Origin of the sequence: Pseudomonas sp. GM_Psu_1, assembly GCF_026544185.1 — a bacterium.
Lineage (GTDB): Bacteria > Pseudomonadota > Gammaproteobacteria > Pseudomonadales > Pseudomonadaceae > Chryseomonas > Chryseomonas oryzihabitans.
Map to the genome: position 1 here is coordinate 55,308 of NZ_JALNUX010000014.1, position 57,545 is coordinate 112,852.

General features: G+C 67.8%; 46 protein-coding genes (2 of these 46 cut by a window edge). 23 read left to right on the forward strand and 23 right to left on the reverse strand.

What is annotated here, in order from left to right; translation table 11 throughout:
• The 6 genes from OXS31_RS19920 to OXS31_RS19945 form a co-directional block, all read right to left on the reverse strand.
• Positions 1-402 carry the 5' portion of a cell division protein FtsQ gene (locus OXS31_RS19920; RefSeq protein ID WP_027597207.1) on the reverse strand. Its footprint begins 264 nt before the window's first position, so only the first 402 of its 666 coding nucleotides appear in the window; its start codon is at positions 400-402; the stop codon falls past the left edge of the window.
• 14 nt (positions 403-416) lie between these two features.
• Positions 417-4,199, reverse strand: coding sequence for a cellulose synthase subunit BcsC-related outer membrane protein (locus OXS31_RS19925; protein ID WP_267401488.1), 3,783 nt, complete (start codon positions 4,197-4,199; stop codon positions 417-419).
• Positions 4,200-4,202: 3 nt separating this feature from the next.
• Positions 4,203-6,431 (reverse strand): cellulose biosynthesis cyclic di-GMP-binding regulatory protein BcsB, encoded by a 2,229-nt coding sequence (gene bcsB, locus OXS31_RS19930; protein WP_267401489.1) that lies wholly within the window; start codon positions 6,429-6,431, stop codon positions 4,203-4,205.
• On the reverse strand, positions 6,428-8,626 hold the full coding sequence (bcsA, locus tag OXS31_RS19935; RefSeq protein ID WP_267401490.1) for a UDP-forming cellulose synthase catalytic subunit: 2,199 nt from the start codon (positions 8,624-8,626) through the stop codon (positions 6,428-6,430). Before bcsA ends, bcsB begins: the two co-directional genes overlap by 4 nt.
• A gap of 2 nt (positions 8,627-8,628) precedes the next feature.
• Positions 8,629-9,684 (reverse strand): cellulose synthase operon protein YhjQ/BcsQ, encoded by a 1,056-nt coding sequence (locus OXS31_RS19940; RefSeq protein ID WP_158541741.1) that lies wholly within the window; start codon positions 9,682-9,684, stop codon positions 8,629-8,631.
• A 364-nt stretch (positions 9,685-10,048) separates the two neighbouring features.
• Positions 10,049-13,066: a cellulose biosynthesis protein BcsC gene (locus tag OXS31_RS19945; protein ID WP_044342769.1), complete on the reverse strand. Its 3,018-nt coding sequence runs from the start codon at positions 13,064-13,066 to the stop codon at positions 10,049-10,051.
• A gap of 252 nt (positions 13,067-13,318) precedes the next feature.
• Here OXS31_RS19945 and OXS31_RS19950 point away from each other — a divergent pair, with 252 nt between their 5' ends.
• From OXS31_RS19950 to lipA, 12 genes are all read left to right on the forward strand, one after another.
• A complete protein-coding gene (locus OXS31_RS19950) occupies positions 13,319-14,578 on the forward strand; it encodes a glutamate-5-semialdehyde dehydrogenase (RefSeq protein ID WP_027597203.1) in 1,260 nt (419 codons plus the stop codon).
• Positions 14,578-15,240: a nicotinate-nucleotide adenylyltransferase gene (gene nadD / locus OXS31_RS19955; RefSeq protein ID WP_027597202.1), complete on the forward strand. Its 663-nt coding sequence runs from the start codon at positions 14,578-14,580 to the stop codon at positions 15,238-15,240. The genes OXS31_RS19950 and nadD overlap by 1 nt, the downstream gene beginning before the upstream one ends.
• Positions 15,241-15,250: 10 nt before the next feature.
• Complete coding sequence (rsfS, locus tag OXS31_RS19960) at positions 15,251-15,601, forward strand: ribosome silencing factor (RefSeq protein WP_007159669.1); 351 nt, start codon at positions 15,251-15,253, stop codon at positions 15,599-15,601.
• A 5-nt stretch (positions 15,602-15,606) separates the two neighbouring features.
• On the forward strand, positions 15,607-16,074 hold the full coding sequence (rlmH, locus tag OXS31_RS19965; RefSeq protein ID WP_007159668.1) for a 23S rRNA (pseudouridine(1915)-N(3))-methyltransferase RlmH: 468 nt from the start codon (positions 15,607-15,609) through the stop codon (positions 16,072-16,074).
• Between the two features lie 12 nt (positions 16,075-16,086).
• The gene (gene mrdA, locus OXS31_RS19970; protein WP_027602475.1) at positions 16,087-17,994 is read left to right on the forward strand and encodes a penicillin-binding protein 2; all 1,908 of its coding nucleotides are present in this window, start codon (positions 16,087-16,089) and stop codon (positions 17,992-17,994) included.
• A 44-nt stretch (positions 17,995-18,038) separates the two neighbouring features.
• Complete coding sequence (gene rodA / locus OXS31_RS19975; protein WP_085982634.1) at positions 18,039-19,142, forward strand: rod shape-determining protein RodA; 1,104 nt, start codon at positions 18,039-18,041, stop codon at positions 19,140-19,142.
• Between the two features lie 21 nt (positions 19,143-19,163).
• Positions 19,164-20,186 (forward strand): lytic murein transglycosylase B, encoded by a 1,023-nt coding sequence (gene mltB / locus OXS31_RS19980; RefSeq protein ID WP_027602476.1) that lies wholly within the window; start codon positions 19,164-19,166, stop codon positions 20,184-20,186.
• Positions 20,186-21,175 (forward strand): septal ring lytic transglycosylase RlpA family protein, encoded by a 990-nt coding sequence (locus OXS31_RS19985; RefSeq protein ID WP_037007194.1) that lies wholly within the window; start codon positions 20,186-20,188, stop codon positions 21,173-21,175. Before mltB ends, OXS31_RS19985 begins: the two co-directional genes overlap by 1 nt.
• Before the next feature lie 126 nt (positions 21,176-21,301).
• Positions 21,302-22,462 carry a D-alanyl-D-alanine carboxypeptidase family protein gene (locus OXS31_RS19990; protein ID WP_007159663.1) on the forward strand — a complete coding sequence of 387 codons (1,161 nt, stop codon included), beginning with the start codon at positions 21,302-21,304 and terminating at the stop codon, positions 22,460-22,462.
• A 73-nt stretch (positions 22,463-22,535) separates the two neighbouring features.
• Positions 22,536-22,811 (forward strand): DUF493 domain-containing protein, encoded by a 276-nt coding sequence (locus tag OXS31_RS19995; protein WP_007159662.1) that lies wholly within the window; start codon positions 22,536-22,538, stop codon positions 22,809-22,811.
• Positions 22,811-23,467: a lipoyl(octanoyl) transferase LipB gene (lipB, locus tag OXS31_RS20000; RefSeq protein WP_007159661.1), complete on the forward strand. Its 657-nt coding sequence runs from the start codon at positions 22,811-22,813 to the stop codon at positions 23,465-23,467. The genes OXS31_RS19995 and lipB overlap by 1 nt, the downstream gene beginning before the upstream one ends.
• 1 nt (position 23,468) lies before the next feature.
• The gene (lipA, locus tag OXS31_RS20005; RefSeq protein WP_267401495.1) at positions 23,469-24,467 is read left to right on the forward strand and encodes a lipoyl synthase; all 999 of its coding nucleotides are present in this window, start codon (positions 23,469-23,471) and stop codon (positions 24,465-24,467) included.
• A gap of 134 nt (positions 24,468-24,601) precedes the next feature.
• Here the strand turns inward: lipA and pgm are convergent, their stop codons facing one another.
• The 6 genes from pgm to leuS form a co-directional block, all read right to left on the reverse strand.
• On the reverse strand, positions 24,602-26,266 hold the full coding sequence (gene pgm / locus OXS31_RS20010) for a phosphoglucomutase (alpha-D-glucose-1,6-bisphosphate-dependent) (protein WP_267401496.1): 1,665 nt from the start codon (positions 26,264-26,266) through the stop codon (positions 24,602-24,604).
• Between the two features lie 159 nt (positions 26,267-26,425).
• Positions 26,426-27,748: a lytic murein transglycosylase gene (locus OXS31_RS20015; RefSeq protein ID WP_042136280.1), complete on the reverse strand. Its 1,323-nt coding sequence runs from the start codon at positions 27,746-27,748 to the stop codon at positions 26,426-26,428.
• 73 nt (positions 27,749-27,821) lie between these two features.
• Positions 27,822-27,983 carry an alternative ribosome rescue factor ArfA gene (gene arfA, locus OXS31_RS20020; RefSeq protein WP_007159657.1) on the reverse strand — a complete coding sequence of 54 codons (162 nt, stop codon included), beginning with the start codon at positions 27,981-27,983 and terminating at the stop codon, positions 27,822-27,824.
• An 88-nt stretch (positions 27,984-28,071) separates the two neighbouring features.
• Positions 28,072-29,109 carry a DNA polymerase III subunit delta gene (gene holA, locus OXS31_RS20025; RefSeq protein WP_267401497.1) on the reverse strand — a complete coding sequence of 346 codons (1,038 nt, stop codon included), beginning with the start codon at positions 29,107-29,109 and terminating at the stop codon, positions 28,072-28,074.
• Positions 29,110-29,157: 48 nt separating this feature from the next.
• Positions 29,158-29,772, reverse strand: coding sequence for an LPS assembly lipoprotein LptE (lptE, locus tag OXS31_RS20030; RefSeq protein WP_027597194.1), 615 nt, complete (start codon positions 29,770-29,772; stop codon positions 29,158-29,160).
• 25 nt (positions 29,773-29,797) lie between these two features.
• On the reverse strand, positions 29,798-32,461 hold the full coding sequence (gene leuS / locus OXS31_RS20035) for a leucine--tRNA ligase (RefSeq protein WP_027602483.1): 2,664 nt from the start codon (positions 32,459-32,461) through the stop codon (positions 29,798-29,800).
• Between the two features lie 177 nt (positions 32,462-32,638).
• On the opposite strand from leuS, the gene OXS31_RS20040 reads away from it, so the two are divergent.
• Positions 32,639-32,962, forward strand: coding sequence for a hypothetical protein (locus tag OXS31_RS20040; RefSeq protein ID WP_244898774.1), 324 nt, complete (start codon positions 32,639-32,641; stop codon positions 32,960-32,962).
• A 41-nt stretch (positions 32,963-33,003) separates the two neighbouring features.
• Positions 33,004-33,765 carry a YdcF family protein gene (locus OXS31_RS20045; protein WP_027602485.1) on the forward strand — a complete coding sequence of 254 codons (762 nt, stop codon included), beginning with the start codon at positions 33,004-33,006 and terminating at the stop codon, positions 33,763-33,765.
• A gap of 7 nt (positions 33,766-33,772) precedes the next feature.
• On the opposite strand, the gene lnt is transcribed toward OXS31_RS20045, so the two are convergent.
• From lnt to OXS31_RS20075, 6 genes are all read right to left on the reverse strand, one after another.
• A complete protein-coding gene (gene lnt, locus OXS31_RS20050; RefSeq protein WP_074583854.1) occupies positions 33,773-35,320 on the reverse strand; it encodes an apolipoprotein N-acyltransferase in 1,548 nt (515 codons plus the stop codon).
• Positions 35,321-35,566: 246 nt separating this feature from the next.
• Positions 35,567-36,403, reverse strand: a complete 837-nt coding sequence (locus OXS31_RS20055) for a transporter associated domain-containing protein (protein ID WP_007159650.1) — start codon at positions 36,401-36,403, stop codon at positions 35,567-35,569.
• A 7-nt stretch (positions 36,404-36,410) separates the two neighbouring features.
• On the reverse strand, positions 36,411-36,866 hold the full coding sequence (ybeY, locus tag OXS31_RS20060) for an rRNA maturation RNase YbeY (protein ID WP_027602488.1): 456 nt from the start codon (positions 36,864-36,866) through the stop codon (positions 36,411-36,413).
• On the reverse strand, positions 36,856-37,872 hold the full coding sequence (locus OXS31_RS20065; RefSeq protein WP_027597188.1) for a PhoH family protein: 1,017 nt from the start codon (positions 37,870-37,872) through the stop codon (positions 36,856-36,858). Before OXS31_RS20065 ends, ybeY begins: the two co-directional genes overlap by 11 nt.
• 100 nt (positions 37,873-37,972) lie before the next feature.
• A complete protein-coding gene (miaB, locus tag OXS31_RS20070) occupies positions 37,973-39,346 on the reverse strand; it encodes a tRNA (N6-isopentenyl adenosine(37)-C2)-methylthiotransferase MiaB (protein WP_144955955.1) in 1,374 nt (457 codons plus the stop codon).
• 86 nt (positions 39,347-39,432) lie between these two features.
• Complete coding sequence (locus OXS31_RS20075; RefSeq protein WP_267401498.1) at positions 39,433-39,837, reverse strand: RidA family protein; 405 nt, start codon at positions 39,835-39,837, stop codon at positions 39,433-39,435.
• Positions 39,838-39,956: 119 nt separating this feature from the next.
• On the opposite strand from OXS31_RS20075, the gene OXS31_RS20080 reads away from it, so the two are divergent.
• Entirely contained in the window at positions 39,957-40,880 is a 924-nt protein-coding gene (locus tag OXS31_RS20080) for a LysR family transcriptional regulator (protein WP_267401499.1), read from the forward strand.
• 65 nt (positions 40,881-40,945) lie between these two features.
• A complete protein-coding gene (locus tag OXS31_RS20085; protein ID WP_007159644.1) occupies positions 40,946-41,281 on the forward strand; it encodes a DUF1820 family protein in 336 nt (111 codons plus the stop codon).
• A 12-nt stretch (positions 41,282-41,293) separates the two neighbouring features.
• Here the strand turns inward: OXS31_RS20085 and OXS31_RS20090 are convergent, their stop codons facing one another.
• The 4 genes from OXS31_RS20090 to OXS31_RS20105 form a co-directional block, all read right to left on the reverse strand.
• Entirely contained in the window at positions 41,294-41,839 is a 546-nt protein-coding gene (locus OXS31_RS20090; protein WP_267401500.1) for a tetratricopeptide repeat protein, read from the reverse strand.
• 197 nt (positions 41,840-42,036) lie between these two features.
• A complete protein-coding gene (gene hemL / locus OXS31_RS20095) occupies positions 42,037-43,323 on the reverse strand; it encodes a glutamate-1-semialdehyde 2,1-aminomutase (protein WP_027597184.1) in 1,287 nt (428 codons plus the stop codon).
• A gap of 20 nt (positions 43,324-43,343) precedes the next feature.
• Positions 43,344-43,973: a thiamine phosphate synthase gene (gene thiE / locus OXS31_RS20100; RefSeq protein ID WP_115945859.1), complete on the reverse strand. Its 630-nt coding sequence runs from the start codon at positions 43,971-43,973 to the stop codon at positions 43,344-43,346.
• On the reverse strand, positions 43,970-44,767 hold the full coding sequence (locus tag OXS31_RS20105; protein ID WP_042136259.1) for a hydroxymethylpyrimidine/phosphomethylpyrimidine kinase: 798 nt from the start codon (positions 44,765-44,767) through the stop codon (positions 43,970-43,972). The genes thiE and OXS31_RS20105 overlap by 4 nt, the downstream gene beginning before the upstream one ends.
• Before the next feature lie 179 nt (positions 44,768-44,946).
• Here OXS31_RS20105 and OXS31_RS20110 point away from each other — a divergent pair, with 179 nt between their 5' ends.
• The 7 genes from OXS31_RS20110 to OXS31_RS20140 all read left to right on the forward strand — a co-directional run bounded on the left by OXS31_RS20110 (position 44,947) and on the right by OXS31_RS20140 (position 57,439).
• Positions 44,947-46,680 (forward strand): ABC transporter transmembrane domain-containing protein, encoded by a 1,734-nt coding sequence (locus OXS31_RS20110; RefSeq protein WP_027597182.1) that lies wholly within the window; start codon positions 44,947-44,949, stop codon positions 46,678-46,680.
• A complete protein-coding gene (locus OXS31_RS20115; RefSeq protein ID WP_074583848.1) occupies positions 46,677-48,422 on the forward strand; it encodes an ABC transporter transmembrane domain-containing protein in 1,746 nt (581 codons plus the stop codon). The genes OXS31_RS20110 and OXS31_RS20115 overlap by 4 nt, the downstream gene beginning before the upstream one ends.
• A gap of 70 nt (positions 48,423-48,492) precedes the next feature.
• Positions 48,493-49,965, forward strand: a complete 1,473-nt coding sequence (amn, locus tag OXS31_RS20120; RefSeq protein ID WP_042136257.1) for an AMP nucleosidase — start codon at positions 48,493-48,495, stop codon at positions 49,963-49,965.
• 680 nt (positions 49,966-50,645) lie between these two features.
• Complete coding sequence (locus OXS31_RS20125; protein ID WP_027597179.1) at positions 50,646-51,809, forward strand: type III PLP-dependent enzyme; 1,164 nt, start codon at positions 50,646-50,648, stop codon at positions 51,807-51,809.
• Between the two features lie 181 nt (positions 51,810-51,990).
• Positions 51,991-54,207 (forward strand): TonB-dependent siderophore receptor, encoded by a 2,217-nt coding sequence (locus tag OXS31_RS20130; RefSeq protein WP_027597178.1) that lies wholly within the window; start codon positions 51,991-51,993, stop codon positions 54,205-54,207.
• 62 nt (positions 54,208-54,269) lie between these two features.
• A complete protein-coding gene (locus OXS31_RS20135; RefSeq protein WP_027597177.1) occupies positions 54,270-54,953 on the forward strand; it encodes a Fe2+-dependent dioxygenase in 684 nt (227 codons plus the stop codon).
• Entirely contained in the window at positions 54,953-57,439 is a 2,487-nt protein-coding gene (locus OXS31_RS20140; RefSeq protein WP_267401506.1) for a sulfite reductase flavoprotein subunit alpha, read from the forward strand. The genes OXS31_RS20135 and OXS31_RS20140 overlap by 1 nt, the downstream gene beginning before the upstream one ends.
• A 2-nt stretch (positions 57,440-57,441) precedes the next feature.
• Here OXS31_RS20140 and OXS31_RS20145 read toward each other — a convergent pair whose 3' ends face one another.
• On the reverse strand, positions 57,442-57,545 hold the final stretch of the coding sequence (locus OXS31_RS20145) for a DMT family transporter (RefSeq protein WP_255211831.1). 346 nt of this gene lie beyond the right edge of the window; the window shows 104 of its 450 coding nt (coding positions 347-450); its start codon lies off the right edge, out of view; its stop codon occupies positions 57,442-57,444.

A 57,545-nucleotide genomic window follows, 5' to 3' on the forward strand; every position in this document is an offset into this window, starting at 1 on the left:
GTGGGTCTTGGTGGCGGCGATGGCCTTGGTCAGGCTGGTGGTCTGCTGCCAGACCCAGGTCTTGGGAAAGCTGGGGTTGGTGTAGCTGGCCATGGTGTCGCCCATGACGATCAGCACCAGATCGGGCTTGTCGGCGGCGATGAGCTCGTTGATCGGCTGGGTCGCCGCCTTGCCGCCGAGCACCACGGCCTTGTCGCCGTTGCGCCGCTCGGCGCCACCGCAGGTGCCGGGGGTGACCTTGAGCCAGTCGCCGGCGTTGGTCCCGCAGATACCCAGGGTGTGCACCTTGGCGCCCTGTTGCACCAGGCTGTCCTGCAGGGTGCCGATCAGGTAGTCGGGGGTGGCCAGATGGCTGTCGCCGATCATGAGAATGGTGAGGCCGGTGAGGAGGCTGGCTGCCATGGGAGCTCCGTGAATCAGTTGTCGTAGGGGGAACGATAGGGACTGACCGGCAGGGCGAGTGCACGGTCCTGGGGTTCCAGCGCATAGCGCAGATAGACGCCGCCATTGAGCTGTTGGAAATCGCGACCGTTGTCGACGCCGAGGTTGCCGCCGACGAACAGCTGGCGACCGAGCTGGTATTCGGTGGCGCCGTAGAGGCTGTAGCCGAGACTGGTCTTGCTCTGGCCGCCATAGACCGCCGGGGCGCCGAGCGCCTGGCTCGCCGCAGCCTGCAGGCGGGCGTCGGTCGGGTAGAAGTCGGCGCCGTCCTGCTCGATGCGTTGCAGGCCCACCGCGCCGCGCAGCTGCCAGGTCCAGCGATCGGTGCGCTGCGACCAGGTCAGGGGGACGCCCAGGGCATAGAAGCGCTGCGGACTGAAGTAGCCGCCATGGCCATAGGTGAAGAAGGCCTGGTTGTTGTCGTAGGCGATGCCGGTGAACGACAGGCCCAGGGTCAGGCGACTGTCTTCGCTGTTGATCAGGTAGCGGTACAGCCCGGTGCCCAGCTCGGTACGGCTGTTGTCGGCGACATGGTTGCCCAGCAGTCGGTACCAGGAGGCATAGGCATAGGCACCGAACTGGCTGTCGTCGTAGCCGAGCTGGCCGCGCACGCCATTGGCGGTCACGCCACCCCATTGCTGGCCGGTGCGGGCGTCTTCGCTGCCGGCAAAGGAGGTCAGGCTGTCGATCACCGCCCGGCGCGAGGCCGAGAGGCTGTAGCGGCTGTGGTCGGTCAGCGGTCGCTCCAGGCTCACCCCGCCCACCGGGGTGGCATAGAGAAAGCCCAGGGGCGTGGTGCCGGCGTCGGCCTTGAGGCCGAGCTGGGGATCGCTGTAGGCCACCGCCAGGCCCACGCCGCTGTCGCTCTGGCTGCCCGGCGAAGCGTCCGGCGCGGCCTGGGTAGCGGCCGGGCCGCCACCGAAGCGACTGCGGGCGTCGCTGCCGACACTGCCGGCAGTCAGGCTGACCGGGGTGACCCGCACGGCCAGGCGCACATCGCCCAGCGGGAAGTCGATCTCCAGCGGCGCTTCCACGTCGGTGAGCTTGCCGAGGCCGCGTTCGTTGTCGTTGCTGCGCACCGTCAGGCCCTGGGTGATCCGCGCGCTGCGGGTCTGCAGCAGGTCGTCGAGGGCGCGCTCGGCGGCGCTGTCCTGCGGAGCGACTGGCGCATCCGCCAGCGGGGCGGCCTTGGCCGCCGCCAGCAACTGGTCGGCGGTCGGCGGAATGGCCTGGCTGGCCAGGGTGGCGCTGCCGCGGCGCGGGCCGAAGGGATTGGCCGGGGCGCTGGCCAGGGGCCGCGCGGTCTCTGCGTCGCGGCGCTCCACCGCCACCACCTGGCGCAGCAGCTCGGTAGCCCGACCGTCGCGACCCAGGGCGCGATAGAGGCGCGCGGCCTCGGTCAACACCCCGACGTCGTCGGCGCCCAGGGTTACGGCGCGTTCGAGGGCGCGCTCGGCATAGGCGTTGTCCCGGGCACGCACGGCGGCATCGGCCGCACCCAGTTGCAGCCGGGGGTTGTCGGGGGCGCGGCGCAGCAGGGGTTCATAGAGGCGCAGCGCCTTGTCGGCCTCGCCATTGGCCAGGTACAGCCGCGCCAGGGCGGCGTTGGCCAGGTCATCGTCCGGACGCTGGGCCAGGGCCGGCGACAGGGTGTCGTAGGCGGTGACCAGATCGCCGCGCTCGCGCAACTGGTCGGCCTGACGCACCCGGTAGCGATAGAGCAGGTCGTCATAACCCTGGCGCTGCGCGGCGGTCAGGCGCTGTCCCTGCAGATCGTGCAGCAGGGCATTGACCTCGTCGTCGGCGCCACTGCGCAGCAGCACCTCGCCGTATTGCAGGCGCAGGGCGGGATCGGGCGTGCGTTCGCGGGCCAGGACATCGCGCAGCAGGCGCAGCCCGCGTTCCGGGTCACCGGCCTCGGCATAGGCCGCCGCCAGGCCACCCAGGGCGGCGGGGCGCTCGCCGGCTTGCGGCTCCAGGGCCGCCAGCTGGCGCCGCGCGGCCTGCTGCTGGCCGCGGCGGGCCAGGTCACGGGCGGCGCTTACCCGGGCATCGAAGTCGAGATCAGCAGCCAGCCCTGTCATGGCCGGGATGCGCTGGGCCGGCGGGATGCGCCCGAGCAGCGCGCGCGCCGCGGCGGGATCCCGCTGCTCCAGGGCGAACAGGGCGCGGACATAGAGCGCTTCCGGGCGCTGGGGGTCCTTGGCCAGACCGCTGTCCAGGGTCTGGCGGGCGGCCGCCTCCTGACCCTGGCGCAGCTGCAGGCGGGCCAGGGCCAGCAGTGTCCAGACATCGTCCGGATCGGCGCGTCGGGCGTCTTCCAGGGCGCGACGGGCCCCCTGGAGATCGCCACGGCCCTCGGCCAGCTTGGCTTCCTGCAAGGCCTGGGTGGCCTTGAGCCGATCCAGGTTGCCGAGCCTGGCACGTTCGGCCGGGGTCAGGGTGTCGAGCAGGCGCAGGGCCTCGGCCGGACGCTCGCTCTCGGCGAGCAGATCGATCAGGCCCCGACGGGCTTCGAGATTGCGCGGATCCTGCTGCAGGATCCGTCGATAAGCAGCCTCGGCGGCGTCCAGCTGACCGGTCTGGGCCTGCAGTCCGGCCAGGGCCAGCGGTGCTTCCGGGCGCTTGGCGTCCAGCCGCAACGCCTGTTCCACGCGGGCACGGGCGGTGCTGAAGTCGTTGGCCTGCTGGGCCTTGCGGGCCTGGGCGAGCAGCGCCCAGTAGCGTACCTCGGCCAGCGGCGCCTGCCAGCGCGCCCCGCCCGGCTGACGGGTGGCGCGGTTCAGCAGCGCTTCGGCTTCGTCGAAGCGTTCCTGGCGCTGACGGACGATGCCCAGGCCGCCCAGGGCGTTGGCATCCTCCGGCGCCACCTTGAGGCGCGCCTGGAAGGCGCTTTCGGCAGCGCCCAGCTCATTGCGGCGCAAGGCTTCGATACCGCGGGCCAGTTGCGGATCCAGACCGCCGCTGCGACTCAGGGTACGGCCCTTTTCCAGCTGGGCGCGCAACTCGGCGTCATCCGGGTGCTGGCGCAGATAGGCCTCGAACAGCGGTGCCTCGGCCGGACCGGGCGGACCGCTCCAGACCAGGGCCTGGCGCCAGTATTCGGCGGCTTCGCCACCGATGTCCTTGCGCGTGCTCAGCTCCGCCAGGGCCTGGATACCGCGGCTGCGACTGGCCGGAAAGCGCGCCAGGTGCTTGGCCTGGATCAGCATCAGCGCCGGGTCGCTGGGCTGCAGCTTGCGCAGACGCTCGATGCCCGGACCGGCTTCCTGCCAGCCATTGGGGGTGTAGGCGAGGATGTCGTAGTACTCCCGCGCCAGATCACCCTGGGGCAGGCGGCCACCAAACAGCTGACGATAGAGCGCCAGTGCCTGCACCGGCTTTTCTTCGCTGACCAGCTGGCGGGCATCCACCAGGCGCTGCGGATTGTCGCCACTGGCCAGGGCGATGTCCTGCTCCAGCTGCAGGGCCTGCTGGGGCACGGGCTTGAGCGCCTGCAGGCGGCGCAGATAGGCCTGGGCGGCCGGCAGCCGGTTGGCCTGCACCTCGATCAGTCCCAGGCCGTACAGCGCCTCGGGCTGCTGCGCATCCAGTTCGAGCAACTTGTTCCAGGTCTCCTGGGCGCGGGGCGCATTCTTGCGCGCCTGCCAGAAGTGACCCTGCTCGAGGAGCAGCGCTTCGGGGGTACCGGCCGCCTGGGCCAGCGGCGGCAGCAGCAGACCGGTCAGCAGGGTAGCCAGCAGCGGTGCACGGGTCATGGTCTAGCGCTCCAGCCGCTGACGGGCGCGGGCGCGCAGCGCCGCATGGAGCAGGCCGGCCAGCAGGGCCACGCCCAGGGCGCTCAGGCCCAGCATCAGCAGCGGATGGCGAGCCAGTTGCCAGCGAACATAGAGCAGCGGCCCGAGGCTGCCGACGTGATAGGTCTCGTCGGCCACCAGGCTTTCCACCTGCTGGCCACGCACCGTCGCCAGGCTGCCCTGCAATGCCTGGGCATAGTCTTCCCGGGTGGTCAGGGCGCGGCTGATGTCGGCCAGGCCCTCCGGGCGGGCGGCGACCAGGGCCACCACGCTGCGACCGCTCCTGAGCGGCGATTCGAAGCCGGTGACGAAGGCCGTACCGGCACCGCCACTGGCACTCAGGGCCGCGCGACTGCGCTCCAGGCTGGCCGCGTTGTCGCTGCCGAACCACTGGCGCACCTTGAACGCCAGGTCGGATACCTCGAAGCGCTGGCCGTTGCCGGTGAAGCCGGCGGGCAACTGGGCGGCCCAGCGTTGCAACAGCGGCTGGTCGGCGCCGCTGGCGATCAGCAGTAGATCCTTGTCGGCCAGGCCGTCGACCTCGCCGGCACGGGCCACGGTGACCGCGGTGGCGGGATAGCCGGTGGAGCTGCCGAAGCGGCCGAGCACGTTGAGGTAGGTTTCGATCTCCGCCGCGCTGGGCGCATCGGGCAGGATCACCGCGGTTTCGCTCAGGTCCGCCAGGCGAGTGAAGGGAAAGCCGCTGTCCTTGAACACGCCCAGGTTGGGCAGGGCGATGAAGTGCCGATAGCCGGAGAGATCCAGGGTCGAATCCGGTTCCAGGGTGCCGCGCATGTTGTCGATGATGACGTCGCGGCATTCGCCCTGCTTGAGGTAGTCGTACATGAAGCGGAATTGCAGGCGGGCCTGCAGCGCCTCGCCCTCCAGCGGCAGCCGCACCTCGGCTTCGCGCGGCAGTTCCTCGTCCTTGATCAGCCCCAGCAGGCCCTGGTCCAGGTGTTCCTGGGACGGCAGGGCGATGGACTGCACGAAGCGGTCGTTGAAACTCACCAGCAGCGAGGAATTGGTCGCCACCGGCTGTGGGGTGTAGCGGTACCTGAGGTGCAGCGGCAGCCCCTGGTTGCGCCAGAGGAACAGATCCGGCGGCAGCCGTAGCGGCACGCTCATGGTACCCGAGTCATAGCCGGAGACCGCCAGTTGCCTGGGCGTGGCCAGTTCGCCCAGGCGTACCGGTCGGTCGCTGGGCAGCCAGTTGGGCGCATCGTAGGGCTTGCGCGGTTGCAGCGCCTGCAGGGTGTCGAAGGTCATGCTCTGGCCGGAGAGGGTCTGGTGACCCAGGGCCACGGCGCTCGCGGCGCGCTTGAGTTCGTTGGCATCGCGGCCGGAGATCACCAGCAGCTGACCCTGGGGATCGAAGGGGTTGGCCAGGATGTCGACCCGCGCCGTCGCCGGTGCCGGCAGACTCAGGCCAAGGGTCTTGGCGCGCTCTTCGCTGGTGACCAGCACCACCGCATTGCCCTTGGCCGGCAGGGCGTTCTGGCTGCTGGGAAAGCGGGCGCCGCGATAGCTGGCCAGGGCGCTGAACCAGGACGACAGGGTGCCGGCGGCCTCCAGGGTGCCGTTGTCGGCCGCACCGGCGATGACGAAGGGCAGCTCCAGCTGCCGGGCATCGCGGCGATCGAAGAACGGCTGCGGCAGGCGCGCCAGGTCCGGGGCCAGGTCCAGGCGACTGACCTGGACGTCCAGGCGGCTGCCATTGCTCACCTTGGCCCAGAGGCTGGAGTGCAGCGGGTCTTCGCACTGCATGGTGTAGTGGCCGATCAGCTGGATGCTCAGCCGGTTGAATTCGGTGATCAGCCGCGGCGGGATGTCCACCACCCGGGTCTGGGGCGTGCCGGCGCCTTCCTTGGGCAGCGGAATGCTGGCGGCGACCTCGTCGTTGACCAGCACATTGAGCTGGGACAACTCCGGCAGCAGCGCCGGGGAATAGGTGTAGTTCAGCGTCACCTTGGCGGCGCTGACGATCTCGTCGGCGCGAATGTCGAAGCCGACTCCGTCCCGGCTGTCGATGCCGCGCAGATTGAAGGGATAGACCGCGCCGAGCTGCTTGAAGCTGTTGTCGTAGCCGCTGCCGGCCACCGCCACCGGCGGCGCATTCTGGGCCAGGGCGAAGGCGGGCGCGGCACCCAGGGTGGCGAGCAGCAGGGGGGCGAGACGTAGCGACACGGTCATGGGCGGTCCAGGGAGGCGGAGGAGGAGGGCGCCGTGCGCCGGGAAGGTCGGCTCAGGCGCCAGACGTTGCGATTGAGATCGGCGATGCCGCGCAGGCCGATCTGACTGACCTCGCGCAGCGAGCCCAGCAGGGAATCCGGACGGTGATTGCCCCAGGCCTCGGCCCAGAGATCGGCGCGGGAAAAGGTCATGCGCACCAGCTCGCGCTGTTCGGTCACGCTGAGTTCGGCGAAGCGGGTGCCCACGGCGCCGGCGCGGCTGAAGGCCACGGTGGCCGGGAAGCGACGGCTGCGACCGTTGCGGCTGAGTTCGACCTCTACCGCGCTGCCCTCGGGCAGATGCAGGCCCGCGGGCAACTTCAGGCCGATGCCGCTCTGGGAAAAGTCCAGGGTGCTGCATTCCAGGCGGCTGCCATCGGCGAGCACGAGTCCGGCCGGCAGCGTGGCGGCCACCCGGGGTTCGGCGCGCACCTGGCGCGTCTCGCTGGCCACGGCCACCGCGGCACTGGCGATCACCAGGTTGTAGAGGGTCCAGACCAGGTTGATGGCGACCGTGGTCACCGCCTCGGGATCGCCTAGGAACAGCCGACCGATACCCACGCCCAGGCCGAGCAGATTGAGCGCCAGCAGCACGATGTAGGGACGCGCCAGCTCCCAGTCGAAGTAGTCGCTGGCGATGATGCCGCCCTTGTCGGTGACGTTGAACTTGCCCAGCCGCGGGTTGATCAGCGCCAGCAGCGTGGGCCTGAGGATGTACCAGGCCAGTACCGTCTCGTAGACCTCGTTCCAGAAGGAGTGGCGGAATTCGCCCTGGATGCGCGAGTTGGTGAGGTTCGAGTGCAGCACATGGGGCAGCACATAGCAGGTGATCAGCAGTGCCGAGGCATGGAAGATCTGCGCGCTGAACAGCAGATAGGCCAGCGGCGCGGTGAGGAACACCAGCCGCGGCAGGCCATAGAAGAAGTGCAGCATGGCGTTGAGGTAGCAGAGCCGCTGACCGAGGGCGAGGCCCTTGCCCAGCAGCGGATTGTCCATGCGGAAGATCTGCGCCATGCCTCGGGCCCAGCGGATGCGCTGGGCGATATGACGCGACAGGCTCTCGGTGGCCAGGCCGGCGGCCTGGGGAATGCCCAGGTAGGCGGTGTTGTAGCCGAGCCGGTTGAGCTTGAGCGCGGTGTGGGCGTCCTCGGTCACCGTCTCGGTGGCCACGCCGCCGACCTCTTCCAGCATGGTGCGCCGGATCACCGCGCAGGAGCCGCAGAAGAAGGTGGCGTTCCACAGGTCGTTGCCATCCTGCACCAGGCCGTAGAACAGCTCGCCCTCGTTGGGCACGGTGCGAAAGGTCTTGAGGTTCTTCTCGAAGGGATCCGGGGAAAAGAAGAAGTGAGGGGTCTGCAGCATGGCCAGCTGCGGGTCCTTGAGGAACCAGCCCAGGCAGACCTGCAGGAAGGAGCGGGTCGGCACGTGGTCGGCATCGAAGATGGCGATGTACTCGCCGTCGGTCACCTTGAGCGCCGCATTGAGATTGCCGGCCTTGGCGTGCTCGTTGTTCTCGCGCACCAGGTAGGAGACGCCGGCGGTCGCGCAGAAGTGGCGGAAGTCCTCGCGACGACCGTCATCGAGTACGTGCACACGCAGCTTGTCGCGTGGCCAGTCGATGGCCTGGGCCGCCAGGATCGACAGCTTCACGATGCTCAGGGCTTCGTTGTAGGTGGGGATGAAGACGTCCACGGTGGGCCAGGCGGCCGGGTCGGCGGGCAGCGGGACCGGCGTGCGGCGTAGCGGCCAGATGGTCTGCAGGTAGCCGAACACCAGCACCGCCAGGGCATAGAGTTCGGCGGCCACCAGCCCGTAGCCGAGCACCATTTCCAGCGGCGTCTCGAAGCCCAGGGTGCTGGTCAGGCGCCAGTAGAGATAGCGCAGCGACGCCAGCAGCGACAGCAGGACCAGTGCGATCACCGGCAGCCGTCCGGGCAGCCGACGCAGCATCAGGGCCGCGCCGAAGCAGCCGACGGCGAACGCCGCCTGTTCTTCCAGCGCCAGGGGCACGCTCACCAGCAGGGCGCCCAGCAACGCGGCGGCCGTCCAGGCGAACAGCTGCAGCCACAGCGGCGCCGCGGGCGGCACCGGCGGGGCGTCGGCAGCGCGCGCCGCGCGGCGCTGGCGAACCTGTTCCAGGCGGTCGAGAAAGCTCATGGCTAGGCGCGCGCGGCGTGCTGCACGGGCGAGCGAAGATCGCCGAGCAAGGCCTCGCCCAGCTCGGCCAGGCCACGCGCCCAGGCGTCCTGGACGCTGGCCAGACCCTGGCCCAGGGCTAGGGCCTGCTCCAGATCGGGGCTTTCCGGCAGTACGCCCAGCAGGCGTTCGCCCCAGGATTGCGCCACGATGGCGGCGATGTCCTGGCTCAGGGGGCGGGCGGGATCGACCCGGTTGAGCAGGTGCAGCGGAGTGACCTGGCCGCTGCAGCGCTGCCACTGGCGTTCGAGGCGCGGCAGACTGGCGTAACCGGTCGCATCCGCGGTTGTCACCCCCAGAATCCGGGTGGCCAGGGCCAGGGCCTGACGACTCAGGGGCGTCGAGCCCGTGGGGCAGTCGAGGATCACCAGGGTATCGGCCGGGACGTCCAGCGCCTGCAGGCGGCGGGTCAGCCACTGGGTGTCGGTGGCCAGGGCCTGCTCCAGAGCCTGCAGATCCAGCTCGTCGGGGGCGCCAAAGGGCACCAGGCGCAGGCGCTCGTCTACCGCCAGGCAGACGGAAAGCGGCGCCCTGACCGAGCCGGTGGTGGACGACGCTTCCTGCAGTAACAGCGAAGACAGCACGTTCTGACTGTCCAGCTCCACCAGCAGCACCGGCTGGCCGCTGCGGCTCAACGCCTGGGCCAGGCCCGCGGCGATGACCGTCTTGCCGGTGCCGCCCCGGGCCGACATCAGTGCCAGCACCGGACCGGCCAACCGCGGCAGCGTGCGACTCAGCGCCTGGTCCAGGGCGGCGACCGCCTGGTTGGCCTGGCGGCTGCTGTGCAGCTGCGCCAGCTGCCGCGACAGCGGGGGCAGGGCGTCCGGTTCAGCCTGAGCGGCCGCCTCGGCCACCGCGACGACCGCTTCGACCTGGGCGCTCGGCGCAGGCTGCGGCTGAGCTGCGGCTGGCAAGAGGGCTTCGTGGGGCACCGGCTCGGGGGCTTCGAACTCATGGTAGCGCTGGGGATCACCGCCGAAGGAGCGGAACAGATTGGCAATATCCAGCGAACGGACCATGGCGACTTCCGAAAAGGTGAAGGGTCTGCGTGAATGCTTGACGTCAAAATTATGGCTAAAGGCCATCAGGTGTCATTTTTTGTGGATACTGTCACGCGGAGTTCGTGACGCACCAATTGAAAATGCGTATGCGGGCATCGAAGCGGAGCGAACGGATCGTCTCGCTTTTCAGCGCCGGCTCGCTTCAATGTTTAGATCACCTCGGGCACCCGTCAACGTCACGCCTGGCGCCGTGCGGACGAAAGGCATGACGCGGGGACGGGGCGGTCGCGGTGGCGACGAACGCGGGGACGAGCGGTCGTTTCGGCGGCGCTGGGCAGGGTGCGCCGGCAAGAAAAAAGGCCCGCAGGTGCGGGCCTTTTGCTTATTCCTCGTTGCGCGAGCGGTAGGGCTGCGGCCGCGAGAGTTGCGGTCGGCCTTCCTGCTCTTCGAAGAAGTAGCGCAGATAGAGGTTGCCGTTGACGTCGCGCTCGTCCTGGGCGTTGTCCAGGCCCAGGCGACCGCCCAGGGCGAATTGCCCGCTGAGGCGGTATTCGCCATTGGCGGAAAGGCTATATGCCACGCCGGTCTTGCTCTTGCTGCCGTACTGGCCTTCGCCGGCGGCTTCCGCGGCGGCCTGCAGGGCGGCGTCGTCCGGATAGCGATCCGCGGCGTCCTGGCGAATGGTCTGCACGCCCAGCATGCCCTGCACCTGGTAGGCCCAGAGATCGCCGCGCTGCGCCCACACCAGGGGCACGCCGATGGCGAAGTAGCGCTGCGGGCTGAAGTAGCCGCCATGGCCGTAGGTCAGGTGGTTCTGGTTGTTGTCGTAGCCGATCGCGGTGGCGGAGAGGCCCACGGTGAACAGGCTGTCCGGGCCATTGCGCAGGTAGTAGTAGACACCGGTGCCGATCTCGAAGCGGTCGTTGTCCTTGACGTCGTGGCCGGTCAGGCGATGGGCCGCGCCATAGATGTAGGAGCCGTAACGGCCGTCGTCGTATCTCAGTCTCGCCAGGCCGCCGTTGGCGGTGACGCCGCCCCACTCCTGGCCGGTGCGCGGATCGCGGATGCCGCCATAGGACGCCAGGGAATCGGTCACCGAACGGCGCGATACGCTCAGGGCATAGAGCAGGTTCTCGCTGAGGCTGCTCAGCGGGCGCTCCAGGGTCGCGCCGCCAACCACGGTGCTGTATCTCAGGCCCACCGGCGAGACGCCGATGTCGCCCTTGAGCCCGCGGCCCGCGTCTTCCACGGCGATGGACGCCGCCACGCCGTTTTCCTTCTGGCTGCCGTCGCTGCTGCTGTCGTTGATGCGCGTCGGGGTGACGCGCACGGCCAGGCGCTGGTCGCCGGCGGGGAAGGAGATCTCCAGCGGCGCGCTGACGGTGGTCTGGCGCGAACTGCCACTGGGGTCGTAGCTGCGTACGCTGAGGCCCTGGGTGATGCGGATGCTGCGCTCGCGCTGCAGCTGGCCGAGGATCTGCTCGGTGGCCAGGCTGCTCGACAGGCTGCTGGTGGGCACCACGGACAGGTCGCTGAAGGGGTTGTTGGCAGCCTTCTGCGCCTGCAGCGGATCGCTCCAGGCGTAGTCGGCGCTGCCGGCGTTGCCACCCGCGGCGGCCGGAACGGCGGCCAGGGCGTCATCGCTGCGGGTCTGGCCGGGCAGGGCGGCGAAGGGGTTGTCGCTGGCGCCGGCGGCGCGGGCCGCGGATTCGCGATCCTTGCGCTCCACCTGGACCACCTGCTCCAGCAGGCCGGTGGCGGTACCGGCCATGCCGATGTCGCGGTAGAGCAGGGCGGCGCGGCGCAGCACCAGGGGATCGCTCTGGCCCAGCTTGACCGCCTGGTCCAGGTACTGGCGGGCGGTGACGCTGTCCTGGGACTTGGCGGCGATCTCGGCGGCGCCCAAATAGAGCTCGGCGTCCTTCGGCTGGTCGCTGAGCACGTCGCGATAGAGCTGGCGCGCCTTCTGGGTGTCGCCGCTGGCCAGGTACATGCGCGCCAGGGCGGCCTGGGCGGCCTTGTCGTCGGGACGGGCCTTGAGCGCCGGGGCCAGGGTGTCGTAGGCGGCGGCCAGCTTGCCCTGGTCGGTGAGGCGGTCGGCCTGACGGATGCGATAGCGGGCGAGGAGGTCGTCGTACTGCTGCTTCTCGCCGCTGTCGAGCACCACGCCCTGCAGGTCGCGCAGGACGTTGCCCACGGTCTGGTCCTGGTTCAGCTGCAGCTGGATGCTGGCGTAGTGCAGCTGCATGGCGGGCGCCGGGCGGGTATCGCCGGTGATCATCGGCTTGAGCAGGGCCAGGCCGTGCTCGGGATCGCCGGCGATGGCGAAGGCCTCGGCCAGGTCGCCGATCAGATCCGGATTGCGACCGGCGCGGGCTTCCAGGCGCTGCATCAGGCTGCGCGCTTCCTCGCGGCGACCCTGCTTGGCCAGGGCCACGGTCTCGGCCAGTTGTTCGTTGAAGGTGATGCGCGCGGCCAGGGCGTTCATGTCCGGCGAACGCTGCGCCTGGGGAATACGCATCAGGGTCTGCATGGCGCGCGGGTATTCGCCCAGCTCGTTGGACAGCAGGGCGCTGGCATAGAGCACCTCGGGACGCTGGGCGCCATCCTTGACCAGACTGTCCACCAGGTCGCGGGCGGCGCGCGGCCGGCCCTGGCGGACCTCCAGGCGAGCCTGGGCCAGGCGCAGCCAGGGATCCTCCGGGGACTCCTGGCGCGCCTGTTCCAGCAGGCGCGAGGCACCCTGCAGATCGCCCCGCGCCTCGGCGGCTTCGGCTTCCTGCATGGCCTGGCCGGCGCGCAGGCGATCCAGGCCCTTGACCTGATTCTTGGCGCTCGGCTGCAGATTCTTGGTGAGTTGCAGGGCTTCCTCGGTGCGGCCCAGCTCGTTGAGCGCGGCGATGCGTCCGTAGTAGGCGTCGACGTTGGCCGGCTCGCGCATCAGCACCTGGCGGTAGGTGGCCTCGGCCAGTTCCCATTGGCGCTTCTGGCTCTGGATACCGGCCAGGAACAGCTGCGCCTCGACCGCTTCGGGCTTCAGGCGGATGGCTTCCACGCTGAGATCCCGCGCCTGGTCCAGCTCGCGCTTGTTCTCGGCGGCATGGGCGCGTTCCAGCAGGTGGTGGTAGCGCGCCTCGTCCAGCGCCGGCTGCCAGGTCTTGCCGCCTTTCTGCACGGCCTGGGTCAGCAACTGCTCGGCATCGGTCCAGCGCTGCTGCGCCAGGCGGGCACTGCCCAGCTTGCCCAGGGCGTCCGGATCCTGGGGCGTCTTCTTCAGCTGGGCTTCCAGGGCCTGGACGGCGGCCGCGCTCGGCGCGGCGTCGGCAGCGGCGGCCCAGGTCGCGTCGGCATGAATCAGCAGGGCGAGCAGACCAAGGGACAAGGTGAGGTGCTTGGGCATGGTTCTTTCCGTGAAGACTGGTAGGCGTCGCTGCAGCACCTGGCGCAGAGCTGGGGACGATTTCGGCTATAAGTGAATAGCTGAACGCAAGCTGAACGGCAAATACAGCCGCGGATGATTCCCGACAGGTCGTGGCGAGTCAACCAAATCGAGCAGGCGAATGCCATCGCCAGGCCCCTCGGCGCTGGCCGCGCAGGGCCCGGCGACGCTATACTCTGCGGCTTTCCCACCGTCTTTCGCAGGCCGCCGACCATGACCGAGTCCGTCTCCGCCTACATGACCCGTCTTGGCCAGGCTGCCCGTGCCGCGTCGCGGGTCCTCGCGCGTACGTCCACTGGCCAGAAGAACCTGGCGCTGACCGCCATTGCCGACGCCTTGGGCGCCGATCGTGAAGGGTTGATCGCGGCCAACGCCGAGGATGTCGCGGCCGCCACGGCTGCGGGGCTCGAATCGGCGTTGCTGGATCGACTGACGCTGACGCCGGCGCGTATCGACGCGATGATCAACGGCCTCAAGCAGGTCGCCGCCTTGCCCGATCCGGTGGGTGCCGTTCGAGACCTGAGTGCCCGGCCGTCCGGGATCCAGATCGGCAAGATGCGCGTGCCGCTCGGGGTCATCGGCATCATCTATGAATCCCGGCCCAACGTGACGATCGACGCGGCCAGTCTCTGCCTGAAGTCGGGCAATGCCACCATTCTGCGCGGTGGTTCAGAAGCCATTCGCTCCAATCGCGCCATCGCCGCCTGCATTCAGCAAGGCTTGGCCAAGGTCGGCTTGCCCGCCGCTGCGGTCCAGGTGGTGGAAACCACCGACCGGGCTGCCGTCGGCGCCCTGATTACCATGCCCGAGTTCGTCGACGTCATCGTGCCGCGCGGTGGCAAGAATCTGATCGAACGTATCAGCAGCGATGCCCGCGTCCCGGTGATCAAGCACCTCGACGGTATCTGCCATGTCTATGTCGACGCGGCTGCGGATCTCGCCAAGGCTGAGTCCATCGCCTTCAACGCCAAGTGCTACCGCTATGGCATCTGTGGTGCCATGGAAACGCTGCTGGTCGATGCCCAGGTGGCCGAGGCCTTCCTGCCGGCTATGGCGCGCCGCTTCGAGGAAAAGGGCGTGGAACTTAGGGGCTGCGAGCGTACGCGCGATCTGATCCAGGCCGTGCCCGCCACCGAGGCCGACTGGTCTACCGAGTATCTCGCGCCCATTCTGTCGATTCGCATCGTCGAGGGTCTGGACCAGGCCATCGAGCACATCAACCACTACGGTTCCCATCACACCGATGCGATCGTGACGGAGAGCCTCGGTCGCTCGCGCCGCTTCCTGGCCGAAGTGGATTCCAGTTCGGTCATGGTCAACGCCCCGACCTGCTTCGCCGACGGCTTCGAATACGGTCTGGGCGCCGAAATCGGCATCTCCACCGACAAGCTGCACGCCCGCGGGCCGGTGGGCCTGGAAGGACTGACCAGCGAGAAATACGTGGTCTTCGGCGACGGTCACGTCCGCAGCTGATGAGCAGCCTGCCCACCCGCATCGGCTTGTTCGGCGGTACCTTCGATCCCGTGCACATCGGTCACCTGCGCGCGGCGCTCGAGGTGGCCGAGGCCCTGGCGCTGGACGAACTGCGGCTGATCCCCAGCGCCCGGCCGCCCCATCGCGAGGCGCCCAGCGTCTCCGCCGAGGATCGCCTGGCGATGGTGCGCCTGGCGGTGGCCGACGTCGCGACCCTGGTGGTCGATGACCGGGAACTGCGCCGGACGCGCCACTCCTATACCATAGAGACCCTGGAAAGCCTGCGCGCCGAACTCGGCGATGAGGTGCAGCTGTTGCTCATGCTGGGCTGGGACGCCTTCTGCGGCCTGCCGAGTTGGCACCGCTGGCGCGAGTTGCTGGAGCTGTGCCACATCCTGGTCCTGCAACGACCCGACGCCGACAGCGAGCCCTGCCAGGAATTGCGCGATTTCCTGGCGGCGCGCAGTCAGCCCGATCCCCAGGCCCTCAAGGGGCCGGGCGGGCAGATCACCTTTATCTGGCAGAACCCGCTCGCGGTGTCCGCCACCCAGATCCGCGGCCTCTTGGCCACCGGGAAGTCCATCCGCTTCCTGGTGCCCGATGCCGTGCTTGACTACATCCGGACGCACGGCCTCTATCCGGCGTCCTCCGAACCGAGGTAAGAGCTACACCATGCAAAGCGAACAACTCGTCCAGGTGGCCATCGCCGCCCTGGAAGACATGAAGGCCCAGGACATCATCTCCCTGGACGTGCGGGAAAAGACCAGCGTGACCGACATCATGGTCATCGCCAGCGGCACCTCCAGCCGCCACGTCAAGTCGCTGGCCGACAACGTGCTGGAAAAGGTCAAGCAGCAGGGCGTGCGCCCGCTGGGCAGCGAAGGCCTGGAAGGCGGCGAATGGGCGCTGCTCGACCTGGGCGACGTGGTCGTCCACGTGATGCTGCCGACCACCCGCGAGTTCTATGACCTCGAGCGCCTCTGGCGCGGTGCCGAGCAGAGCCGCGCCGCCCACGGCGAATAAGCCCGGTGCGCCTGCGTCTCATCGCCGTCGGCTCGCGCATGCCGCGCTGGGTCGAAGAGGGCTGGCACGAGTACGTCAAGCGTCTGCCGCCGGAACTGCCGCTGGAACTCGTCGAGATCCCGCTGCAGACCCGTGGCAAGAACGCCGACGTCGCCCGGCTGATCCGCCAGGAGGGTGAGGCCATGCTGGCCAAGGTGCAGCCGGGCGAGCGCGTGGTGACCCTGGAGGTCACCGGCAAGCCCTGGAGCACCGAGCAACTGGCTGAAACACTCCAGCAGTGGCGCCTGGAAGCCCGGACCGTCAACCTCATGGTCGGCGGTCCCGAGGGTCTCGCTCCCGAGGTGCAGGCGCGCAGCGAACAGCGCTGGTCGCTCTCGCCGCTGACCCTGCCGCATCCGCTGGTGCGCATCCTCGTCGGTGAGCAGCTCTATCGCGCCTGGACCGTACTGGCCGGCCATCCGTATCACAAGTAGTCCGTACCTGCGATGTCGCAACCCATACGCCTCAAGGACCACGAGAAAGACGCCCAGCTCGTCCGCGCCCGCGTGACCGTCGGGGCGGTGCTCTTTCTCGTGCTCGCCTGCGTACTGGTGGCGCGCATGTACTACCTGCAGGTCATCCAGCACGACTACCACTCGACCCTGTCGGAAAACAACCGGGTCCATGTCCAGCCGATCCCGCCCACCCGCGGCCTGATCTACGACCGCAACGGCATCATCGTCGCCGACAACCGCCCCAGCTTCAGCCTGACCATCACCCGGGAGCGGGCCGACAACTGGCGGCAGACCCTTGATACCCTGGTGCAGGTGCTGGGGCTGACCGAGGAAGACCGCGAACTCTTCGAGAAGCGCATGAAGCAGGGGCGGCGGCCGTTCGAGCCGGTGCCGGTGCTGTTCGAGCTGACCGAGGAGCAGATCGCCAAGATCGCCGTCAACCAGTTCCGCCTGCCCGGGGTCGAGGTGACGGCGCAGCTGGTGCGGCACTATCCCATGGGCGAGCACTTCGCCCATTCGGTGGGCTATGTCGGGCGGATCAACGAACAGGAGCTCAAGCGCCTGGATCCGGTCAACTACAGCGGCACCCACCACATCGGCAAGACCGGCGTGGAGCGCTTCTACGAGCCCGAACTGCACGGCGAGGTGGGCTACGAAGAGGTGGAGACCAACGCCCGTGGCCGGGTCCTGCGGGTGCTCAATCGCACCGACCCCAAGCCGGGCAAGGACATCGTCCTGACCATCGACTCGCGGCTGCAGGCCGCCGCCGAAGCCGCCCTGGGCGGACGTCGCGGGGCCATCGTCGCCATCCAGCCCAAGACCGGCGAGGTGCTGGCCATGGTCAGCCAGCCGAGCTACGACCCCAATCCCTTCGTCACCGGGATCAGCTTCAAGGAATATTCCGAGCTGCGCGACTCCATCGATCGCCCGCTCTACAACCGGGTGCTGCGCGGCCTCTATCCGCCCGGTTCGACCATCAAGCCGGCGGTGGCCATCGCCGGTCTCGACACCGGCGCCACCACGCCCCAGGCCAGGGTCTTCGACCCGGGCTACTACGAGCTGCCCAACTACGATCACAAGTACCGCAACTGGAACCACGGCGGCGACGGCTACGTGGACATGGATACGGCGCTGATGAGGTCCAACGACACCTACTTCTACGACCTCGCCCACAAGATCGGCATCGATCGCCTCTCCGAGTACATGGGCAAGTTCGGCCTCGGCCAGAAGGTCGCCCTGGACATGTTCGAGGAAGCGCCGGGGCTGATGCCGTCGCGCCAGTGGAAGCGCGCGACCCGCCGCCAGGCCTGGTTCCCCGGCGAGACGCTGATCCTCGGGATCGGCCAGGGCTACATGCAGGTGACTCCGCTGCAACTGGCTCAGGTCACCTCGCTGATCGCCAGCCATGGCCAGTGGATCCGGCCGCACCTGGCCAAGACCCTCGACGGCCAGCCGCCGGCGGACCCCAACCCCATGCCCGACATCGACCTCAAGGATCCGAGCTACTGGGACAGGGCCATCCACGGCATGGAAATGGTGGTACAGAATCCGCGCGGCACCGCCCACAAGCTCAACGTCGGTGCCCAGTACCGCATCGCCGGCAAGAGCGGTACCGCCCAGGTGGTCGCCATTCGCCAGAACGAGAAGTACAACTCGGCGGCGCTCAAGGAACGCCACCGCGACCACGCCCTGTTCGTCGCCTTCGCCCCGGTGGACAATCCGCAGATCGCCGTGGCGGTGATGGTCGAGAACGGTGAGTCGGGTGGCGCCGTGGCCGGCCCGGTCGCGCGTCAGGTGCTCGACGCCTGGCTGCTCGATGACCAGGGCCATCTCAAGGCCGAGTACGCCAAGCCGACTACCGCCGGGGCGACCGCCGCCGCGACCAAGGTGCAGCCATGAGTCTTGCTCCCAACTTCGATCGCACCATCCCCGAAGGGGACGTGATGAAGCGGCGCGCCACCCTGCTGCAGCGCCTGCACATCGACGGCCCCTTGCTGATCCTGCTGCTGATGCTGGGGGCGACCGGCCTGTTCGTTCTCTATTCCGCGGGCGGCCGCAATCTCGACCTGCTGTTCAAGCAGGCCAGTTCCTTCGGCCTCGGCCTGGTGGCCATGGCCGTCGTCGCCCAGCTCGAACCGCGCTTCATGGCGCGCTGGGTGCCCCTGGGCTACGTGATCGGCGTGGCCCTGCTGGTGGTGGTGGACGTCATGGGCCACAACGCCATGGGCGCCACCCGCTGGATCAACATTCCCGGGGTCATCCGCTTCCAGCCGTCGGAATTCATGAAGCTCCTGATGCCCATGATGATGGCCTGGTACCTGTCCAAGCGCAGCCTGCCGCCCAACTTCAAGCACAGCGTCATCAGCCTGTCGCTGGTGGTGGTGCCCTTCGTGCTGATCCTCGACCAGCCCGATCTCGGCACCGCCATGCTGGTACTGGCCTCGGGCGGCTTCGTGCTGTTCGTCGGCGGCCTGCAGTGGCGCTGGCTGATCGGCGCGGTGAGCGCCGCGGTGCCCCTGGCGGTGGCCATGTGGTTCTTTGTCCTGCACGACTACCAGAAGCGCCGGATCCTGACCTTCCTCGACCCGGAGATGGACCCCCTGGGCGCCGGCTGGAACATCATCCAGTCCAAGGCCGCCATCGGCTCGGGCGGGGTGTTCGGCAAGGGCTGGCTGCTGGGTACCCAGTCTCATCTGGATTTTTTGCCGGAAAGTCACACGGACTTTATCATTGCCGTCCTCGGCGAAGAGTTCGGCATGGTCGGCGTCTGCCTGCTGCTGGTGCTCTATCTGCTGCTCATCGGTCGCGGCCTGACCATCACGGTGCAGGCCCAGACGTTGTTCGGCAAGTTGCTCGCCGGCGGCGTGACCATGACCTTCTTCGTCTATGTCTTCGTCAACATCGGCATGGTCAGCGGCCTGCTCCCCGTGGTGGGCGTACCGCTGCCATTCATCAGCTATGGCGGCACCTCGGTGGTCACCTTGTTCACCGGGTTCGGAGTTTTGATGTCGATCCACACGCACCGCAAGTGGATCGCCCAGGTTTAACACGCAACAAAGAAGGGTTAGATGCCGACAATGGGATGGATGCGTCGCTGCCTGCTGAGCCTCGGGCTCGCGGGTGCGATGGGCGTGACGACCGGCGTCGTCGCGGGTGACTACGACGCGGCACCGCTGACGCGCGACTTCATCGCCGAGATGAGTCAGAGCTATGGCTTCGCCCCGGAACAGCTGCAGGCGCTGTTCGGCGAGGTCGAGCGCAAGCAGGCCATCCTCGACGCCATCTCGCGACCGGCCGAGCGGGTCAAGCCCTGGAGCGAATATCGCCCCATCTTCATCACCGATCGGCGCATTGCCCAGGGCGTCGATTTCTGGAAGGCCCACGAAGAGGCCCTGGCCCGCGCCGAGCGCGAATACGACGTGCCGGCCCAGTTCATCGTCGCCATCATCGGCGTGGAAACCTTCTACGGCCGCAACACCGGCAACTACCGGGTGCTGGATGCGCTCTCGACCCTGGCCTTCGACTATCCGCCGCGCGCGCCCTTCTTCCGTAGCCAGCTGCGCGAATTCCTGCTGCTGGCCCGCGAGCAGCAGGTCGATCCGCTCAGCCTGACCGGTTCCTATGCCGGCGCCATGGGCCTGCCGCAATTCATGCCGGGCAGCTTCCGCGCCTATGCGGTGGACTTCGACGGCGACGGCCACATCAACATCTGGTCCGATCCCACCGACGCCATCGGCAGCGTGGCCAACTACTTCAAGCGCCACGGCTGGTCCGGACGCGGTCCCACCGCCATTCGCGCCCAGGTCAGCGGCGAGCGGGTGGAGGAGGGCGTGGTGGCCGGCATCGAGCCGGTCAAGAGCGTCGCCGAGTTGCGCGCCCTGGGCTGGAACGCCCAAGACCCTGCCCTGCGTGACGATTTGCGTGTAACCTCGTTCCGCCTCGACGGAGACAAGGGACCGGAGTACTGGATGGGCCTGCCCAATTTCTACGCCATTACCCGATACAATCGCAGCGTCATGTACGCCATGGCGGTGACCGATCTGGCCAATGCCATCGCCGAGCGCCATGCCGCCGAGGGTGCCAAGCCGTGATGCGCCTGACTGCCCTGGCGCGCCTGGCCGGTTGCCTGGGCCTCGGCCTGCTGCTGGTGAGCTGTTCCAGCCAGGCGCCCAAGCCGACCAGCAAGGGCGTGGCCGGACCGGGTGGCTACCTGCGTCCGCACCGTGACGGCGCCCCCTGGTGGGACGTGGACGTCAGCCGCATTCCCGACGCCGTGCCCATGCCCTACAACGGGCCGCTGAAGAACAATCCCTACACCGTGCTGGGCAAGACCTATTTCCCGCTGACCGATTCGCGCAACTACCGCGTGACCGGCACCGCGTCCTGGTACGGCACCAAGTTCCATGGTCAGGCCACCGCCAACGGCGAGACCTACGACCTCTATGGCATGACCGCGGCGCACAAGACCCTGCCGCTACCCAGCTACGTGCGGGTCACCAACCTGGACAACGGCCGCAGTGTGATCCTGCGCGTCAACGACCGCGGCCCCTTCTATTCCGACCGGGTCATCGACCTGTCCTTTGCCGCGGCCAAGAAGCTCGGCTACGCCGAGATCGGCACCGCCCGGGTCAGCGTCGAAGGCATAGATCCGCAGCAGTACTGGGCCCAGCGCGGCCAGGCGGTGCCCATGGTACTGGCCCAGCCGCGCCAGGCGCCGGTGGCCCAGAAGACCACCGAGACCCAGACCTTCGGCGCCATCGAGACCTATACGCCACCGGTCAACCAGCACGCCGAGCCGGTGACGCCCGCGGCCGTCGACGCAAAAAAAAACGTTTCTGTCCCAGCCGCTGGGCTCTATCTGCAGGTGGCGGCCTTCGCCAATCCGGACGCTGCGGAATTGCTCAAGGACAAGCTCAGCGACCTGACCGGTGCCCCGGTGTTCATCAGTTCGACGGTGCGCAACCAGCAGACCTTGCATCGGGTCCGCCTCGGACCGGTCCAGCCGGCTGAGGTCTCCCAGCTCCAGAACAGCGTACGCGTGGCCCGTCTGGGTCAGGCGTCTCTCGTGCAACCGGATTGAAGCAGGGATGCTTCATGACGCCCAGTCGCCGGCCCCAGCCGTCGTGATCCGCCTCGCGCGGGTCGCCGTGGACCGTGCGGTCTGGGTCCGCTGCTCCTGCCATACCCCAACCTTTCAGAGATTCGGATGACAATCGCAAAACTCGCTCGACGCCTGCTCCTCCTAGTAACGATCGCCTGTGTCCCGGCCGTCTGGGCGGCCGAGACAATGGTTCCGGCGGCGCCCCAGCTGGCCGCCAAGGCCTGGATTCTCATGGATGCCAACAGCGGCGCCGTGCTCACCGAATCCAACTCCGACCAGCGCCTGCCGCCGGCCAGCCTGACCAAGCTGATGACCGCCTACATCGCCACCCTGGAAATCAACCGGGGTCGCATCAAGGAATCGGACATGGTCACCGTCAGCGAGCACGCCTGGCGTACCGGCGGTTCGCGGATGTTCATCAAGGTCGGCACCCAGGTGTCGGTCGGTGACCTGCTGCACGGCATCATCATCCAGTCCGGCAACGACGCCAGCGTCGCCCTGGCCGAGCACATCGCCGGCAGCGAAGACGCCTTCGCCGACATGATGAACACCACCGCGCAGAAGCTGGGCATGCAGAACACCCACTTCATGGACGCCACCGGCCTGCCGGATCCGAATCACTATTCCTCGGCCCACGACATGGCGATCCTGGCGCGCGCCATCATCAACGCCGATGCCCAGCACTACGCCATCTACTCCCAGAAGGAATTCTTCTGGAACAACATCAAGCAGCCCAACCGCAACCTCTTGCTGTGGCGCGACAAGACCGTCGACGGCCTGAAGACCGGCCACACCGACGAAGCCGGCTACTGCCTGGTGGCCTCGGCCGTGCGCGACGGCATGCGTCTGGTCGCCGTGGTCTTCGGCACCAACAGCGAACAGGCCCGCGCCGCCGAGACCCAGAAGCTGCTGACCTACGGTTTCCGCTTCTTCGAGACCCAGTCCTTCTACAAGAAGGGCACCGAGCTGGCCAAGGCGCCGGTATGGAAGGGTGACAGCCGCGAAGTCCAGGCCGGTCTGGCCAACGACCTGACCATGACCCTGCCGCGCGGTCAGGCCAAGAAGCTGCACGCCGAGATGGTGCTCAACCCGCAGCTGATCGCGCCCATCGCCCAGGGCCAGGTGATCGGCAAGGTCGAGGTGAAGCTGGATGACAAGGTGGTGCACACCGCCGACCTGGTCGCGCTGCAGCCGGTCGAGGAGGGTGGCCTCTTCCGTCGCCTGTGGGATAGCATTCGCCTGTTCTTCTACGGATTGTTCAACTGATCCGTCACCCTGGAAAGGCCCGCATCTGCGGGCCTTTCACCCCCTGCCGACAGAGCTCGGCCTGGAAGTCCGCATGACCGAAGACGTTAAACCCCCCAAGATCGAATTTCCCTGCCCGCGCTATCCGATCAAGGTGATCGGCGATGCCGGTGCCGATTTCGCCGAGCTGGTGCTCGACACCGTCCAGCGCCATGCCCCAGATCTGGATCGCGGCACCCTGGTGACCCGCGACAGTCGCAACGGCCGCTTCCTCTCCGTGCAGGTGCTCATCACCGCCACCGGCGTGGACCAGCTGCAGGCCATCCACCAGGACCTGCGCGCCACCGGCCGCGTGCACATGGTGATCTGATGACCACTCCCGCCCCGGCCAGCCTGGGCGTGCGCCGCTGGGGCCTGAGGCCCTACGAGGCGACCCTGGAGGCCATGCGCCGCTTCACCGATGAACGCGGCCCGGCCACTCCCGACGAACTCTGGCTGCTGCAGCACCCTGCGGTCTTCACCCAGGGCCAGGCCGGCAAGCCCGAGCACCTGCTCGCCGTGGGCGACATTCCGGTGGTGCAGGTCGATCGCGGCGGCCAGGTCACGTACCATGGTCCCGGTCAGCTCATCGCCTATGTGCTGCTGGATGTTCGCCGCAAGGGCCTGGGCGTGCGAGAATTGGTCAGCGCCATGGAAGACAGCCTGATCGCGCTGCTCGCCGACTGGGGCGTGCAGGCCGCGGCCCGAGCCGATGCGCCGGGTGTCTACGTGGACGGCGCCAAGATCGCCTCCCTCGGGCTGCGCATCCGCAATGGCCGGTCCTTCCACGGCCTGGCGCTCAACGTTGACATGGATCTGGCACCCTTCCGCCGGATCAACCCCTGCGGTTATGCCGGCCTGGCCATGACCCAGCTCCGCGATCTGGTGACCGGGCCACTAGCTTTCGACGAGGTCCGCGAGTCTCTGGTGCGTCACCTGAGTCTGCGCCTGGGCTACCCCGAACCGATCACCCTGGAATCGGATTGACATGACCACTACAGTACAAGACAGCGTCCAGACCCTTACCCCGCCCGCCAGCCCCAACAAGGTGGAAGCCGGCGTCAAGTTGCGCGGCGCCGAAAAGGTCGCGCGCATCCCGGTAAAGATCATTCCCACCGAAGAGCTGCCGCGCAAGCCGGACTGGATCCGCGTGCGCATCCCGGTCACCCCCGAGGTCGAGCGCATCAAGCAGCTGCTGCGCAAGCACAAGCTGCACAGTGTCTGCGAAGAGGCGTCCTGCCCCAACCTGGGCGAGTGCTTCTCCGGTGGCACCGCCACCTTCATGATCATGGGTGACATCTGCACCCGTCGCTGCCCCTTCTGCGACGTCGGCCACGGTCGGCCGAAGCCGCTGGACGTGGACGAGCCGAAGAACCTGGCGGTGGCCATCGCCGACCTGGGTCTGAAGTACGTGGTGATCACCTCGGTGGACCGCGACGACCTGCGTGACGGCGGTGCCCAGCACTTCGTCGACTGCCTGCGCGAGATCCGCAAGCTGACCCCCGGCATCCAGCTGGAGACCCTGGTGCCGGACTATCGCGGTCGCATGGATGTCGCTCTGGCCATCACCGAGCAGGAGCCGCCGGATGTCTTCAACCACAACCTGGAGACCGTCCCGCGCCTGTACAAGGCCGCGCGCCCGGGTTCGGACTTCGAGTGGTCGCTGGACCTGCTGCAGAACTTCAAGAAGCGCGTGCCCCATGTGCCGACCAAGTCCGGTCTGATGCTGGGCCTGGGCGAGACCGACGAGGAAGTCATCGAGGTCATGCAGCGCATGCGCGAGCACGAGATCGACATGCTGACCCTCGGCCAGTACCTGCAGCCCTCGCGCAACCACCTGCCGGTGCAGCGCTTCGTCCACCCGGATACCTTCGCCTGGTACGCCGAGGAAGGCGCCAAGATGGGCTTCAAGAACGTCGCCTCCGGTCCCCTGGTACGTTCGTCCTACCACGCCGACCAGCAGGCGCACGGCACCAAGATCAACTGATCCTGGCGTCGTCATGAAAAAGGGCAGCCCAGTGGCTGCCCTTTTTCATGTTGGAGGCGGAATCTCTAGCCCCACTCCGATCCGCGTCTAGCCCCCTCTCCCTTCGGGAGAGGGTTGGGGTGAGGGGAGCGCCGTTACCCGCGCAGCACGCCGTCCACCAGCGCCTTGGCTTCTTCCTGGATACGCCCCAGGTGGGCTTCGCCCTCGAAGCTCTCGGCGTAGATCTTGTAGACGTCCTCGGTACCGGAGGGGCGAGCGGCGAACCAACCGTTCTCGGTGACTACCTTGAGGCCACCGATGGCGGCGCCGTTGCCGGGGGCCTCGGTGAGAATGGCGGTGATCGGCTGGCCGGCCAGCTCCTTGGCGGTAACCTGGGCGGCGGAGAGCTTGCTCAGCCGAGCCTTCTGCTCGCGGTCGGCGGCGGCGTCGATGCGCTGGTAGACCGGAGCGCCGAAGCGCTCGGTCAGGGCCTGGTAGCGCTCACCCGGGTCCTTGCCGGTCACGGCGGTGATTTCCGCGGCCAGCAGGCCGAGGATGATGCCGTCCTTGTCGGTGGACCAGGCGCCACCGGCCTTGCGCAGGAAGGAGGCCCCGGCGGATTCCTCGCCACCGAAGCCCAGGCTGCCGTCCAGCAGGCCGTCGACGAACCACTTGAAGCCTACCGGCACTTCCACCACCTGGCGGCCGATGCCCTGGGCCACGCGGTCGATCATCGAGGAGGACACCAGGGTCTTGCCGATGCCGGCCTGCTGGCTCCACTGCGGGCGGTGGGTGAAGAGGTATTCGATGGCCACCGCCAGGTAGTGGTTGGGATTGAGCAGGCCCATCGAGCGGGCGACGATGCCGTGGCGGTCATGGTCGGTATCGCAGGCGAAGGACACGTCGAATCTGTCCTTGTTCTCGATCAGGCCGGCCATGGCGTGGGGCGAGCTGCAGTCCATGCGGATCTTGCCGTCCCAGTCCAGGCGCATGAAGCGGAAGGTCTGGTCGACGCGGGTGGACAGCACCTCCAGCGGCAGGCCATAGCGCTCGGCGATGCGCGGCCAGTAGTGCACCCCGGCGCCGCCCAGGGGATCGACGCCAAAGGTCAGGCCGGAGCCGCGGATGGCGTCCAGGTCGATGACCTGGCCCAGGCCGCTCACGTAGCTGTCGAGGAAATCGAATTTGTGGGTGGTGGCGGCCTTGAGCGCCTGGCGGTAGTCCATCCGCTTGACGCCGTCGAGACCGGCCACCAGCAGGGCATTGGCGCGGTCCTGGATACTCTTGGTGACGTTGGTGTCGGCCGGGCCGCCATTGGTGGGGTTGTACTTGAAGCCGCCATCGGCCGGCGGATTGTGCGACGGGGTGATGACGATGCCGTCGGCCAGGCCCGAGCTGCGGCCGGCGTTGTATTCGAGGATGGCGTTGGACAGCGCCGGGGTGGGGGTATAGCCCGGTTCGCCGTGGGTTTCGGCGCAGCCGGCGTCGATACGGACCTCCACGCCGTTGGCGGCGAGCACTTCCAGGGCGGAGATGAAGGCCGGTTCGGACAGCGCGTGGGTGTCCATGCCCATGAACAGCGGGCCGTCGACGCCCTGGGCCTTGCGGTATTCGCAGATGGCCTGGGTGATGGCGAGGATGTGCCACTCGTTGAAGCTGCCCTTGAGCGAGGAACCGCGGTGCCCGGAGGTGCCAAAGGCGACCTGCTGACCTGGATCGCTGGGGTCGGGGCGATCGCTGTAGTAGCGCGCCACCAGGCGCGGCAGGTGGGTCAGGGTGTTCTCGTCGGGAAGGCGTCCTGCATTGGCGGCAATACTCATCTCGGGTTCCTTGGCTTGAATGGAGCCCGGGCGTTTCGAGTACCCCGGGCGACGCGACTCGCGTTCGACCTTGGCGATCGCAGTTTGCTCAGTTCGCCCGAGGGGCGATCCTCAGAATGCCGATCCGTGCACGCTGAGACCGCCGATCGGAACGGGATATCAACCGCGCAGCTTGTCCAGCAGCTGATGGTTGGGATAGCCGTCGGCAGGCCAGCCCTGGGACTGCTGGTAGGCGCGGATGGCCTTGCGGGTGTTGGCGCCGATGATGCCGTCGGCGCTGCCCGGGTCGAGCCCCAGGGCGGCCAGGCGCTGTTGCAGCTCCACACGCTCGCTGCGGCTCAGCGGCAGGTCGTCGGTGGGCCAGCTGCCGGCGATCTGGCCGGCGTCGCGATAGCGCTCCGAGAGCAACGCCACGCCCAGGGCATAGGAGCTGGAGTTGTTGTACTTGAGGATGGTGCGGAAGTTGTTGAACACCAGGAAGGCCGGACCGCGATGGCCGGCGGGCAGCAGCAGCGAGGCGCTGTCGCTCGGCTGGGCGGCCGGTTGCGGCAGGCCGAGGCCCTGGATGCCCAGGGCGTTCCACTCGGCCAGGCTCTTGCGCACGCCCATGTCGGCCAGGCTGTAGTCGAAATTAGCCGGTACCCGCACCTCGTAGCCCCAGGGCTTGCCGTCCTGCCAGCCGGAGGCCTTGAGGTAGTTGGCGGTGGAGGCCAGGGCATCGGCGGTGGAGCCCCAGATGTCGCGGCGACCGTCGCCGTCGAAGTCCACCGCGTACTGGTCGTAGGTGGTGGGGATGAACTGGGTCTGGCCCATGGCGCCGGCCCAGGAGCCGATCATGCGGTCGGCGGTGACGTCGCCGTGCTGCAGGATGCCGAGGGCGGCGATGAGCTGGTCCTGGGCGAAGTCCGGGCGGCGACCTTCGTAGGCGAGGGTGGCCAGGGAGCGGATGACGCCCTTGTTGCCCATGTTGTTGCCGTAGTTGCTCTCCATGCCCCAGAAGGCCACCAGGCGCGCCGGCTCGATGCCATAGCGGGCCTCCAGGGAGGCCAGCAGCCCGGCCTGCTGGATCAGCAGGCTCTTGCCGTTGCGCACCCGCAGCGGCGACACGGCGGATTCCAGGTATTCCCAGACCGGCTTGGTGAATTCCGGCTGGCTGCGGTCGGCGGCGATCACTGCCGGATCGGGTTGCACGCCGGCAAAGGCCTGGTCGAAGGTGGCGGCCGAGATGCCCCGGCCCAGGGCCAGGGTGCGAAAGCGACTGCGCCATTGCTCGAAGCTTTCATCCGGCTGCGGCATGGCCTCGGCCGCCGAGGCGGGGGCATTGGCCGCGGGCGCGGGTTTGGACGAGGAGGGTGAAGAGGGCGCCGCGGAGGGCGTCGTCTGAGTCTGGGCGCAGGCGGCCAGGGCGGCGGTCAGCAGGGTGACCAGGGTTCCGGCGAGGAGGCCGCCGGTCTTGAATCCGCGGGTTTTCCCGAATTGCATCTGTCTCCACCGGACGTCTAGGCAGGAAGACTCACCTTAGCACGGCCCGGGTGCTGGCGTCTGGACGCGGGTTTCAGGCGGCCAGAAAGACCGAAGCCTTCTCGTCTTGCAACGAGAAGGCTTCGCGGCGGTAGCTGCCTTTGCCCTTGGCAGGCTTTTCCTGGCGGGCGCGATATCGGGGATCGCTGACGAGGACCTTGGCCTTGTTGGGGCCGCGGCTGTATTTCTTGGCCATGGTGCGTGCTCCGAGGGTTGGGGACTCCCCCTTGATGGGGGCGCGCCAGTCTATTGCAAGGGCCGTGGATTGCAAGGCGCGGCCAGCGTCAGGACCTGGGCAGGGCCAGCCGCTTGCCGGCGAGCGTCAGCGCCAGGCTGGCCAGGGTCAGCCAGACCTCGCCGGGTGCCTGGCCCTTGATCTGTTCGTCGGCGACCTGGGCTTCGCGCAGCAGGGCTTCCAGGCGGCGCGCACCCTGGCGCTGCAGGGCCCTACTAACCAGCGGCCGCCGCTTGTCCCACACCGGCGGTTTGACCTGGGTGAAGGCGCGCTCCAGCGGCGTGCCGCTTTCCTGCAGATGGGCGAGGTTGGCCAGCAGGCGCAGTTCCCGGGCCAGGGCCCAGAGCACCACGGCGGCTTCCACGCCTTCGCCGCGCAGGCCTTCGAGGATGCGCAGGGCATGTTCCGCATCGCCGGCCAGGGCGGCGTCCAGCAGGCCGAAGACGTCATAGCGGGCACTGTCGGCCACCGAGGCGCGCACGGTCTCGGCATCCACCTGGGAGCCTTCGATGAGCAGGCGGAGCTTTTCGATCTCCTGGGCCGCGGCCAGCAGATTGCCTTCCACCCGCTCGGCGATCAGTTCGACCGCCTCGGGGGTGGCGGCCAGTCCTAGGCGCGACAGACGCTGGTTGATCCACTGCGGCAGCTGCGCCAGCTCCACCGGCCAGATCTGCACGAATTGCGCCTGCGGGTGCTCCAGCAGGGCCTTGGCCCACTTGGTCTTCTGGGCGGCGGCATCCAGGCGCGGCAGGCTGATCAGCAGCAGGGTGTCTTCGGCGGGGCGGGCCAGGTAGTCGAGCAGGGCGGCCGTGCCCTTGTCGCCCGGCTTGCCGGTGGGCAGGCGCAATTCGAGGATGCGCTTCTGGGCGAACAGCGAGAGGCTGGCACCGGCCTCATAGAGACGACCCCAGTCGAAACCGGCATCGACGTCGAAGACCTCGCGCTCGTCGAAGCCCTGGGCGCGGGCCGCGCCGCGAATGGCATCGCTGGCTTCCTGACAGAGGAGGGGCTCGTCGCCGCTGACGGCATAGACGGCGGCCAGCGAGCCCTGGAGCTGCTTGCCGAGCTGGTTGGCGTTGAGTTTCATGCTGAACCGGAAGGGCAAACCGGAGCCTTGCGGCTCCGGATGCGGCGCTTAGCGCGCGGGGGTGGGGATGTCGATCGGCGACTGCTGCGGCGGGGCGGACTCGCGGGCGCGGCGGTCGGCTTCGGCCTTGGCGGCGGCACGGGCATCGGCGTCGCGCTGCAGCTTCTCCAGGCGCTCCGGCGTCACGGCCTGCAGGCGGGCGGCCAGCTGTTGCACCAGCTCGCGACGCATTTCGCGGCGCAACTGGTCCTTCTGCTGTTCGGAACCGACGATGTTGTTCTGGTCGGTCACGTAGTAGCGCTGGGTTTCCAGGTAGTCGCTGACCAGCACCGCCTGGTTCTTGCCAATGATGCTGTAGGGCTGACGGGTGGTCAGCTCGACCTCGGCACTGCGGGCGCCACTGGTGTAGCTGGCGGTGCGCTCGCTCTGGGCTTCGCCGCCCAGATCCAGGGTGTAGGGCGCGCCCGAGGTGACCCGCACATGGGCGTCGTCCAGCATGTCGCGGACGTCCTTGACGGTCTGACCATAGGCGTCGCGCGCCGTCAGGTTCAGCTCGGTGAGGCTCAGGCGGGTTTCGCCGGTGCCACGCAGCTGGAAGCCGCAGGCGGTCAGCAGTGTCGCCAGGCCGACTACCGCAAGGCCGGGGAGAATCCGTTTCTTCATCTGTTGTCTGCTCCGTTCGCGTGTCTTAGTTGGCGACGATGTTGACCAGTTTACCCGGGACCACGACGACCTTGCGGATGGTCAGACCCTCGGTGAAGCGTGCCACGTTCTCGTTGGCGCGGGCGGCGGCCTCGATGGCCTCGCGACTGGCATCGGCCGGTACTTCGATCTGGCCGCGCAGCTTGCCGTTCACCTGGATGACGATCTGCAGGCTGTCCTGCACCAGGGCGCTCTCGTCCACCTGCGGCCAGCGGGCGTCGATGACCGCGTCGCTGTGGCCCAGTTGCTGCCAGAGACCGTGGGCGATGTGCGGGGTGATGGGCGCCAGCAGCAGGGTGACGGCCTCCAGGCCTTCCTGCAGCAGACGGCGATCGGTGTCGCTGTCCTGGGCGGCCTTTTCCAGCACGTTCATCAGGGTCATGACCGCGGCGATGGCGGTGTTGAACTTGTGATGCTGACCGATATCCTGGCTGGCCTGGCGGATGGCCAGGTGGATGGCACGGCGGACGTCCTTCTGGGCGGGCGACAGCTCGCCGAGGGCGCCGGCAGTCGGCAGGCCCTGGCTCACGTGGGCCTGGGCCAGACGCCAGACGCGGCGCAGGAAGCGGCTCGCACCCTCGACGCCGGAATCGGACCACTCCAGGCTCATGTCCGGCGGCGAGGCGAACATCATGAACAGGCGGCAGGTGTCGGCGCCGTACTGGTCGATCATCGCCTGGGGATCGACGCCGTTGTTCTTCGACTTGGACATCTTCTCGACGCCACCGATTTCCACCGGCTGGCCGTCGCTCTTCAGGCGCGCCCCGATCACCTTGGCCTTGGCGTCGCGTTCCACCTCGACATCGGCCGGGTTGAACCAGTCCTTGCTGCCGTTGGGATTGGTGCGGTAGTAGGTCTCGGCCACCACCATGCCCTGGGTCAGCAGATTCTCGAAGGGCTCGTCGGAATCGATCAGGCCCTGGTCGCGCATCAGCTTGTGGAAGAAGCGCGAGTAGAGCAGGTGCAGGATGGCGTGCTCGATGCCGCCGATGTACTGGTCGACGGGCAGCCAGTAGTTGGCTTCTTCCTTGTCCAGCATGCCGCCGGTGAAATTCGGCGAGGCATAGCGGGCGAAGTACCAGGAGCTTTCGACGAAGGTGTCCATGGTGTCGGTTTCGCGACGGGCCGGCTGGCCGTTGCGCGGATCGACGGTCTCGTAGAATTCCGGCATGCGCGCCAGCGGCGAGCCGGCGCCGTCCGGCACCACGTCCTCGGGCAGCACCACCGGCAGCAGGTCGGCCGGCACCGGAATATCGACGCCATCGTCGCCGTGGATGATGGGGATCGGGCAGCCCCAGTAGCGCTGGCGGCTGATGCCCCAGTCGCGCAGGCGGAACTGGGTGCGCGGCTGGCCCAGGCCCTTGGCCTGCAGATCGGCGCCGATGGCGTCGAAGGCGGCGTCGTAGGCGAGGTTGTCGTAGGCACCGGAATTGATCAGGAAGCCTTCCTTGCTGCCGTACCAGTCCTTCCACTGCACCGGGTCGAACTGGTAGCGCTCGTATTCCTCGGGGCTGTAGTCGTCCGGATTGGCCAGCACCTGGGTGGCCTCGGCGGTATCCACCACCTGGACGATGGGCAACTGGTACTTGTTGGCGAATTCGAAGTCACGCTCGTCGTGACCGGGCACGGCCATGACCGCGCCGTCGCCGTAGTGCATCAGCACATAGTTGGCGACCCATACCGGCAGGCGGGCGTCGGTCAGCGGATGACGGACGAACAGGCCGGTGTCCAGGCCCTTCTTCTCCTGGGTGGCGATGTCGGCTTCGGCGACGCCGCCGCGCTTGCACTCGTCGATGAAGGCCTGCAGCTCGGCATTGCCCTGGGCGGCCTGGGTGGCCAGCGGGTGTTCCGCGGCCACGGCGACATAGGTGGCGCCGAGCAGGGTGTCGGGGCGGGTGGTGAAGACCTTCAGGGTACCTTCGGCGCCGATGCTGTCCTGGTCATAGGGGAATTGCACCTCCATGCCGCGGGACTTGCCGATCCAGTTGCGCTGCATGGTCTTGACCTGCTCTGGCCAGCCGGGCAGGCCGTCGAGGGAGGTCAGCAGCTCTTCCGCATAGTCGGTGATGCGGAAGTAGTACATGGGGATCTCGCGCTTCTCGATCAGCGCACCGCTGCGCCAGCCGCGGCCGTCGATGACCTGCTCGTTGGCCAGGACGGTCTGGTCCACCGGGTCCCAGTTCACCGTGCCGTTCTTGCGGTAGATGATGCCCTTCTCGAACAACTGGGTGAACAGCCACTGCTCCCAGCGATAGTAGTCGGGCTTGCAGGTGGTGACCTCGCGGGACCAGTCGATCGCCAGACCCAGGCTCTGCAGCTGGGACTTCATGTAGGCGATGTTCTCGTAGGTCCACTTGGCGGGGGCCACGCCGTTCTTCATGGCGGCGTTTTCCGCGGGCATGCCGAAGGCGTCCCAGCCCATGGGCTGCAGGACGTTCTTGCCCAGCATCCGCTGGTAGCGGGCGATGACGTCGCCGATGGTGTAGTTGCGCACGTGCCCCATGTGCAGCTTGCCGCTGGGGTAGGGGAACATCGACAGGCAGTAGAACTTCTCCTGGCCCGGGCGCATGGTGGCCTTGAAGGACAGATTCTGGTCCCAGAAGGACTGGGCGGCGGCTTCTATTTCGCGGGGCTGATAGTGTTCGTGCATGGGCGTGTCGAGGGCTGCAGAGGCGTTTGATCGAGCCGCCAAGCATACATGACCCCCCGAGCGCGGGGAAATGTCCCGGTCCGCCGCTTGTTTCGCACTCCGGGGGAGGCAGGGTTGGAAGGGCCGTACTAGGCTGTTCAAACGTCCGTTCAATTATTCGGGAGGATGATCGCCATCATGGGAAAGTTTCGACGCGAGTCCGAAAAGCTGCCCGTCGACGTGCGCCTGCAACGGCGCCTGGCGCTGGCGCTGGATGAGGCGGCTACCCAGGAGCGCCTCTATGACAAAGCCGATGAGGAAGTCGAGGTGCAGGGCCTGAGTCCGGCCGAATATGCCCTGGTCAAGCGCTGGCTGGCGCGCCATCAGGCGACCGACGCCGCCATGGCCTGCTGCCTGGGCTGTGGCCGGGTCCAGCCGGCGGGTGCCTTCTGCCCGCGGTGTCAGGGCCGACGACTGCTGGTCGAGAGTCCTTCTGCCCCGGTCGGCGCTCCCCTACACTAGGCGCCGCCGCGACCCGGAGGTCGCCCCCGACCGGAGGGACCATGGGTCTGCGCTATTTCTTCAAGCAACTGCTGCTGCCACCGGGCGGCCTGCTGCTGCTCCTGTTGCTGGGCTGGTGGTTGCGTCGTCGCTATCCGCGCCTGGGGCTGGTCTGCTTCCTGGGCGGGCTGCTGGGGCTCTGGGCCAGCACCCTGCCGGTCGTGGTGGAAACGGGTGGGCGCCTGCTGGAGCGCGATGCCGCGCTGCCCGAGGTGCGCTGGGCGGACCTTGCGCAGCAGGCCGACGCCATCGTGGTGCTGGGCGCCGGTCGCGAAGTGGACGATCCGGGCTGGGCGGGCGATGCCGCCAGCCACCTGGCGGTGGAGCGGCTGCGCTATGCGGCGCGACTGGCCAAGGCCAGCGGCCTGCCGGTGCTGATCACCGGGGGCTCGCCCCATGACCGTCCACTGAGCGAGGCGGCGCTGATGACCGAGGTGATGGAACGCGACCTGGGGGTGCCGGTGCGCTGGCAGGAAGGGGGCAGTCGCACCACCTGGGAAAACGCCACCCTGAGTGCGCCGCTGCTGCGCGAGGCCGGGGTCAAGCGGGTGGTGCTGGTGACCCAGGCCTATCACATGGCTCGTTCGCGCTGGTGTTTCGAACGGCAGGGCTTCGCCGTGGTGGCCGCGCCCATGGGCTTCATCGGCGTCGTCAATGCCCGGCCCTTCGGTGGCTGGCTACCGGAAGCCAAGGCGGTCGAGCAGACCGCCCAGTTGCTCAACGAGGCTGCCGGACTACTTCTCTATCCGCTCGCCTATCGCTGACGCGCGCCTAGCTCTGGGTGACCACCAGCGGCGTCTCTTCCGGGCGATCCTGCCGACGCATTAGCAGACCCCAGAGCAGCACCAGGGCGGAAAAGATCCCCAGCGGCCAGAGGCGGTAGTGCAGATAGGGCGTCAGGCCGTCCATGGGCACCACGGTGCCCTGCAGCACGCCGACCTCGAAGGCCGGGATCTGCCGGCTGATGCGACCGAAGGGATCGACCAGGGCGGTAATGCCGTCGTTGGTGACCCGTACCAGCCAGCGCCCGCTTTCCAGGGCGCGCATCTGCGCCATCTGCAGGTGCTGTTGCGGTCCGATGGACTTGCCGAACCAGGTGTCGTTGCTGATGGTGAGCAGCAGCTGACTCTGGGCCGCCATGCTGGCGACGAATTCCGGATAGACCACCTCGTAGCAGATGTAGGGCGCCACGCGATAGCCCTTCACCAGCAGCGGTTCCTGCTGCTCGGGACCACGGACGAAGTCGGACATGGGCAGGTCGAAGAAGCCGATCAGGCCGCGCAAGTAGTCCTGCAGCGGCACGTATTCGCCAAAGGGCACCAGCTTCTGCTTGTAGTAGGTGCCCGAGCCGTTGCCGACCGCGGTGATGCTGTTGAAATAGCGCGAATCGCCGTCGGCGTCGCGTTCCCGCGCCGGCAGGCCGGTCACCAGGGCGCCGCCATGGGCCGCCACCTGGGCGCCTTCGGCGGCGAGGAAGTCACTGACGTATTCGCGCAGCACGGGAATGGCGTTTTCTGGCCAGACCACGAGGTCGGCATCGGTCTGCTCGGCGGTGCGGTCACGATAGAGCGCCAGGGTGGCGCGGGCGTGGTCGGGATTCCACTTGAGTTCCTGGGCGATGTTGCCCTGGACCCCGGCGACCTTGAGCGGCGCGCCGGCGGGTTGCGTCCAGACCTGGCCCTTGAAGACGTCGCCGGCCACCCAGGGCAGGGCCACCAGCACCAGGCCCGCGACCAGGGCGAGCGGCCGCATGATCAGGCGCGGGGCGTTGACCAGCAGCGCCGCGGTAAAGGCCAGCGCGGCGGAGATCAGCCAGACGCCACCCAGCGGCGCCAGGCCCTGCAGGGGGCCGTTGAGCTGGCTGTAGCCGAGCAGCAGCCAGGGAAAGCCGGTCAGCGCCCAGCTGCGGAACAGTTCCAGGGCGAACCAGAGGCCGGCAAAGGTGAGGGCGTCGCCCAGGGGCGCCTGGTTGCGTCTCAGGCACAGCGCCCAGAGCGCGGCCGGCAGGGCGAAGAACAGCGCGATACCGGCGCAGAAGCCCACGGTGAGAAACAGCGCCAGGGGTACCGGCGCGGCGCCATAGGTGTGGATGCTGACGTAGATCCAGCTGGTGCCGGCGAGAAAGGCGCCGAAGCCGTAGCACCAGCCACGCAGCAGGGCGCGCCAGACACCGAGACCCTTGAGGCCCAGGTAGAAGAGGGCGGCGGACAGCAGCGCCAGCGGCCAGATGTTGAAGGGGGCCAGCGCCAGGGGCGTGAGGGCACCAGCGAAGAGCGCCAGAAGGTTGCCCTTCCAGCCGGGTTGAGAGATCCAGCGCATCGAAAATCCTTGGTCCGATCGAGGCTGCGCAAGCTTACTCGCCGCCGCGGGGGAGTGCCAAAGGCGTGTGCGGGGGAGAGCGAGGCAGGTCGCAGTCGGGAGAGGGGAGAAGCTATCGCGGCCATGGGCCGCTCCTACGGGATGGTAGGAGCGTCTGCATCGGCGGACCGCCATGGCCGCGATTGAATGGATAGAGCGCTTGGCCCTCATCCCAGCCCTCTCCCAGAGGGAAAGGGGGTAAGGGCGCTATCGATTGACCGGGGTCACGCGCAGCAGGTGGATGCGGCGGCCGTCGGCGTTGAGCACGCGGAAGCGGAAGTCGTCGATCACCGTTTCCTCGTTGCGCTTGGGCAGGTGGCCCAGGCGATTCATCACCAGGCCACCGGCGGTGTCGGCCTCGGCATCGGCGAAACGGGTTTCCAGGGTTTCGTTGAGGGTCTCGATGGGGGTGAGCGCCTTGACCACGAAGTCGCCATTGGGCAGCGACTTGATGAAGCTCTCTTCCTCCACGTCGTGCTCGTCCTCGATCTCGCCGACGATCTGCTCGAGCACGTCCTCGATGGTGACCAGGCCGGCGACGCCACCGTATTCGTCCACCACGATGGCCATGTGGCTGTGGGTCGAACGGAATTCCCGCAGCAGCACGTTGAGCCGCTTGGACTCGGGCACGAAGGTGGCCGGGCGCAGCACCGCCTTGAGGTCGAAGGTGCGCTCGTGGTCGAGCAGCAGCGGCAGCAGGTCCTTGGCCAGCAGCAGGCCGAGGACGTCGTCGGGGCCATCGCCGATCACCGGGTAGCGGGAGTGGGCGGCCTCGATCACCGCCGGCAGGAATTCCGCCGGGGTCTGGTGGGCGCGGATGCTGATGATCTGCGAGCGCGGCACCATGATGTCGCGTACCTGCAGGTCGGCCACCGAGATGGCGCCCTCGACGATGGACAGGGCTTCGCTGTCGAGCACCTTGTTCTCATGCGCCTCGCGCAGCAGTTCCAGCAGTTCCTGGCGACTCTTGGGTTCATGGGCAAAGGCCTGGACGATGCGTTCCAGCCAGGAACGATGCCCAGTGCCTGATCGATCTTCGTTCATGTGTGTGTCATTCACCGTAGGGATCGGGGTAGCCCAGTTCAGCGAGCAATTGGCGTTCCAGTTCTTCCATCTCCTCGGCTTCGTCATCCTCCAGATGATCGTAGCCGAGCAGGTGCAGGCAGCCATGGATGACCAGATGCGCCCAGTGCGCCTTGGCGGGCTTGCCTTGCTCGGCGGCTTCGCGCGCCACCACGGGGGCGCAGATCACCAGATCGCCGAGCAGGGGGATATCGAGGAATTCGTCCGGCACGTCGGCCGGAAAGGACAGCACGTTGGTGGCGTAGTCCTTGTGCCGCCAGGTGCGGTTGAGCTCGCGGCCTTCGTCTTCGTCCACCAGGCGGATGGTGAGTTCCGAATCGCCCTGGCGGGCGCGCAGGGCCAGTTCACACCAGCGACGTAAGTCCGGCTCCTCGGGGAGGTCGGCCGCCTCGCTGGCGACCTGGACGTCCAGCTCAATCGCCATGGCGATCCTCTCCGTGAGCGCGCGGCTTGTCCTGCAGCGCCTCGAAGCGGTCGTAGGCCTCGACGATGCGCTGCACCAGCGGGTGGCGCACCACGTCCTTGGACTCGAAGTGGGTGAAGCCGATGCCGGGCACGTCGCGCAGGACCTCGATGACGTGCTTGAGACCCGACTTGGTGCCGCGCGGCAGGTCGACCTGGGTGACGTCACCGGTGATCACCGCGGTGGAACCGAAACCGATCCGGGTCAGGAACATCTTCATCTGCTCGAGGGTGGTGTTCTGACTTTCGTCGAGAATGATGAAGCTATTGTTGAGGGTGCGGCCACGCATGTAGGCCAGCGGCGCGACCTCGATGACCTGGCGCTCGATGAGCTTGGCCACCTGCTCGAAGCCGAGCATCTCGTAGAGGGCGTCGTACAGCGGGCGCAGATAGGGGTCGATCTTCTGCGCCAGGTCGCCGGGCAGGAAGCCGAGCTTCTCGCCGGCTTCCACCGCCGGGCGCACCAGCAGGATGCGGCGGATCTGCTCGCGCTCCAGGGCGTCCACGGCGCAGGCCACGGCCAGATAGGTCTTGCCGGTACCGGCCGGGCCTATGCCGAAGTTGATGTCGTGATCGAGGATCGACTTGACGTAGCGCTGCTGGTTGGCGCCGCGCGGGCGGATCATGCCCTTCTTGGTGCGCAGGGCCACGCTGGTGTCGCCGCCGCCGCGGTGCTCTTGCTGCAGGGCTTCCAGACCGGATTCCTGCAGATAGAGGTGCACCAGTTCCGGGGCCACCGCGGTGCCGCTGGCGGTCTCGCGGTAGAGGCGCTGCAGGAGGTTCTGGGCCGCGCGGGTGCGCTCGGGATCGCCGACCAGTTCGAACTGGTTGCCGCGATTGCGGATCTCGATGCCGAGACGGCCTTCGATCTGGCGCAGATTTTCATCGAGCTGGCCGCACAGGTTGGCGAAACGGTCGGCATCGAAGGGTTCGAGGGTGAAATGCTGGAGCGTCTGGGGGGTATTCAAGGTGTGCTGGGAAACCCTTTGGATTGGCTTTACGAAAACTTGACGTAGCTTGAGAGTAACCTGCGTCGCGCCCTTGGCAAAGGGCGCGTGCGACCATCCATCAGGCCAGCGCGACGGCGACGGGCGGGCGCGCACCGCTGGCGACGGGGGCCAGCAGGGTGCCGCGCAGGGAGTGCGGCAGGGCCTCGTCGATGTGCACCTGGACGAACTGGCCGATCAGGCTGGCGTCGCTGCAGCGGAAGTTGACGATTCGATTGTTCTCGGTGCGGCCCTGCAGCATGCCGGGATCGCGCTTGGAGAAGTCGCTCACCAGGATGGTCTGGACGCTGCCAGCCATGCGCCGGCTGATCTCGAAGCCCTGCTGGTGGATGCGCGTCTGCAGGATCTGCAGGCGCTGCTTCTTGAGTTCGTCGGGGGTGTCGTCGACCAGGTCCGCCGCCGGGGTGCCGGGGCGGGCGCTGTAGATGAAGGAGAAGGAGAAGTCGAAACCGACGTCCTCGATCAGTTTCATGGTCTGCTCGAAGTCCTTCTCGGTCTCGCCGGGGAAGCCGACGATGAAGTCCGAGCTGATGCAGATGTCGGGCACCGCCGCCTTGAGCTTGCGGATGCGCGACTTGTACTCCAGCGCCGTGTGGTTGCGCTTCATGGCCGCCAGGATGCGATCGGAACCGGCCTGCACCGGCAGGTGGACGAATTTCACCAGTTCCGGGATCTCGGCGTGGGCCTGGATCAGGGCGTCGGAGAATTCCAGCGGGTGCGAGGTGGTGTAGCGGATGCGGTCGATGCCGTCCACCGCCGCCACCACATAGAGCAGCTCGGCGAAGTCGGCGATGCGGCCGTCGCCGGTAGCGCCGCGATAGCCGTTGACGTTCTGGCCCAGCAGGGTCACCTCGCGCACGCCGTGTTCGGCGAGGTGGATGATCTCGGCAAGGACGTCGTCCAGCGGCCGGCTGACCTCTTCACCGCGGGTATAGGGGACCACGCAGAAGGTGCAGTACTTGCTGCAGCCTTCCATGATGGAGACGAAGGCGCTGGGGCCGTCGATGCGCGGCTCGGGCAGGCGGTCGAACTTCTCGATCTCGGGGAAGGAGATGTCCACCTGGGGCGCCCGGGTGGTGCGTGCGGCGTCGATCATTTCCGGCAGGCGATGCAGGGTCTGCGGCCCGAAGACCACGTCGACATAGGGCGCGCGATCACGGATGGCGGCGCCTTCCTGGCTGGCCACGCAACCGCCGACGCCGATCACCAGGTCGGGATTCTCCAGCTTGAGTTCGCGCCAGCGACCGAGCTGGGAAAACACCTTTTCCTGCGCCTTCTCGCGGATCGAGCAGGTGTTGAGCAGGATGACGTCGGCCTCGGCCGGATTCTGGGTGACTTCCAGCGGCTCCCGTTCGCCGAGCAGGTCGACCATGCGCGACGAATCGTATTCGTTCATCTGGCAGCCATGGGTTTCGATATAGAGCTTCTTGGACATGCGCGGCAGGGAGTCGGTGGCGAGTGGACCGCGCATTATAATGATGGCCTTCCGGACGGGGAAGAGCCGCCCGGAAGGCGGTCGGTCTAGGCCTGGGCAGCGCCCTCCGGCAACCGGGCGATGACCTTGATCTCGAAGCGAAAGCCGGCCAGCCAGGTGGCGCCGACCGCGGTCACCGTGGGGTAGGGCGCCGTGCCCCAGTGCTCCAGCAGTACCGGCCAGATGCGTGCGAAGCTGGCTTCGGCATCGACCATGAACAGGGTGACGTCCACCACGTCGGCAAAGGAAGCGCCGGCCGCGGCGAGGACGGCGTCGAGATTGGCGAAGGCCAGGCGGACCTGATCTTCCAGCTCCGGCTCGGGCGAGCCATCGGCGCGGCTGCCGACCTGCCCGGACACGAAGAGAAAGCCGTTGGAACGGATGGCCGGCGAATAGCGGTGCTGTTCGTAGAGGGCGTGGCGCTGGGCGGGAAAGACGACGTCGCGGGTCATGGTGGGGCTCCGGTGGGGATGGGTGGGGCCACCTTAGGCGTCGTCCGCCAGGGGATAAACCCGGCCCGGCGGTCAGCATTGTTTGTACAATCCAAACAATCTCCTGGTGAGGAATCGGCATGGATCTGTTCGCCGCGATGCAGACCTTCGTGCGGGTGGTGGAAGCCGGCAGCTTCACCCGCGCGGCCGAGACCCTCGGCAGCAGCCGCACCCGCGTCACCCAGCAGGTGCAGCAGCTGGAAGCGCACCTGCAGGTGCGCCTGCTCAATCGCACCACCCGGCAGGTGCAGGTCACCGCCGACGGCGCCGCCTACTACGACCGCTGCCTGGGCGTGCTGGCGGCGGTGGACGATGCCGAGACGGGGCTTTCGGTGGCCACCCGCACGCCCCGTGGCCGCCTGCGGGTAGACGTGCCCAGTCCGTTGGCGCGGCTGATCCTGATCCCGGCCCTGCCGGACTTCTTCCAGCGCTATCCGGACATCCAGCTCGAACTGGGCGTCAGCGATCGCCAGGTGGATCTGATCGGCGACAACGTCGATTGCGTGATCCGCGGCGGGCGCATCCGCGAGCAGTATCTGGTGGCCCGACCGCTCGGGGCGCTGCAACTGGGGTGCTATGCCGCGCCGGCCTATCTCGCCGCCCAGGGTGTGCCGCTTCATCCCGCCGAACTGGCCGAGGCGCCGCACCGGGTGGTGCGGTTCCTCTGGGGGGCGGGCAAGGGCTTTCCCTATGCCCTGCGGCGCGGGGACGAGCGCCTGGAATTGCAGAGCCGGCACCGTCTGGAAGTGGACGACGGCAATGCCTGCCTGGCCGCGGGGCAGGCCGGGCTCGGCGTGGTCTGCCTGCCGCACTATCTGGCGGCGGAGTCTGTCGCCCGCGGCGAACTGGTCAGGCTGTTCGCGGACTGGCGGGTGGCCCCCATGCCGCTGTATCTGGCCTTCGCGCCCAACCGTCACGTCAGCGCCAAGTTGCGGGTCTTCATCGACTGGGTGACGGCCCTGGTGGCCGAGCGGGCCTGGCTGGAAACCCCGGGCGAGCCCTGACGGCAGCCGGGGGCGACATGCTATGCTCGCCGCCCCCTTTTTTCTCGGCGAACCCCGCGTCCACCATGAGCTCATCCCCCAGCAAGCCGGCCATCTACAAGGTCATCTTCGTCAACCAGGGTCAGGTCTTCGAGATCTACGCCAAGCAGATCTTCCAGAGCGATCTCTGGGGCTTCCTGGAGATCGAGGAGCTGGTGTTCGGCGAACGCACCCAGGTGGTGGTGGATCCGAGCGAGGAAAAGCTCAAGGCGCAATTCGAAGGCGTGGTGCGCAGCTTCGTGCCCATGCACTCGATCATCCGCATCGACGAGGTGGAGCGCCTGGGCCAGCCCAAGATCAGCGAAGCCAAGGGCGGCACCAATGTCATGCCGTTTCCCATGCCCATGCCCGACAAGCCCTGACCGGGCTCGCAGTCAGTTCTGCGACGGCTGGAAGGGATTGAGGTTGCCCGCGGTCTGCATGTCCTGCAGATAGTCGCGGAAGATCTGCCCCAGCACCTGGGTGGCCATCTCCAGCTCGTCCCGGCGCATCTGGGCGCTGACCAGGTCGGCGGTGTCCATGGCTTCGTCGTTGCCATTGATGGCGGCCATCTTCAGCACGATGTAGGCCTGGATGTTGTTGGGCGGTACGCCCTCGCCGCGAAAGAACATGTTGCCGAGGCGATTCTGCGCATCGGCATTGCCCTTTAGCGAGGCCTGCTCGAACCACTGACGCGCCTGGTTCAGGTCCTTGGGCGTCTGCTTGCCTTCGTAGTAGAAGTCACCGAGTTCGTACTGTGCCTGGGAATCGCCGTCGTGGGCAATCTGCTGACAACGGGCGATCGCCTGCGCCAGGGCTTCGTTGGCCAGATTCAGGTTGCAACGGCTGGTGCTGGGGACGAGCAGCGAATTGCCTCCGGCCAGGGCGACCAGGGGCATCAGGATTAGGGCTGCGCACAGGGTACGACCAGCGCGGTGCATGAAGCGCCTCCACAAGCGAGGCAGGTTCGGAGAACCCGGTCGGCGAAACGCGCCGACGTCTCATTATGGGTCAAGCCGACGCACGCTTTCAAAACCTTTACGCGCAACGGCGGAACTTTTTTACCTGTGACGCCGGCCACTCAACTAGGTGTGAGGCCGGCAGGGCAGAGAGGTTCCGCAAGCGAGACGAATGACACCTAGTCCTTGAAGGTGGCGAAGGCGCGCTCGGCGGCGTCCAGGGTGATGCGCAATTCCTCGTCGCCATGGGCGATGGAGGTGAAGCCGGCCTCGAAGGCGCTGGGTGCCAGGTAGACGCCACCGTCCAGCATCAGGTGGAAGAAGCGCTTGAATCTCTCGCTGTCGCTGGCCATGACATCGCTGAAGGTGACGATGTCTTCGGCGCCGCTGAAGTAGAGACCGAACATCCCGCCCGCCTGAGTGGTGACGAAGGGCACGCCGGCGGCATCGGCGCGATCCTGCAGGCCCTGCAGCATGCGCGTGGTGTAGTCGGTCAGCTCGGCATGGAAGCCGGGGCGGCGGATCAGCTGCAGGGTGGTGAGGCCGGCGGCCATGGCCAGCGGATTGCCCGACAGGGTACCGGCCTGGTAGACCGGGCCGAGCGGGGCGATCTTTTCCATGATCTCGCGCTTGCCGCCAAAGCAGCCCACCGGCATGCCGCCGCCGACGATCTTGCCGAAGGTGGTGAGGTCGGGGCGGATGCCGTAGTGCGCCTGGGCGCCGCCCAGGGCGACGCGGAAGCCGGTCATGACCTCATCGAAGATCAGCACCACGCCGTACTGGTCGCAGAGGCTACGCAATCCTTCCAGGAAGCCCGGCGCCGGCGGCACGCAATTCATGTTGCCGGCCACCGGCTCGACGATGATGCAGGCGATCTGGTCGCCGACCTTGGCCAGGGTTTCTTCCACCTCGCCCAGGTCGTTGTAGGCCAGGGTCAGGGTGTGCTGGGCGAAGGCCGCCGGCACGCCGGGGGAGCTGGGCACGCCCAGGGTCAGGGCGCCGGAGCCGGCCTTGACCAGCAGGCTGTCGGAGTGGCCGTGGTAGCAGCCCTCGAACTTGATGATGGTGTCGCGCCCGGTGTAACCGCGCGCCAGGCGGATGGCGCTCATGGTGGCTTCGGTGCCGGAGCTGACCATGCGCACCATTTCCATGGACGGCACGAGCTCGCAGATGAGGTCGGCCATGGTGGTTTCCAGGGCGGTCGGGGCGCCATAGGAGAGGCCGTGTTCCAGCTGGCGGCGCACCGCGTCGAGCACGTCCGGATGGCTGTGGCCGAGAATCATCGGACCCCAGGAACCGACGTAGTCGACATAGCGCTTGTCATCCTCGTCGACGATGTAGGCGCCCTGGGCGTGCTTGAAGAACAGCGGCGTGCCGCCGACGCTCTTGAAGGCGCGGACCGGCGAGTTGACGCCGCCGGGGATGTGGCGCTGGGCCTGGTCGAAGAGTTGCGCGGAGCGGGACATAGGGGTCTCCTTGAATGAGATCAGGCCGCGAACAGCTGGGCGAAGGCGCGCGCGCGGCGCTCCACCTCGCCCGCGCTGGCGGCGGAAAACAGGCTGTGGACGACGGCGAGCAGATCGACGCCGTGGTCGAGCAGAAGCGGGGCATTGTCCAGGGTGACACCGCCGATGGCGCAGACCGGCAAGGCGAAGCGGCTGCGGGCCTGGTCGAGCAAATCCAGGGGCGCCGGCGGGGCATCCGGCTTGGTACTGGAGGCGAAGAAGCGGCCAAAGGCCAGGTAGCTGACGCCGGCTTGGGCCGCGGCCTCGGCCAGTTCCAGGCTGGCGTGGCAGGTACCGCCAAGAACAGCGTCCGCCCCCAGGTCGGCGCGGGCCGCGGCCAGGGAGCCGTCTTCCTGGCCCAGGTGCAGGCCGACGCCCAGCCGGCGGGCCAGGGCGAGGTCGTCATTGATGATCAGCTGGGCACCGTGCTGGCGGCAGAGGTCGGCCAGGGCGGCGGCTTCGTCCTGGCGGCGACTGGCGTCCCCGGACTTGTCGCGGTACTGCACCAGCCGGGCCCCGCCTTGCAAGGCTGCCTCCACATAGGGCAGCAGGCGACCCTCGGCGAGCAGGGCGCTGTCGGTGATGGCATAGAGGCCGCGCAAGGGGCTCATGAACAGAAGTCCAGTGGCAGGCGGCGCGGCACGTACTGGCCGCGACCGGGGCGCTCGGCGTCCCTCAGGGTGCGCCAGGTGTAGTCCAGAGCGCTGCGCACCGCGCTGGGCAGGGCTTCGCCCAGAGCCAGGCGCCCGGCCAGGGTACTGGCCAGGGTGCAGCCGGAGCCGTGGTAGCTGCCGGGCAGGCGCTGGCAGACGTGGGTCTCGCAGCCACCGGCACGGTCATAAAGGCGGTTGTGCACCTCGTGTTCCTCGCCATGGCCGCCGGTGATCAGCAGGTGGGCGCAGAAGGGCAGCAGGCGCTCGGCGCACTGCTCCGGGGTGCCCTCGGGCAACTCGGCGAGGATGCGTGCCTCGGGCAGGTTGGGGGTGGCGATGGTGGCGCGTGGCAGCAGCCGTTCGCGGATGGCATAGCCGACCTCGTCCTTGCCCAGGGCGCCGCCGCCACCGGCGCGCAGCACCGGATCGCAGACCAGGGGTACGCCGGGCAGGGCTTCCATGATCTCCAGCACCGTCTCGACCATCTCCACCGAACCGAGCATGCCCAGCTTGACCGCCGCCACCGGCAGATCGGCGATGATCGCCCGGGCCTGGGCCAGCACCCACTCGCGATCCAGCACCCGGAAGTCGCGCACGTCGACGGTGTCCTGCACGGTCAGGGCAGTGACCGCCGGGGCGGCATGGCAACCCTGGGCGAGCAGGGCTTCGATGTCGGCCTGCAGGCCGGCGCCGCCACTCGGATCGTGGCCGGACAGGCAGAGGACGACGGGACGTTGGGGTTCGAGGGTCATGGACGTCAGCCTAGCAAAGGAAAAAGGGGCGCAGCGGTCGGGCGCCGCAGGGAGTGGCACCCTACAACGACCTCGCGCCCCGCGCCACCCGTTGACATGGGACCCGCATCGGGACGAAGGAACTCCGCTGCCGGTTGGGTAGCCGATATACTGCACCTTTGCTCGGGTAAGGCGGTTCTATGGCGTTGTGGCGGTTGTTGCGTGATTTCTTCCTGCGCCAACGGCGTGCCTACGGGACTGCCATCCTCTGCCTGCTGGGTGTCGGCCTGCTCAACCTGACCCTGCCCTGGTGGATCGGCAAGGCCATCGACGCCCTGCGCGCCGGCGAGCTGGATCAGACCGGGCTGCTCTGGCGCGTCGCCCTGATCGTGGCGGTCGGCTGTGGCCTCTATGTGCTCCGCTATCAGTGGCGGGTGCGGCTGTTCGGCACCTCCTACCAGGTCGGGGTGGAATTGCGCGACGCCTTCTTCGCCAAGCTGGCGCGGCTGGATCCCGGGTTCTTCCAGTCCAGTCGCACCGGTGATCTGCTGGCCCGCGCCACCCAGGACATCGACGCCGTGGAGACGGCCGCCGGCGAAGGGGTGCTGGCCAGTTTCGACGGCATGCTGACCCTGCTGCTGGTGCTGCTGGCCATGTTCATCGGCATCGACGCGCCCCTGGCCGCCCTGGCGCTGTTGCCCTTTCCCTTCATGGCCTGGGGCTTCTATCGCGTGGCGCGGCGGGTGCAGCAGCGCTTCGGCCTGGCGCTGGCCGGCTTTTCCGCCCTCAACGACCGTACCCAGGAAGCCTTGAGCGGTCTGCGCATGCTGCGCCAGCACGCCCTGATCGAAGCCGAGCTGGACGACTTCGACGCCCGCGCCCGCAGCGTGGCCAAGGCCGACTACCAGGTGCAGCGCACCGAGGCGCGCTACGAGCCGATCATCTTTGTCGCCCTGAGTCTCGCCACCCTGCTGACCCTGGTCATGGGCAGCTGGCGCTATCTCGACGGCCATATCACCCTCGGCCAGCTGACCAGCTTCAGCCTCTATCTGGTGCAGCTGATCTGGCCGATGTTCGCCATTGGCTGGTGCTTCAACCTCTTGCAGCGTGGTGAGGCTGGAGCGCGTAGGCTGGAAGAGGTGTTCGCCGTCACCGAGCGCATCCGCGACGAGGGCACCCAGACGCCACCGGACCAGGCCGATCTGTCGGTCTACATCCCGGCCTTCACCTATCCCCAGGCGCGCCAGCCGGCCTTGCAGGACGTGGTCATCGACCTGCCCGCTGGCGATACCCTGGGCATCGTCGGCGCCACCGGCAGCGGCAAGAGCACCCTGCTGCGCCTGCTCTTGCGCCAATTCCCGCTGGAGCAGGGCTGCATCCGCCTGGGCGGGGTGCCGCTGGAGGAGTATCGCCTGGGCGATCTGCGCGCCCAGTTCGCCTATGTGCCCCAGGATCCCTTCCTGTTCGCCCGCACCCTGGGCGAGAACGTCGCCCTCAGTCGTCCCGACGCCACCGCCGGGGAGATCCGCGAAGCCCTGGACGCCGCCGCCTTCGGCACCGACCTGGCGGCCTTGCCGCAAGGCCTGGACACCCCGGTGGGCGAGCGCGGCCTGACCCTTTCCGGTGGCCAGCGCCAGCGGGTGGCCCTGGCCCGGGCGCTGCTCTCGCCGGCGCCCATCCTGCTGCTGGACGACACCCTCTCGGCGGTGGATACCGCCACCGAAGCCCGCCTGCTGAAGACGCTGGCCGGGCTGCAGGGGCGTACCACCCTGATCGTCAGCCACCGGCTCTCCGCCGTGCAGCAGGCCGACGAGATCATAGTGCTCGACCAGGGCAGCCTGGTGGAGCGGGGCCGGCACGCCGAGCTGCTCGCCGCCGGTGGCCTCTATGCCCGACTCTGGACCCTGCAGCAGGCGGAGGAGGCCAGCCAATGACCAAGACGCGCGTGCTCTCGCTGCTGCTCAAGCCGGTACTGGCCAATCCGCGCAAGCTGGCCGGCACCCTGGCGATCCTGGTCATGGCGACCCTGTTCGATGTGCTGGGGCCCTGGCTGACCAAGCACTACCTGGACAACTACCTGGTGCCCCACGACCTGCGGCTCTGGCCGCTGGTGGGCCTGGTGGCGGCCTATGTGGTCTCCCAGGGCCTGGCCGCCTACGGTCGCTACCTGCAATCGCTCAGATTCGCCGAGATCGCCATGGACGTGGTGCTCCTGCAGCGGCGCCGGCTGTTCCGCCACGTGCTGAGCCTGCCGCAGAGCTTCCATGACCGCACCGCCACCGGCGAACTGGTGGCGCGGGTCACCAACGACACCGACGCCCTGCGTGAACTCTATGTGGCCTTTCTCGGCAACATGGTCGGCAACATCGTGCTGCTGATCGGCATCCTGGTAGCCATGGCCCTGCTCGACGTACGGCTGATGGCCATCGCCGTGCTGCTGATCCCGGCGGCCATGCTGATCGTCTGGGCCTATCAGCGATACAGCGGGGCGGCGGCCATGGAGGTCAGGATGCTGCGCGCCGAGCAGAGCGCCCGCCTGGGCGAGGCCATCGGCGGCATGGGCCTGTTGCAGGCCTTCAACCAGACCGAGCGCTTCCGCCAGGATTTCCAGCGGCTCAACCAGGCGCAGTACGGCGCCCGCATGCGCACCATTCGCGTCTCCGGGCTCCTGCTGCGTTCGGCACTGGATCTGGTCAGCGTGGCGGTGCTGGCGGTGCTGCTGCTGGTCTACGGGATGGGCCATCTGCAGGGCGGCGCCGAGATTGGCGTGCTCTATGCCTTCGTCACCTACCTGGGGCGGGTGACCGAGCCGCTGATGGACATCACCCAGAGATTCAACCTGTTCCAGCAGGCCACGGTGGCCGGCACCCGGTTGCTGCACCTGCTGGAAGAGAAGCCGGCGCTGAGCGGCGAAGATGACCGGCCCATCGCGACCGCGCACTTCCACCTCGACGCCGTGCGCTTCCGCCATGCCGGCGCCGGGCACGACACCCTGCACGGCATCGATCTGGACATCCCTCCGGGCACCTTTCTCGGTATCGTCGGGCCCACCGGCAGCGGCAAGTCGACCCTGCTCGACCTGCTCGCCGGGCTGCAGCCGGTCACCGGCGGCCACCTCTGCCTGGACGGCCGCGAGCTGGGCAGCCTGACCCCGGAGGTGCTGGGCGCGGCCCTGGCCAGCGTGCCCCAGGAACCCTTCATCCGCTCCAGCAGCCTGAGGGACAACCTCTTGCTCGGCAGCCAGGTGCCGGACGCGCGACTGCGCGAAGCCCTGGCCGCCGCCCACCTGGACGACCTGGTGGCGCGTCTGCCGGAGGGCCTGGATACCCTGCTGGGCGAGCGCGGCTTCACCCTGTCCACTGGCGAGCGGCAGCTGCTGGCGCTGGCGCGGGCGCTTTTGCGCGAACCCAAGGTGCTCTTGCTCGACGAGGCCACCGCCAGCATCGACAGCGCCACCGAGGCACGGCTGCAGGGGGCGCTGGACGAGTTGCGCGGCCAGGTCACCCTGATCGTGGTGGCGCACCGGCTCTCCACCATCCGCCATGCCGATCGCATCCTGGTGCTGCGCGATGGGCGCAAGGTGGAGGAGGGCAGTCACGAGGCCTTGCTGCAGCGGCCTGACGGCCACTATCGGCGCCTGTGGGAGCAGCACGCCCAGGGGGAAAAGACGCTTTAGCGGGGGAAGCCGTTGTCATGCAGGGGTGTTAGGGTGTCAGCTATAGCAGTGCCCCAACAAGGAAACTTGCATGACCTCCGTACCCGAGGATTTCACCGTCGTTGCCACCGCCAGCGAGGCGGTGGACCGTCTCGCGGCGCTGCATCAGGAGGCCACCCAGGCCCTGGATGCCGCCCTCAAGCGCTATCTCAAGGATCGCGTCGAGCCCAGCGCGGCCGAGCGCGAGTTGTTCCGCTATCCCGAGATCCGCATCCGCTATCGCGCCCCCGGCGTGCCGCCGGCCACCACCCGCGCCTACGCCAAGATCCAGCTGCCCGGCACCTATGTGGCCACCGTGACCCATCCGGCGGCCTTTCGCGGCTATCTGCTGGAACAGCTCGAACCGCTGATGCGCGACTATGACGTCCAGGTCGAGATCGGTCGCAGTCGCCAGGACATCCCCTATCCCTATGTGGTGGAGCAGGGCGACGAACTGGCCGGCAGTGGCGTGACCGCCGCCGAGCTGGCGCGGGTCTTTCCCAGCACCGATCTCTCCGCCGCCCACGACGACATCGCCGACGGCCACTACGACTGGGAGCGCATCGATCCGCTGCCATTGGCGCTGTTCGACGCCGCCCGTACCGACTTCTCGCTGCGTCGCATCGTCCACTACACCGGCAGCGACTGGCGCCACGTGCAGCCCTGGATCCTGCTGACCAACTACCATCGCTACGTCGACCAGTTCATCCAGCACGGCCTCGAACAGCTGCGCAGCGATCCGCGCTTCGAGCGCCTGGTGCTGCCGGGCAACGTCATCATCGAACGCGACATGGACCCGACCGAGGCCCAGGCGGTCATCGCCGCCATCGCCTGGCATCGCTTCCAGATGCCGGCCTACCACCTGATCGCCAGCGACGGCCATGGCGTCACCCTGGTCAATATCGGCGTCGGCCCGTCCAACGCCAAGAACATCACCGACCACCTGGCGGTGCTGCGTCCGCACTGCTGGCTGATGATCGGCCACTGTGGCGGCCTGCGGCAGTCGCAGACCATCGGCGACTATGTGCTGGCCCACGCCTACATGAGACGCGACGGCATCCTCGACCGCGTGGTGCCGCCGCACATCCCCATCCCGGCGCTGGCCGAGGTGCAGGTGGCGCTGCAGGAAGCCGCCGCCAGCGTCACCGGCGAACGCGGCGAGGCGCTCAAGCGCCGCCTGCGCACCGGCACCGTGCTGACCTACGACGACCGCAACTGGGAGCTGCGCTGGGCCCAGGAACGCCCGCTGATCAACCTGGCGCGCGCCGTGGCGGTGGACATGGAGAGCGGCACCATCGCCGCCCAGGGCTATCGCCTGCGGGTGCCCTACGGCACCCTGCTGTGCGTCTCCGACAAGCCCCTGCACAGCGAGATCAAGCTGCCGGGCTCGGCCAACGCCTTCTATGCCCGCGCGGTGAGCCAGCACCTGGCGATCGGCATCGCTGCCCTGGACCAGCTGCGCACTCAGCTCGACTCCCTGCACTCGCGTAAGCTGCGCAGCTTCGACGAGCCGCCGTTCCGGTAAGGGTTGGGGTTGGGCCTGTTGGGCTTCGCTGCGCTCAACCCAACCTACGAAGGCGATAAGACCCAGCTCGATTGGTCCAGAGTCGCGCGGATGGCCCCCTCTCCCTCTGGGAGAGGGCTGGGGTGAGGGCACGCCTCGGCACCGAAAGTCTCGGTGGAAAAGGCTGCGCCGTTTTCCACGCTACGGTGGCAAGGGACTGATCGCGATCATGGCGGTCCGCCAATGCGGCCGATGCTACGGTTGCTTTCGTGCCTGTAGGAGCGGCCCATGGCCGCGATCGCCCAGCGCCACCGTCAAAGCCCGACGATGGCGCTGTCCGGCCTCTTGATTCCCCGCGTGGAAACCTCCTGTCATCGCCCCCCAGGAACATCTCGGCGCCCGCTCCGGTCGGTTGCAGGAGAGGGGGGAGTCCGTGCGCGTCACCGTTCGGTAAAGATCATGGATTTAACATTGATCTCTGAGGCGTCTGGCCCTAAAGTTCGCGCCCGAACGTCCATGCTGGAAACGATCCATCCGGCTCAAGTACCGACGACGAGACAGCGAGGTCAACGCCAGTACGCGTTGACCTTTTTGCTTTCGGCGATGTGCCTTGGGAAGTAGGCGAACCAAAGTGGGGAAACGGATTAGGCGTTCAGAACACCCCCTCCTTCAATTTGTTCTGCCCATCGGGAGTCCGACGCATGTCCATCAAGGTCGAAGATTACTATTCTCGCGAAACCTTCCAGAAGATGAAGGCCTTCGCCGACCAGCATGAAACCCCCTTCGTCGTCATCGACACCGCCACCATCGGCCGGGCCTATGACGATCTCGTTGGCAACTTCCCGTTCGCCAAGATCTACTACGCGGTCAAGGCCAACCCGGCCATCGAGATCACCGAGTTGCTGCGCGACAAGGGCTCGAACTTCGACATCGCCTCCATCTACGAGCTGGACAAGGTGTTGTCCACCGGTGTCGAGCCGGAGCGTATCAGCTACGGCAACACCATCAAGAAGTCCAAGGACATCCGCTACTTCTACGAGAAGGGCGTGCGCATGTTCGCCACCGACTCCGAGGCCGACCTGCGCAACATCGCCAAGGCCGCCCCGGGCTCGCGCATCTATGTGCGGATCCTCACCGAAGGCTCCAACTCCGCCGACTGGCCGCTGTCGCGCAAGTTCGGCTGCCAGCCCGACATGGCCCTGGATCTGCTGATCCTGGCCCGCCAGCTGGGCCTGGAGCCCTATGGCATCTCCTTCCATGTTGGCAGCCAGCAGCGCGACATCGACGTCTGGGACGCCGCCATCGCCAAGGTCAAGGTGATCTTCGAGCGCCTCAAGGAAGAAGACGGCATCACCCTGAAAATGATCAACATGGGCGGTGGCTTCCCGGCCAACTACATCCAGCGCACCAACAGCCTGGAGACCTATGCCGAGGAGATCATCCGCTTCCTCAAGGAAGACTTCGGCGACGAGCTGCCGGAAATCATCCTCGAGCCGGGCCGCTCGCTGATCTCCAACGCCGGCATCCTGGTCAGCGAAGTGGTGCTGGTGGCGCGCAAGTCGCGTACCGCCGTGGAGCGCTGGGTCTACACCGACGTGGGCAAGTTCTCCGGCCTGATCGAAACCATGGACGAATCCATCAAGTTCCCGATCTGGACCGAGAAGAAGGGCGAGATGGAAGAAGTCGTCATCGCCGGGCCGACCTGCGACAGCGCCGACATCATGTACGAGCACTACAAGTACGGTCTGCCGCTGAACCTGGCCAGCGGTGACCGCCTGTACTGGCTGTCCACCGGTGCCTACACCACCAGCTACAGCGCAGTGGAATTCAACGGCTTCCCGCCGCTGAAGGCCTTCTACCTCTAAGGTCTTCCCGCGGTAGTCGAGCCCGCGTCCCATCAGGGACGCGGGCTTTTTCATGCCTGTGGAAAAGCCCTGTGTCAGGCGGTTTTCCGGATTGTTAAGAATAATTTACATTCGCTATGGATTTGATAATCGTTTGCAAATAGAATCGCGCCGCATTCACATAAGGAGGCGGCCCGCCATCATGTCCAAGGAAATGTCCTCGCTGTCCCAGCGCCGTTTGCTGGTTTCTACCTTCAGTGTCGCCGTCGCTTCGCTTTCCCTCGGGGCTCAGGCCCAGGATGCCAAGGAGCCGGTGACCCGATTGGAAAGTCTGACCATCGAAGGTCAGGCGCAGCAGGAAGGCTTCAAGGCCGAGCAGTCCGCCTCGCGCAAGTACACCGCGCCCCTGCTGGATACCCCCCAGACCGTCACCGTGGTGCCGGCCCAGGTCATCCAGGACCAGCAGGCCCTGAGTCTGAGATCGGTGCTGTCCAACGTGTCCGGCATCACCTTCAACGCCGGCGAGGGCGGTGGTGGCTCCGGCGACAGCATCAATATCCGCGGCTTCAGCGCCAACTCGAACATCCAGATCGATGGCCTGCGCGACAGCACCCAGACCAACCGCACCGACACCTTCAACCTGGAGTCGGTCGAGGTCATCAAGGGCCCCAACTCGGTGTTCGGCGGCGCCGGCACCACCGGTGGCTCTATCAACCTGATCAGCAAGAAGCCCCAGGAGCGCCAGTTCACCCGCATCGGCGCGGGCCTGGGCACCGACAGCTATCGCCGCCTGACCCTGGACACCAACCAGCCGTTGCAGGGCGTGGGTACCGACAGCGCCTTCCGCCTGAATCTGATGGCTCACGAGAACGACGTGCCCGGCCGCGACCAGATCGATCGCGAGCGCTGGGGCATCGCGCCGTCGCTGGCCCTGGGCCTGTCGGACGATACCCGCCTGACTCTGAGCTACTTCCACCAGACCGACAACAACCAGCCCGACTACGGGGTGCCGGCGCTCAACGGCAAGCGCCTGGGCGGGGTGGATCGCGATGCCTATTTCGGCTTCAAGAACATCGACAAGGAAGACATCAACAACAATGTCTTCACCGTGGAGCTGGAGCACCGCTTCAACGACAACCTGAGTCTGCAGAACCTGACCCGCTACAGCCGCATCGAGCGCGACGTGGTGATCTCGGCGTCCCACGTCAACCTGGGTGGCGTGGCCGCGGGTCGCTATCGCCCGGCCGGTCCCCAGGGCTATGGCCGCGACGTGACCTCGGAGATGTGGATCAACCAGACCAACCTGACCGGCAATGTCGATACCTTCGGCCTGGGTCATTCCTTCGTGCTGGGCGCCGAGTTCTCCCGCGAGGACTACGACCGCGACACCTACAGCTATGGCCTGACCTTCCCGGCCGCCGGCTATTCCCTGGCCGCGCCGCCGGAGCGCTACGACGGCGCGACCGACAAGCAGACCTCGGCCATCGCCAACAACGTGCTGACCGACAAGGCGCTCTATGCCTTCGACACCATTGCCCTCAACGACTACTGGGATCTGAACCTGGGCCTGCGCTACGACTGGTTCGACGGCGACAGCGACACCACCCCGGTCGCCAACGGCGTGCGCGGCGCCAAGACCAAGCTGAGTTCCGATGACGCCAAGTTGAGCGGGCGCGCCGGCCTGGTGTTCAAGCCGGCTCCGAACGGCCGGGTCTACGTGGCCTATGGCACCTCCTTCAATCCCTCGGCGGAAAGCCTGACCTCCACCGGTGCCGGGCTGAGCGCGGCCAACCAGGATCTGGGTCCGGAAAAGAACAAGACCTGGGAGCTGGGCACCAAGTGGGAATTCCTCGACAAGCGCCTGGAGCTGGACGGCGCGCTGTTCCGCGTCGAGAAGAGCAATGCCCGGGAAACCCTGGCCGACGGCAGCACCGCCCTGGCCGGCAAGCAGCGCGTGCAGGGCATCGAGCTGGGCGCCACCGGACGGATCACCCCGCAGTGGAACGTCTACGCCAACTTCACCTTCCTCGACAGCGAGACGCTCAAGGCCGCCGACACCCTGGACGGTCGCAATCGCGAAGGCCAGGCGCTGGCCAACACCCCGCCGCGCTCGCTCAATCTCTGGACCACCTACGAACTGCCGGCCGGCTGGCGGGTGGGCTATGGCGCCCGCTACGTCAGCGAGCGCAACGTCACCTCCAGCAACGACGGCGCCAAGCTCGACGACTACTGGCTGCACAACGCCATGGTCGGCTATCGCGTCAATCGCAACGTCGACCTGCAACTCAACGTCAACAACGTCTTCGACAAGGACTATGTGGAGCGGGTGCGCTCGCAACTGGGGGTGAGCACCCGGTCGTCGGCCATCGAATACGGCGATGCCCGTTCCGCCATCCTGACCGCGACCTACAGCTTCTGAGGTCGCCTGCAGCAACCGAAGCCCTGCCTGCGCAGGGCTTTCGGCGTTAGAGGGGAATCACCATGATGATCAGCGTTCCGGGCGTGCTGACGCCCGAGCAGGTAAGGGAATGCCGGGAGCGGCTGGAGGCGGCCGCCTGGGCCGATGGCCGGCACACGGCCGGTTTCCAGTCGGCCATGGCCAAGGACAATCTGCAGCTGCCGGCGGACGAGCCGGCGGCGCGCGCGGTGGGCGAGCTGATCCAGCAGGCGCTGGCACGGCATCCGCTGTTCGTCGCCGCGGCGCTGCCGGCACGGGTGTTTCCGCCGCTGTTCAATCGCTACCAGGGCGGCCAGTCCTTTGGCCTGCACGTGGACAATGCCCTGCGGCCGCTACCGGATGGCAGCGGCTACCTGCGCACCGATCTGTCGGCCACGCTGTTCTTTTGCGAGCCGGACGAATACGACGGCGGCGAGCTGGTGGTGGAAGACACCTATGGCGCCCACAGCGTCAAGCTGGCGGCGGGCGATCTGATCCTCTATCCGGCCAGCAGCCTGCACCGGGTGCTGCCGGTCACCCGCGGTACCCGGCTGTGTTCCTTCTTCTGGATCCAGAGCCTGGTGCGCGACGCCGGCCAGCGCGGCCAGCTGTTCGAACTGGACCAGGGTATCCAGCGGGCGGCGGCCGAGCTGGGGCAGGGCCACGAGGCCTGCCTGCAGCTGACCGGTGTCTATCACAACCTCCTGCGGCTGTGGGCCCAGCCCTGATCCGCGGGAGCCTGTTCCAGCTGCACAGCCTGCTCGGGCTGGCGGCGGGCCTGGTGCTGGTGGTGCTGGGGGTGACGGGGGCGCTCTATAGCTTTCAGCTGGAGTTGCTGGAACTGCTCAATCCGCCGCCCACCGCCGCGACGCCGGACCAGCGCCCGCTGACACTGCCGGAAGTGCGGCAGCGTCTGCTCGCTCCGGGTCAGGAATTAGGCTTCGTCTCCAGCATGGCGGGGGAGGGCTACGGCCTGCTCGGCCTGGCGCCGGCGAGCGGCCAGGGCCGTGGCGAGGTGCTGCTGTTCGATCGCTACACCGGCGAGGTGCTGAAGGCGCCGCGCGGCCAGGGATTCTTTCGCCTGGTCCTGGACCTGCACCGCTCCCTGGCCCTGGGACCGGTAGGCAAGGCCCTGACCGGGGCCGCCACCCTGATCCTGCTGGTGCTCTGCCTGTCCGGCCTCTATCTGCGCTGGCCGCGCCAGGCAGGGCGCTGGCGCACCTGGCTGACCCTCGACTGGGCGCGCCGGGGGCGCAGTTTCCATTGGGACCTGCACGCCGTGGCGGGCACCTGGTGCCTGCTGGTCTATCTGCTGGCGGCGCTGACCGGTCTGTACTGGTCCTATGACTGGTATCGCCAGGCCAGCGAGCGATTGCTGGGGGCGGCGCCGGAGCCCCGGATCAGCGGCGTGGTGGCGCGCCAGGACGTGGACCTGGATGCGCTCTGGCAGAGCTTCCGGCAGGAAACCGGCGGACAGGTCGAGGGCTATGGCCTGCTGCTGCCCAATCCGGCGCGCAAGGTCAGTCAGCCGACCCTCTGGTACCTGCCCGACGAGGCCGAGCATGTCCGTGCCCTCAATCGCATCGTCTTCGATGGCGCGGGACGGGTGCTCGATCACCGCCGTTATAGCGAACAGCCGCTCGGCGCTCGGCTGCTGCTCAGTGTCTATGCGCTGCATTCGGGCGAGTATTTCGGTCTGGCCGGACGGGTGGCCCTGGCGCTCGCCAGCCTGGCCATGCCGCTGTTCATGGTGACCGGCCTCTGGCTCTATCTGGACCGCCGCCGCAAGCGTCGCCAGGCGCACCAGGCCCGGCGCGGCCTGCTGCCGGCCACGCCGGGCGCCGCCGACTGGCTGATCGGCTATGCCAGCCAGAGCGGCCAGGGCGAGGCGCTGGCCTGGCAGGCCGCCGGCCAGTTGCAGGCGGCGGGCCTGAGCGCCGAGGTGATCGCGCTCGGACGACTCTCGGTCGAGCGCCTGCAGCAGGCCACCCAGGCGCTGTTCGTCGTCGCCACCCACGGCGATGGCGAGGCACCGGACGCCGCCCGTGGCTTCGAACGACGGATGCTGACCCAGACCGCGCTGCCGAATCTGAACTTCGGGGTGCTGGCCCTGGGCGACCGCCGCTACCCGGCCTATTGCGCCTTCGCCCGGCGGCTGGATGCCTGGCTCGCCGGGCAGGGCGCGCGGCCGCTGTTCGCCCCGGTGGAGGTGGACAATGGCGACGCTCGGGCGCTCGCGCTCTGGCAGGGTCGGCTCAAGGCCCTGGGCGCCGTGGCCATCGAGCCAGCGGTCGAGCGGCCACTGCGGGCCTGGCCGCTGGTAGCGTTGCAGCCGCTCAATGCCGGCAGCCCCGGTGGAGCCGTCTTCGAGCTGCAGCTGCTGCCACCGCCCGGGAGCAGTTGGGCGCCGGGCGATATCCTCGAGATTGCACCGCGCCAGGGCGCCGAGCGCATGGCGGCCTGGTTGTCGCCCCTGGGGCTGGCCGCGGACAGCGTGGTGGTGGGCGACGGCATCAGCCAGACCCTCGCCGCGGCCCTGGAAACCCGCCTGTTGCCGAAAGACCAGGCCGCGCTGGCGGGCCTGGGCGCCCAGGCGCTGCTCGACGCTCTGGTGCCACTCGCCGTGCGCCAGTACTCCATCGCCTCGCTGCCCGACGAAGGTGCGCTGCGATTGCTGGTGCGCCAGCAGCGCAAGGCGGACGGTCGCCTGGGCATCGCCTCCGGCTGGCTGACCTCAGGGCTGAGGCCGGGCGATGCGGTGCAGGCGCGGCTCCGCGCCCATCCGGGCTTCAGACCGCCGCTGGACCCGCGCCCGCTGATCCTGATCGCTGCCGGTACTGGTCTGGCCGGGGTGCGCCCGCTGTTGGCTGCCCGTATCGCCGCCGGGTACCGGCGCAACTGGCTGCTGTTCGGCGAACGCACGGCGGCCCACGACGATTTCTATGGGGCGGAGCTGGATGCCTGGCAGGCGCGGGGTGAACTGGAACGGCTGGACCGGGTGTTCTCGCGGGACGGCGACGGCTATGTGCAGGACCGCCTGCGAGCGCAACGGCAGTTACTGCTGGACTGGCTGGCGGCGGATGCCGTGATCATGGTCTGCGGCAGCCTGCCGGGCCTGGGGCGCAGTGTCCAGGCGACCCTGGCGGCGCTGCTCGGCGAGGCCGAGGTCCAGCGGCTGATCGACGAAGAACGCTACCGTCGCGATCTCTACTAGGCCTAGGCCCGGGCGATGCACCAGACGCCGGCACCGATCAGCGCCACGCCGGCCAGCTTGCCGAGGGTGACCGGGTCCTGGCGAAAGCCGGCCCAGCCGAAGTGAT

What these genes read in the sequence shown, in the direction of transcription:
- amn (WP_042136257.1), top strand. Translation starts at nt 48,493, where the DNA reads ATGACCTCCGTACCCGAGGATTTCACCGTCGTTGCCACCGCCAGCGAG.
- pgm (WP_267401496.1), bottom strand. Translation starts at nt 26,266, where the DNA reads ATGAGTATTGCCGCCAATGCAGGACGCCTTCCCGACGAGAACACCCTG.
- lptE (WP_027597194.1), bottom strand. Translation starts at nt 29,772, where the DNA reads ATGAAGAAACGGATTCTCCCCGGCCTTGCGGTAGTCGGCCTGGCGACA.
- rsfS (WP_007159669.1), top strand. Translation starts at nt 15,251, where the DNA reads ATGCAAAGCGAACAACTCGTCCAGGTGGCCATCGCCGCCCTGGAAGAC.
- OXS31_RS20085 (WP_007159644.1), top strand. Translation starts at nt 40,946, where the DNA reads ATGAGCTCATCCCCCAGCAAGCCGGCCATCTACAAGGTCATCTTCGTC.
- OXS31_RS20115 (WP_074583848.1), top strand. Translation starts at nt 46,677, where the DNA reads ATGACCAAGACGCGCGTGCTCTCGCTGCTGCTCAAGCCGGTACTGGCC.
- OXS31_RS20090 (WP_267401500.1), bottom strand. Translation starts at nt 41,839, where the DNA reads ATGCACCGCGCTGGTCGTACCCTGTGCGCAGCCCTAATCCTGATGCCC.
- OXS31_RS20040 (WP_244898774.1), top strand. Translation starts at nt 32,639, where the DNA reads ATGGGAAAGTTTCGACGCGAGTCCGAAAAGCTGCCCGTCGACGTGCGC.
- leuS (WP_027602483.1), bottom strand. Translation starts at nt 32,461, where the DNA reads ATGCACGAACACTATCAGCCCCGCGAAATAGAAGCCGCCGCCCAGTCC.
- OXS31_RS19990 (WP_007159663.1), top strand. Translation starts at nt 21,302, where the DNA reads ATGACAATCGCAAAACTCGCTCGACGCCTGCTCCTCCTAGTAACGATC.
- miaB (WP_144955955.1), bottom strand. Translation starts at nt 39,346, where the DNA reads ATGTCCAAGAAGCTCTATATCGAAACCCATGGCTGCCAGATGAACGAA.
- lipA (WP_267401495.1), top strand. Translation starts at nt 23,469, where the DNA reads ATGACCACTACAGTACAAGACAGCGTCCAGACCCTTACCCCGCCCGCC.
- OXS31_RS20075 (WP_267401498.1), bottom strand. Translation starts at nt 39,837, where the DNA reads ATGACCCGCGACGTCGTCTTTCCCGCCCAGCGCCACGCCCTCTACGAA.
- mltB (WP_027602476.1), top strand. Translation starts at nt 19,164, where the DNA reads ATGCCGACAATGGGATGGATGCGTCGCTGCCTGCTGAGCCTCGGGCTC.
- nadD (WP_027597202.1), top strand. Translation starts at nt 14,578, where the DNA reads ATGAGCAGCCTGCCCACCCGCATCGGCTTGTTCGGCGGTACCTTCGAT.
- bcsA (WP_267401490.1), bottom strand. Translation starts at nt 8,626, where the DNA reads ATGAGCTTTCTCGACCGCCTGGAACAGGTTCGCCAGCGCCGCGCGGCG.
- OXS31_RS20055 (WP_007159650.1), bottom strand. Translation starts at nt 36,403, where the DNA reads ATGAACGAAGATCGATCAGGCACTGGGCATCGTTCCTGGCTGGAACGC.
- bcsB (WP_267401489.1), bottom strand. Translation starts at nt 6,431, where the DNA reads ATGACCGTGTCGCTACGTCTCGCCCCCCTGCTGCTCGCCACCCTGGGT.
- OXS31_RS20130 (WP_027597178.1), top strand. Translation starts at nt 51,991, where the DNA reads ATGTCCAAGGAAATGTCCTCGCTGTCCCAGCGCCGTTTGCTGGTTTCT.
- OXS31_RS20125 (WP_027597179.1), top strand. Translation starts at nt 50,646, where the DNA reads ATGTCCATCAAGGTCGAAGATTACTATTCTCGCGAAACCTTCCAGAAG.
- OXS31_RS19945 (WP_044342769.1), bottom strand. Translation starts at nt 13,066, where the DNA reads ATGCCCAAGCACCTCACCTTGTCCCTTGGTCTGCTCGCCCTGCTGATT.
- thiE (WP_115945859.1), bottom strand. Translation starts at nt 43,973, where the DNA reads ATGAGCCCCTTGCGCGGCCTCTATGCCATCACCGACAGCGCCCTGCTC.
- OXS31_RS19995 (WP_007159662.1), top strand. Translation starts at nt 22,536, where the DNA reads ATGACCGAAGACGTTAAACCCCCCAAGATCGAATTTCCCTGCCCGCGC.
- lipB (WP_007159661.1), top strand. Translation starts at nt 22,811, where the DNA reads ATGACCACTCCCGCCCCGGCCAGCCTGGGCGTGCGCCGCTGGGGCCTG.
- rodA (WP_085982634.1), top strand. Translation starts at nt 18,039, where the DNA reads ATGAAGCGGCGCGCCACCCTGCTGCAGCGCCTGCACATCGACGGCCCC.
- holA (WP_267401497.1), bottom strand. Translation starts at nt 29,109, where the DNA reads ATGAAACTCAACGCCAACCAGCTCGGCAAGCAGCTCCAGGGCTCGCTG.
- hemL (WP_027597184.1), bottom strand. Translation starts at nt 43,323, where the DNA reads ATGTCCCGCTCCGCGCAACTCTTCGACCAGGCCCAGCGCCACATCCCC.
- OXS31_RS19940 (WP_158541741.1), bottom strand. Translation starts at nt 9,684, where the DNA reads ATGGTCCGTTCGCTGGATATTGCCAATCTGTTCCGCTCCTTCGGCGGT.
- OXS31_RS20135 (WP_027597177.1), top strand. Translation starts at nt 54,270, where the DNA reads ATGATGATCAGCGTTCCGGGCGTGCTGACGCCCGAGCAGGTAAGGGAA.
- OXS31_RS20105 (WP_042136259.1), bottom strand. Translation starts at nt 44,767, where the DNA reads ATGACCCTCGAACCCCAACGTCCCGTCGTCCTCTGCCTGTCCGGCCAC.
- arfA (WP_007159657.1), bottom strand. Translation starts at nt 27,983, where the DNA reads ATGGCCAAGAAATACAGCCGCGGCCCCAACAAGGCCAAGGTCCTCGTC.
- OXS31_RS20015 (WP_042136280.1), bottom strand. Translation starts at nt 27,748, where the DNA reads ATGCAATTCGGGAAAACCCGCGGATTCAAGACCGGCGGCCTCCTCGCC.
- OXS31_RS19985 (WP_037007194.1), top strand. Translation starts at nt 20,186, where the DNA reads ATGCGCCTGACTGCCCTGGCGCGCCTGGCCGGTTGCCTGGGCCTCGGC.
- lnt (WP_074583854.1), bottom strand. Translation starts at nt 35,320, where the DNA reads ATGCGCTGGATCTCTCAACCCGGCTGGAAGGGCAACCTTCTGGCGCTC.
- mrdA (WP_027602475.1), top strand. Translation starts at nt 16,087, where the DNA reads ATGTCGCAACCCATACGCCTCAAGGACCACGAGAAAGACGCCCAGCTC.
- OXS31_RS19950 (WP_027597203.1), top strand. Translation starts at nt 13,319, where the DNA reads ATGACCGAGTCCGTCTCCGCCTACATGACCCGTCTTGGCCAGGCTGCC.
- OXS31_RS20110 (WP_027597182.1), top strand. Translation starts at nt 44,947, where the DNA reads ATGGCGTTGTGGCGGTTGTTGCGTGATTTCTTCCTGCGCCAACGGCGT.
- OXS31_RS20045 (WP_027602485.1), top strand. Translation starts at nt 33,004, where the DNA reads ATGGGTCTGCGCTATTTCTTCAAGCAACTGCTGCTGCCACCGGGCGGC.
- OXS31_RS19925 (WP_267401488.1), bottom strand. Translation starts at nt 4,199, where the DNA reads ATGACCCGTGCACCGCTGCTGGCTACCCTGCTGACCGGTCTGCTGCTG.
- OXS31_RS20080 (WP_267401499.1), top strand. Translation starts at nt 39,957, where the DNA reads ATGGATCTGTTCGCCGCGATGCAGACCTTCGTGCGGGTGGTGGAAGCC.
- ybeY (WP_027602488.1), bottom strand. Translation starts at nt 36,866, where the DNA reads ATGGCGATTGAGCTGGACGTCCAGGTCGCCAGCGAGGCGGCCGACCTC.